Raw genomic sequence first — 57,295 nt, 5'->3', positions numbered from 1 at the left:
CCCGACCGTCCGTGACCATCTGCCGGGCCACGGCCCGCGAGCAGTACCAGACACCGTCGAGGTTCGTCGCGAGCGTCCGGTGCCACACGTCGTCCTCGATCTCGAGGGCCGCTCCCCCGATCGAGATCCCCGCGTTGTTGACGAGCACGTCGACGCCGCCGCCCTCGCGCCCGACCTGCGCCACGACGTCGTCGACCTGCTCGCGGTCCGTGACGTCGAGCTCGTAGCCGTGCGCCGCCAGCCCCAGCGCCCGCAGCTCGTCGGCCGCCGCCTGCGCGGCCTCGAGCGTCGTCGCCGTCAGCGCGACCTGGGCCCCCGCCTCCCCCAGCGCCTGCGCGAGCCCGCGCCCGATCCCGCGGCTCGCGCCCGTGACGAGCGCCGTGCGGCCGGCGAGGGAGAACGTGTCGAGGACAGCCATGTCGATCCGATCCAGAGGTCAGGAGAAGGCAGCAGGTGGAGAGGGTACAGAGTTCCCGGGATGCACGACGACGGCGCCGCCCCGGGGAGGGACGGCGCCGTGCGTGGCTCAGAAGTCGAAGAGGTCCTCGAGCCAGGACTCCTTCTTCTTGCGCTTGCGGTAGCGCGGGTCGTCGCTGCGGTACTGCTCCGGGCTGCGGTACCGGTCGTCGCCCCGGTACTCGTCGCGACGCCGGTCGTCGCCGCGGTAGTCGTCCCGGCGGCGGTCGTCCGCGTAGCCGTAGGGCGCGGGCGGGGGCGGGACCGGGAGCTGCTGGGTCGGCGGGTACTGCACGGGCGGGGGCGTCGCGGCACGCGGAGCCGCCGCAGCCGCCGGGCCGCCGGCCTCGGCGGCGATCTCTGCCTCGAGGCTGCGGTCGATGATCTTGTCGAGCTCACCCCGGTCGAGCCACACGCCGCGGCACGTGGGGCAGTAGTCGATCTCCACTCCCTTGCGGTCGGACATCACGAGCACGGTCTGATCGAGAGGGCACAGCATGACGGGTCTCCTTCGTCGGGTCGAACGCACAACGGTCGGCGCGCCGCGGGGGTTCCCGCACCGCGCCGGAAAAGCACGAGCCACAGGGCAGGACGGGCGGGTCAGACCTCGAAGAGGTAACCCATGCCCGGCTGGGTGATGATGTGCCGGGGGTTCGCGGGGTCGTCCTCGAGCTTGCGCCGCAGCTGCGCGGTGTAGACGCGCAGGTAGTTCGTCTCGGCCGAGTACGCCGGCCCCCACACGTCGTGCAGGAGCTGGAGCCGCCCCACCATGCGGCCCCGGTGACGCACGAGCACCTCGAGCAGCGACCACTCCGTGGGGCTCAGCCGGACCTCCTGCCCGGCCCGCAGCACACGGCGCCGAGCCAGGTCGATCCGCAGGTCGCCCGCCTCCACGACGGGCTCGGACACCTCGGCGGGCTGGGCGCGGCGCACCGCGGCCCGCAGCCGCGCGAGCAGCTCGTTCATCGCGAACGGCTTGGTCACGTAGTCGTCGGCGCCCGCGTCGAGCGCGTCGACCTTGTCGTCGCCGAGCTGACGCGCCGAGAGCACCACGATCGGCACCGCGCTCCACCCGCGGATGCCCTCGATGACCTCGAACCCCGAGAGGTCCGGCAGGCCCAGGTCGAGCAGGATCACGTCGGGGCGCGCGCTCGCGGCCGCGTCGAGGGCCTCGGTCCCGGTCATGGCGACCGTGACGTCCCAGCCGTGCGCGCGCAGGTTGATCGCGAGCGCGCGCACGAGCCCCGCGTCGTCGTCGACGACGAGCACCCGGTTGCCTTCGCCGCTCATCCGCGCACCTCGCCCGTCTCGCTCGTGCTGCTCGTGTCGCGGGTGCCGCCGTCCGCCGTGCCTGTACCTACGCCTCTGTGCCTGCCTGTGCCGTCCGTGCTCACGTCGTCATCCTCCCGTGCCTCGCGCGGCACGGTGACCACCATGGTCAGGCCGCCGCCGGGCGTGTCCTCCGGCGTGATGCTCGCGCCCACCGCCCGCGCCAGCCCGTCCGCGACCGCGAGCCCCAGGCCCAGGCCCTCTCCGGTCGTGTCGCCGAGCCGTTGGAAGGGCTCGAACATGCGGATCTTGGACTCGTCCGACAGGCCCCGGCCCGTGTCGACGATCCGCAGCTCGATCTCCCGGGGCCCGGCCGAGGCCGTGATCCGCACGGGCTCGCCCGGCGGGCTGTGCCGCACCGCGTTCGACGTGAGGTTCGCGACCGCACGCTCGAGCAGCCCGGGGTCGGTGCGCACGAGCGGCAGGTCGTCGGGCACGTCGAGGCGCACGACGCCGGGCCCGTAGGGCTCGATCGCGAGCGGCACGATCTCGTCGACCGACGCCGCTCGCAGCACGGGCCGCACGCTCCCGGTCTGGAGCCGGGACAGGTCGAGCAGGTTGTCGATGAGCTTCTCGAGGCGCCCGGTCGAGTCCTGGATGGTGCGGGTGAGCGCGTCGGTGTCCTCGGCGTCGAGGTGCACGTCGGGGGACGCGAGGCCGTCGACGGCCGTGCGGATCGAGGCGAGCGGGGTGCGCAGGTCGTGCGAGACGGCCGCGAGCAGCGCGGTGCGCGTCGCGTCGGCCTCCTCGAGGACCGCGGCCTGGGCGGCCTGCTCGCGCAGGCGCCGGTACTCCAGGACGAGCCCGGCCTGGGCCGCGAACGCCTCGAGGACCTGACGGTCGCTCGCGGGCAGGGCCCGCCCCCACAGTGACAGCCGGTGCGAGTCGTCGACGCGCAGCTCTGTCCGCTCGGCGTCGTCCAGGTGCCCGACGGCGGAGCGCGCCCCGGTGCGCCCGTCACCCTCGGCGGGGGTCAGGTCGCCCTCGGCGAAACCCCCGTCGCCCTCGGGAAGGCGTACGTCCCCCTCGACCCGGCCCGTGCTCGCGACCGTGCGCCAGGGCCCGCGCTCCCCCGCCCGCGTCTCGAGCTCGACCCTCGACAGTCCGAACGTCTCGGCGAGCCGCGTGACGATGGCCTGCGCGGTGTCCTCGCCCGAGAGCACGGAGCGCGACAGCGCGGCGAGCGTCGAGGCCTCTGCCCGCGCTCGGTAGGCCTGCGCGGTTCGGCGAGCGGCGAGGTCCACGACCGACGCGACGGCCGCGGCGACCAGGACGAACACGAGGAGCGCGAGGAGGTTCTCGGGGTCCTGGACGGTGAGGAACCCGGTCGGGGGCGTGAAGAACCAGTTGAGGCACAGGAACGAGACGACGGCTGCGGCCACGGCGGGCCACAGCCCGCCCACGAGCGCGACGGCCACCGACCCGGCGAGGAACAGCATGAGCTCGGTCGAGAGCGAGACGACGTCGCGCAGGAGCCAGAAGATCCCGGTCAGCACGGCGGGCACCACGAACGCGAGCGCCCACCCGGCGGTCCGGCGCGGTCGGGACAGCGCCGACCACCGGCCGCGCAGCAGCCTGCCCGCGCGCGCCTTCTCGTGCGTCACGAGGTGGACGTCGATCGTCCCGGCCAGGCGGGCGATCTCGGCGCTCGAGGACCCCAGGAGTGCCTCGCGCCAGCGCGAGTGCCTCGAGACGCCCACCACGATCATGGTCGCGTTGACCCCTTGCGCGAAGTCGACGATCGCCGAGGCGACGTCCTCGCCCACGACCGTGTGGAACGTCCCGCCGAGCGACTCGACGAGCTCGCGCGAGGCCGCGATGGCCGCGGGCGGCGCGCTGGGCAGCCCGTCGGTCGCCAGGACGTGGACCGCGACGAGCTCGGAGCCGGCCGCGCGCTGGGCGATCCGGGCGCCGCGGCGCAGCAGCGTCTCGCCCTCGGGGCCGCCCGTGACCGCGACGACGATGCGCTCGCGCGCCGGCCACGTGCCGGAGATCGCGTGGTCTGCCCGGTACCGGGTCAGGGCGTCGTCGACGCGGTCGGCGAGCCACAGCAGCGCGAGCTCGCGCAGGGCCGTCAGGTTGCCCGTGCGGAAGTACGACGACAGCGAGGCGTCGATCTGCTCGGCCCGGTAGACGTTGCCGTGCGCGAGCCGGCGCCGCAGCGCCTGCGGCGACAGGTCCACGAGCTGGATCTGGTCGGCGTCGCGCACCACCTGGTCGGGCACGGTCTCGCGCTGGCGCACGCCCGTGATGGCCTCGACGTCCGCGGTGAGCGACTCGAGGTGCTGCACGTTGACCGTGGTCACCACGTCGATGCCCGCCGCCAGGAGGTCCTGCACGTCCTGCCAGCGCTTGCGGTGGCGCGAGCCGGGTGCGTTGGTGTGCGCGAGCTCGTCGACCAGGACGACCTGGGGGTCGCGGGCGAGCACGGCCTCGACGTCGAGCTCGGTCAGCTCGACGTCCCGGTGGCTCACGACGCGCCGCGGCACGACCTCGAGGTCACCGATCTGCGTGATCGTCGCGGCGCGCCCGTGCGTCTCGACCAGGCCGACGACCACGTCCGTGCCACGCGACCTGCGCCGGTGCGCCTCGCCGAGCATCGCGTACGTCTTGCCCACGCCCGGCGCGGCTCCGAGGTACACGGTGAGCAGCCCGGGACGGCGAGCGGCGCCGTCGGGCCCCCCTGCCCCTCGACCCAGCTGCCCTTCCCCGCCCGGGGACGCGCCGGGGTCCGGGCGCCCCTCCTGGGGGCTCCCGGACCCTGCGGCCTCGTGGCCGCCGCGTCCCTCAGGCACGGGGCACCCGCGCCGTCCGGTCCACGGCGGAGGGCCTCGCGCTCGTCGTCATGGGTTCATCTTCTCCGAGTTCTCGAGCGCGAGGTTGAGCTCGAGCACGTTGACACGCGGTTCGCCCAGGACGCCGAGGTCCCGCCCGGCGGTGTGCTGGGCCACGAGGTCCGCGACGACGGCCTCGTCCAGGCCCCTCGCCTCGGCGACCCGCGCGACCTGCAAGGCTGCGTACGCAGGACTGATCTGCGGGTCGAGCCCCGACGCCGATGCCGTGAGCGCGTCGGCGGGCAGCGACGCGGGGTCCACGCCGTTCAGGTCGGCCAGCGCCGCCCGGCGCTCGTCGATCGACGCGACCAGCTCGGGGTTCAGAGGCCCGAGGTTGGTGCCCGCGGACGCGAGCGTGTCGTACCCGTCGCCCGCGGCCGAGGGCCGGCCGTGGAACCAGCGCTCGGCGTCGTCGGCCGCGGCGAAGTCCTGCCCGATCAGCGCGGACCCCACGACGGGAGCGCCGTCCGCGCCCGTGTCGGCGAGGGACGTGGCGTGCGTGCCGTCGCTGCGCACGAGCGAGCCGTTCGCCTGCCAGGGCAGGGCGAGCTGCCCGACGCCCCACACCGCGAGCGGGTAGGCCACGCCCAGGAGCACGGTCAGGACGAGCAGGACGCGCAGGCCCGCGAGCGTCTGGCGGAACAGCGAGGCGGCGCCGGCCGAGGCCGAGGGGCGCGCGAGGGGTGCGGGGCGTCCGGGGACGCCCGCGGGGGTGGTCAGAGTTCCAGGCATGTCAGCCAATCCCGGGGATGAGGGAGATCACGAGGTCGATGAGCTTGATCCCGACGAACGGGGCCACGAGCCCGCCCACGCCGTAGACCAGGAGGTTGCGGCGCAGCATCGCGGACGCCGACGACGGCCGGTACCGCACGCCCTTGAGCGAGAGCGGGATGAGCACCAGGATGATGAGCGCGTTGAACACGACGGCCGACAGGATGGCCGACTCGGGGCTCGACAGCCGCATGACGTTGAGCACCGCGAGCTGCGGGAACACGACCATGAACATCGCGGGCAGGATCGCGAAGTACTTCGCGATGTCGTTGGCGATCGAGAAGGTCGTCAGGGCCCCGCGCGTGATGAGGAGCTGTTTGCCGATCTCGACGATCTCGATGAGCTTGGTCGGGTCGGAGTCGAGGTCCACCATGTTGCCCGCCTCCTTGGCGGCGGTGGTCCCGGTGTTCATCGCGACGCCCACGTCGGCCTGGGCCAGGGCGGGCGCGTCGTTGGTGCCGTCGCCCGCCATGGCCACGAGCCGCCCGCCGGCCTGCTCGCGCCGGATGAGCGCGAGCTTGTCCTCGGGCGTCGCCTCGGCCAGGACGTCGTCGACGCCTGCCTCCGCGGCGATGGCCCGAGCGGTCATGGCGTTGTCGCCCGTGACCATGACGGTGCGGATGCCCATGGCGCGCAGCTCGTCGAACCGTTCGCGCATGCCCGCCTTGACGACGTCCTTGAGGTGGACGACGCCCAGCACGCGCGCGGGCCCCTCGCCGACCTGCTCGGCCACCACGAGCGGCGTGCCGCCCGAGGAGCTCACGGCGTCGACGTGGGCTGCGAGCTGCTCGGCGACCGTGGCGCCGGGCCCGCCGCTCGTCGGGACACCGGTCGAGTGGACCCAGCGCTGGACCGCGCTGCCGGCCCCCTTGCGGATGCGGCGCACCCGCCCGTCGGGCAGGGGCAGGTCGATCCCGCTCATGCGCGTGTGCGCGGAGAAGGGCACCATCTCGGCGCCGGCGAGGGCCTCCGTCTGGTCGGCGTGCGCGTCACCCAGCCCGTACCGCTCGCGGACGAGCACCACGATGCTCTTGCCCTCGGGCGTCTCGTCCGCGAGCGAGGAGAGCCGGGCCGCCTCGGCGAGCTGCGCCGTCGTGACGTCACCGACCGTGAGGAGGTCGGCCGCCTGCCGGTTGCCGTACGTGATGGTGCCCGTCTTGTCGAGCAGCAGGACGTCGACGTCGCCCGCGGCCTCGACCGCGCGGCCCGACATCGCGAGCACGTTGCGCTGGACGAGACGGTCCATGCCCGCGATGCCGATCGCCGACAGCAGCGCCCCGATGGTCGTGGGGATGAGGCACACGAGCAGCGAGATGAGGACGATCATCGACTGCTTGGACCCCGAGTACACCGCGAACGGCTGCAGCGTCACGACCGCCAGCAGGAAGATGATCGTGAGCGAGGTCAGCAGGATGTTGAGCGCGATCTCGTTGGGCGTGCGCTGGCGCTCCGACCCCTCGACGAGCGCGATCATCCGGTCGACGAACGTGTGGCCAGCGGGCGCGGTGATCCGCACGACGATCGTGTCCGACAGGACGACGGTCCCACCCGTGACCGCCGACCGGTCACCGCCCGACTCGCGGATCACCGGGGCCGACTCGCCCGTGATCGCGGACTCGTCGACCGACGCGACGCCCTCGATGACGTCGCCGTCACCGGGGACGATCTCGCCCGCCCGGACGACCACCACGTCCCCGACGGCGAGCGTCGAGGAGGGGACCTCCGCCGTCGGGCAGCTCGCGAGGCCCGTCCCGCTCGCCAGGGTGTCGGACCGAGCCATGACACGCCGCGCGGTCGTCTGCTGCTGGGTCGCGCGCAGGCTCGACGCCTGCGCCTTGCCCCGGCTCTCCGCGACCGACTCGGCGAGCGTCGCGAACAGCACGGTCGCCCACAGCCAGAGCGCGATGGCCCACGCGAAGACGCTGGGCTCGAACGCCGCGAGCGCCGTCGTGGCCACGGCCCCGAGCTCGACGACGAACAGCACGGGCGAGGCGACCAGCTCGCGCGGGTCGAGCTTGCGGAACGCACCGGGCAGCGCGGCCCGGACCTGCACCCACGAGAGCGAGGCGCCGCGCCCGGGCCCGGGCTTGCGACCGCCGGAGCTGCCGGCCGAGCCAGCAGACGCCGACGAACCGGCCACGCCGACAGCACCTTCACTGACAGCACCTGCTGGGCCCCCAGCGACAGGAAGCAGGACCGCGTCGGACGCACCAGCAGGCGCATCCCCGCGGGGGGTGGGGCGGGTCGTGGCGGGTCTGGCGGAGGACCGAGGAACGAGGTCCTCTGGAAGACCCGCCCCGCCCCCCGCGGGGACGCGCCCGGAGGGAGCGACGGAAGAGGAACGATTCATGAGAGCGACTCCACGATGGGACCGAGCGACAGCACGGGGACGAAGGTGAGCCCGACGACGACCAGGGCGACGGTTCCCAGGACGCCCACGAAGAGGGGCTGGTGCGTCGGGAGGGTGCCCGCGGTGGCGGGGACCGTCTTCTGGGAGGCGAAGCGTCCGGCGAGCGCCAGGACGAGGGCCATGGGGATGAAGCGGCCGGCGAGCATCGCGATGCCGAGCGCCGTGTTGTAGAAGGGCGTGCCGGACGTGAGGCCGCCGAACGCCGAGCCGTTGTTGTTGGCCGCGGACGTGAAGGCGTACAGGACCTCGGAGAGCCCGTGCGGGCCCGCCTCCTGGATACCTGCCTGCCCGGCAGGCAGCGCGATCGCCAGGGCAGTCCCGACGAGCACGAGGAACGGGACCGTGAGGATGTAGAGCGCGACGAGCGTGATCTCCTGGCGCCCGATCTTCTTGCCGAGGTACTCGGGCGTGCGCCCGACCATGAGCCCGGAGACGAACACCGCGACGATCGCGAGCATGAGCATCCCGTACAGGCCCGAGCCCACGCCGCCCGGGGCGATCTCGCCGAGCATCATGGTGAACATCGTGACGCCGCCGCCCGGCGCGGTCAGGGAGTCGTGCATGGAGTTCACCGCGCCCGTGGAGGTGCCCGTGGTCGACGCGGCGAACAGCGCGCTCGCGGCGAGGCCGAAGCGGGTCTCCTTGCCCTCCATGGCGCCGCCCGCGGCGAGCGGGGCGGCACCGGGGCCGGCCATCTCGGCCCAGGTGATGAGCGCGACCGCGACGAACCACAGCGCGCCCATGGCCCCGAGGATCGCCCAGCCCTGGCGCTTGTCGCCGACCATGAGGCCGAACGTGCGGGGCAGGGTGAACGGGATCACGAGGATCAGGAAGATCTCGAACAGGTTGGAGAACGGGCTGGGGTTCTCGAGCGGGTGCGCCGAGTTGGCGTTGAAGAACCCGCCGCCGTTGGTGCCGAGCTCCTTGATGACCTCCTGCGAGGCGACGGGGCCGCCGAGCACGTGCTGCGTGCCCCCCGCGACCGAGTCGATCGCGGTGTGCGCGTCGAAGTTCTGGATGACACCCGTCGCGAGCAGCACGATCGCGCCCACGAACGCCATCGGCAGCAGGATGCGCACGCACGTGCGGGTCAGGTCGGACCAGAAGTTGCCGACGCGCCCGTCGGTGCCCGAGCGCACGAAGCCGCGGATCAGGGCGACCGCGACCGAGATCCCGACGGCCGCGGACACGAAGTTCTGCACCGCGAGCCCGCTCATCTGGAGAAGGTGCCCCGCGGCGGCCTCGCCCGAGTACCACTGCCAGTTCGTGTTGGCCACGAACGAGACCGCGGTGTTCCAGGCGCCGGCCGGGTCGAACGCGGCGAAGCCGAGGTTCATCGGCAGGTGCTGCTGGAGGCGGGCGATCCCGTAGAGGAGCAGGAGCGAGGCCATCGAGAAGCCGAGGAGCGAGAGCAGGTAGGTGCTCCACTTCTGCTCGGCGTCGGGGTCGACGCGCATGAGCCGGTACCCGGCCCGCTCGACCCGCAGGTGCCGGGGCGAGGTGAAGACACGCGCCATGTAGGCGCCGAGCGGGGCGTGCACGGCGGCGAGCGCGAGGAGCAGCAGGACGAGCTGCCCGACGGCGAGCCACACCCCGGGCGTCTGCGTCACCTGGGTCGCCGCGGTCTGCGTCAGCACGCTGGTCTGGGTCAGCACGGTCGCGCTCACCGGACCTTGTCGCTGCGGAGGAGGGCGACGAACAGGTAGCCGAGCAGCACCACGACGGCACCGAGCCCGACCCAGTCGAGGACCGTCATGACGTGGACCCCCCGGAGGAGCCGTGGCGGCGGGCCACGAGGCCGACGGCGGTGAAGAACACCACGGTCAGCAGGATGTAGGCCAGGTCGGCCATCTGAGTTCTGCCTTCGAACGTCGTGCGGCGGGCGGATCTCGGGGACCGCGGGCAGGTGCCGTGGTCGGCGGGGAGGCGCCGTGCCGGTGCGCAGCTCCTGCGCACACCCCAGGTCTATGCCGTGCAGGACGGCGTGGGGCGGGACGTTGACGGGTTCTTGACGGGGGTGCCGCGGGTGTTGACGCAACCCTGACGGGAGGGGTTGGGGGCGGCGTGGGGGACGCGCCCGCCCGGATGAGTTGTCAGAACCACACCGGGCTATCCCCCGACCCACTTCTGACAACTAGTCCACGCTGCGTCACCGCCTCGCCGCTCCGCGTCGTGCACCGCCATGTCGACGACGTCACCACGTCACGCCGGGGTCGCCGCGACCTCGCGCCGCCCCGATGAGTTGTCAGAACCACACCGGGCTATCCCCCGGCCCAGTTCTGACAACGAAGCGGCGGGAAGGGACGCCGTTGTCGAGAGCCACCGGGCGGGCTCAGGGCAGCGGCGCAGTCGACGTCGAGCATCAGTCCGCGTCGAGCATCACTCGGCGTCGAGACGCTCGCGCAGCTCTTCCGCCAGGTGCAGGTCGTCGTCGAGCGCCGCGAGCGCGTCCGCGAGCAGGGGCAGCGCCTCGGCGCCTGCGAGGAACCGGGCGGCCGCGACGTCGTCGTGCAGCTGGAGCGCGAGGTCCGCCCGCAGGACGAGCGCCCGGAAGCGCAGGCGCTCGGACACGGTGCGGGTCCTGACGCCCTCGGCGTCGAACGCCCTGTCGAGGACGCGGGCCGCGCCGGTGGGGTCCCCGGCCCCGCGCAGGATGCGCGCGTGCTCGACCGCTCGGGCGATGTCGGACGGCGCGTCGACCGTGCGGCGCGGGAGGCGGCCCAACGGCACCTCACCACGCTGCACCACGTGAACCTCCTCGTGCTCGTCGGGCCACGGAGGCTCCCGACGAACCGTGTCCGATCTGTCCGTCCTCGTCCACCCTAGCCGCGACCTCCGGGCACCGCTCGGGATGGGGACGGCGCGCCGCCGACGAGCGGCGGCCGGGCGCAGTGCGAGCACCAGGCCCCCGGGGCCGCACCCAGCCGCCCCGAGATGCGGCGAACGGGGGCCCGGAACGCTCCTGGACCCCCGTTCGCCGCATCTCGACGAGCACGGTCAGCGCTGCACGCGCGCGCTCCCGCCCGAGGCGAGCTTGCGGACCTCGGCGAGCGACGCCGTCGACGTGTCCCCCGGCGTGGTCATCGCGATCGCCCCGTGGGCTGCGCCGTACTCGACGGCCTCCTGGATCGAGCCGAGCTCCATGAGCCCGTACGCGAGGCCCGAGGCGAACGAGTCGCCCCCGCCCACGCGGTCGAGGATCTCGAGGTCGGCGCGGTGCGTGGCCTCGGCGAAGCCCTGGACCCGGGACCACGCGATGGCCCCCCAGTCGTTGCGCGTGGCCGAGCGTACGGCCCGCAGCGTGGTGCCGATGACCTGGAAGTTCGGGTACGCCGCTGCGGCGGTCTCGATCATGGCGCGGAACGCCGCGGTGTCGAGGTCCGTCAGGTTCTCGTCCACGCCCTCGATCTCGAACCCGAGGCTCGCGGTGAAGTCCTCCTCGTTGCCGATCATGACGTCGACGTACTGCGCGAGGTGGCGGTTGACCTCCTGCGCACGCGCGGGCCCGCCGATGCCCTGCCACAGCGAGGGACGGTAGTTGAGGTCGTAGGACACGACGGTGCCGTGCTTGCGCGCGGCCCGCATCGCGGCCTCGGCGACGTCCGCGGACGACGCGGACAGCGCGGCGAAGATCCCGCCCGTGTGCAGCCAGCGCACCCCCCGCCCGAACAGCTCGTCCCAGTCCACGTCCTCGGGCCGCATCTGGGCGATCGCGGTGTTGCCCCGGTCGCTCACGCCCACCGCGCCGCGCACGCCGTAGCCGCGCTCGGTGAAGTTGAGCCCGTTGCGGACCGTGCGACCGATCCCGTCGTACGGGACCCACTGCACGTAGCTCGTGTCGAGGCCGCCCGTGAGCATGAGGTCCTCGACCAGGCGGCCGACCTCGTTGTCCGCGAGCGCCGTGACGATCGCGCCGCGCAGGCCGAAGCAGCGGCGCAGGCCGCGCGCGACGTTGTACTCGCCTCCGCCCTCCCACGCGTCGAACGAGCGGGTGGTCTTGATGCGTCGCTCGCCCGGGTCGAGGCGCAGCATGACCTCGCCCAGGGAGACGACGTCGTAGGTGCAGTCCGCGGCCGGGCGCAGCTCCAGGGGGGCGCCGGCGGGAAGGGTGGTCGTGTCGGTCATGTCAGCTCACTTTCCTGCGGCGGCAACGGCGGGGTCTCCGGCGACGGGCGCCGGAGAGACGGTGGGCACTGCCGGCGCGAGCGACGCCGCGAGGGCGACGGCCTGCGCCGAGCGGCGCGCGATCTCGGCGAAGTCTCCAGCCTCCACGAGGGACTTCTCGACCATCCACGAGCCGCCCACGGCCAGGACGGAGGGCACCGAGAGGTACTCGGTCGCGTTGGCCGCGCTCACACCACCCGTGGGGACGAACCGCAGGCCGGGGAACGGCGCGGACAGCGCCTTGATCGCGGGCACTCCCCCGTTGATCGCGGCGGGGAAGAACTTCACGACGTCGAGCCCCAGGGCCAAGGCGGCCATGATGTCCGACGGCGTCGAGACGCCCGGGAAGATCGGCAGGCCGTGGTGCTGCGCTCGGCGCACGACGTCGGCGCTCAGCCCGGGCGAGACCAGGAAGCGCGCACCGGCGTCGACGGCCTGGTCGACCTGGTCGGTGTTGACGACCGTGCCGGCCCCCGTCACGAGCTCGGGCAGCTCGCGCGTGACGGCGGCGATCGCTGCGCGGGCACCGGCGGTGCGGAAGGTGATCTCGGCGATGGGCAGGCCGCCGTCCAGGAGAGCGGCTCCGAGGGCGAGCGCCTGGGCCTCGTCCTCCACGACGACCACGGGCACGACCCGCAGCGTGGCGAAGAGCTGGTCGAGGTCGGTCGGGGGCGCAGCGGGTGACATGAGGCCTCGCGTTTCGTTATAGTGAACGGATGTTCTGGAATACGAAATCACTCTACGTGAGCGGCGCGCCCGCGTGGTAGCCCGCCCGAGCACCGAGACCCCGCGCGCCGACTCCCCGGCAGACCACGCCGCCGCGAGCAGCCCGCTCGGCTCGGTCGACAAGGCCCTGCTCGCCCTCGAGCGGCTCGCGGCCGCAGGGCCGGACGGGCTCACCCTGGGCTCGCTCGCGGCCGAGCTGGGCCTCAACAAGACCTCGCTGCACCGCACGCTGTCGGCCCTGCGCTTCCGCGGCTACGCGGACCAGGACCCCGCGACGGGCAGCTATCGCCTGGGCCCCGCCGCGACCGCGCTCGGGGACACGTTCCTGGGCGAGGAGAATCTGCCGGCGCTCCTGGGCCCGGCGCTCACGGCCGTGTGCGAGGCATCGGGCGAGCTCATCCACCTGGGCGTCCTGTCGGGCCCGGAGATCGTCTACCTCGACAAGGTCGAGCCGGCACGGGCGGTCAGGGTCTGGTCGGCGATCGGACGACGCCGCCCCGCCGCGACGACCGCGCTCGGACGGGCGCTCCTCGCGTTCCGGACCACCGATCGCTCGGCCATGTCCTGGTACGCCGCCGCGACCGGCGACGCAGGCCCCACGACGATCACCGCGGACTCGCTCTGGGACACACTGGCCACCGCCCGGGCCGACGGCTACGCGACCGAGACCGAGGAGAACGAGCCCGGGATCAGCTGCCTCGCCGTGCCGCTGCTGCGTGCTGGACAGGCCGTCGCCGCACTGTCCGTCACGGCACCGGCCGACCGCATGGGACCGGACCGGCACCGCGGGCTCGCCCGGATCGTCCGCTCCGTGGCCCCGCCGCTCCTGCCCTCGTCACTGAGCCTCCCTGACGCGCTCGACGCGAACGCCTGACCTGCGACGGGACGTCCGGCGCCACCCGCTTCCCGTCGGGGAGCCCGCGACGAGGCTCGAGCGCCGCGCGGCCCGCGGCGCCGTCGGGCATCCGGACTGGCGACGCGCTCCCACGCTCCCTGCGCGCACCCCCGGGGTGTGAGAGAGTGCGAGGGCACACGCGATCTGCCCGCTGATCCGGGCACGACGAACGAGGAGCACAACGGCGATGACCGTTCTTGTGGCCTACAACGACTCGCCACAGGGTGAGGCGGCCCTGCATGCCGGAGCCGCCGAGGCGGTCCGCCGAGACCTTCCGCTGGCGATCTTCGTCCTGACCCCGCTCGAGGGCCCGCCGCAGGACGACCCGCCCCTCCCGCCCGACCTGGCGCACCTGCTCGACGCCCTCCCCGCGGGCACCCCCGCGGCGAGCGTCACCTACCGCGAGTCGCGCGTCGACCCTGCGGACGCGATCCTCGACGAGGCCGAGCGCCTGACCGCGAGCCTCGTCGTGATCGGCTCGCGCAAGCGCTCCCCCGTCGGCAAGTTCCTGCTCGGCAGCACCACGCAGCGCGTCCTGCTCGACGCCCACGCTCCCGTGCTGGTCATCAAGGCCAAGCACTAGCCCCACCTCACGCCAGGAGGTCTCATGGACCCGGTCGTCGCAGGTCTCGTCATCGTCGCCGTCGGCCTGCTGCTGTGCTTCTTCGGCGTCGGCTCGGTCCACCTGGCGGTGATCGCCTCCGGGTTCGGCCTCGGCTGGATGCTCGGCGACCTGTTCGGGGCGAGCCAGTCCACCGCGCTGCTGCTCGGGGTCCTGGGCGGGCTCGTCGCCTGGATCGCCGTGGCGTTCGTGTTCAAGCTCGCATCGTTCTTCATCGGGATCGTGACGGGCGCCGTGATCGGCGCCAAGCTCTACGGCACGGTCTCGGGCGACTCGGGCAACTGGATCCTCGCGGCGATCATCGTCATCGCGGTCGCGGCGGCGTGCGGCTTCCTCGCCGACAAGTACCGGCGCCGGGCCCTGCTGTGGCTCACGACGATCGGTGGCGCAGGCCTCGTGCTGGGCGGCCTGGGCCGCGTGTCCCCCGACACGCTGGGGTTCCTGCGCGACCCGTCCGCAGGGTGGGAGCAGGTCGTGTCGTTCCTGGCGTGGGCCGCGCTCGCGCTGGCCGGGTGGCTCGTGCAGCGCAAGCTGTTCGCCAAGCGTCTAGGCATCACTCGCGGTGAGGCCGAGGCCACCAAGGGCTGACACGCTCCCCGCTGGGTGCGGGGCTCGTGCGAGCGCGCGCCGGGCGCGCACCGCACGAGCCGCACCCAGCGGGGAGCGAGCGCGCCTCAGCGCACCGCGACCTCGATGAGGTTCTTCCACGGGTCGTCGAACCGCAGCGTCGCGCCGTCGTGACGCATCTGGATCCCGCGCCGGGACAGCCGGTCGACGAGCGCCGTGACGTCGTCCTCGGAGGGCACCGAGATCGCGACCTGCCCCAGGCCCAGCGTCGAGGCGCGCGGCCCCGCCCCCTGGCTGTTCCAGGTGTTCATGGCCATGTGGTGGTGATACCCGCCCGCCGAGACGAACAGCGCGCTCGGCAGCGAGGCCGTGGCCTCGAAGCCCAGGGTGTCGACGTAGAACTCGCGGGCCGTGGGGATGTCGCCCACCTGGAGGTGCACGTGCCCCACCACGGTGTCGTCCGGCCCGACGACGTCGGTCGAGAGCGCGCGCTCGAGCGCCGCGTCGGTGAGGTGCTCCTGCATGAACGCGTTGGGGTCGATGTAGAGCGTGTCCATCGCGACCTGGCCGTCCTGCCAGCTCCAGGTCTCGCGCGGGCGGTCGTGGTAGAGCTCGACGCCGTTGCCCTCGGGGTCGGTGAAGTAGAACGCCTCGGAGACCAGGTGGTCGCCGCTGCCGACGAACGTGCTGGGCGCGGTGCGCGCGACCGAGGCGACGGCTGCGGCGAGCGCGGGCGCGTCGTCGAACAGCAGGGCCGTGTGGAACAGGCCCGCCTCGCCGCGGCGTGCGCGCGGCAGGTCCTTGCCGCGGCGCAGGACCACGAGCGGGGTCGCGCCGCGCCCGAGGACCACGGTCTCGTCGCGCGAGCCGGCCCCGGCGCCGGGGATCGCCGCGAGCAGGGCGTCCGACGGCGTCAGCACGGCCAGGGAGAGCGCGTCCCGGTAGTAGCGGGTCATCAGGTCGAGGTCCGCGACGTGCAGCGTCACGGCGTCCATCGAGGTCTCCGCGGACAGCAGGTCCTTGGTCGCGAAGGCGGTGGCGTCGGTGCCGGGCAGGCGAGAAGCGGTCTCCGCGGGGCTGTTCGTTCGGTCAGTCATGATGTCCTCCGTCCAGGGCCGGGTCCCGACCTCTGTCCTCCAGAATAGTTGAAGGTTTAACTAAATGGAAGCCTGAGGTGTTCCCGGCACCCGCCCGTCGGCGTCGAGTGCGTAGTTGTGCCGCGACACGCCCGGCGTGTCGCGGCACAACCACGCACTCAGCGGGAGTCAGTCGTCACGCGGCCGACGTCACGCCCACCGCAGCCCGCAGGCCCTCGGCGAGCGGCGTTGTCGGGCGCCCGATGAGGCGCGCGAGCTCGCCCGACGTCGCCGCGAGCAGACCGTCGCGCGTGTTGCCGTCGAGCGCGACCACGAAGCCCGCGGTCCCCTCGTCGAGGCCCGCGTCGAGCAGGACCTGGGTGTGCACCTCGGGGGTCACGTCCTGGTAGACGACCTCGCGACCGACGATCTCCGCGATGGTCGCGGCGAGGAACGGGTAGTCCCACGCGACGTCGCCCGAGAGCTCGTGGACGCCGCCCTCGTAGGCCGCGTCGTCGTTGGCCGCGGCGAGGACCACGGCCGCCGCCTCGGCGTAGTCCTTGCGGCTCGCGGACGCGACGCGCCCGTCGCCCACGCTGCCGAGCACGACGCCGGTCTCGCGCGCCTGCTCGACGTTACCGACGTAGTTCTCGGTGTACCAGCCGTTGCGCAGGATCGTGGCGGGCAGGCCCGAGGCCGCGATGAGCTCCTCGGTCGCCTTGTGCTCGGGGGCCAGGACCAGCGCGGACGTGGTGGCCTGCGGAGCGCTGGTGTAGACGAGGTGACGGACGCCGGCGGCCCGGGCAGCCTCGACGACGTTCGCGTGCTGCTGGACACGCTGACCCACCTCGGAGCCCGAGACGAGGAGGACGACGTCGACGCCCTCGAGAGCGGTCCCGAGGGTCTCGGGGCGCGAGTAGTCGGCCTCGCGGACGACGACTCCACGCTCGGCGAGGTCGGCGGCCCTGGCCGGCGTGCGGACGGCGGCGACGATCTGCTCGGGGGCGACGCCGCGCTCGAGGAGCGAGTCGACGACGAGGTGTCCGAGGTGTCCGGTGGCGGCGGTGACGGCGATCATGGGGTCCTCCTGAAGGGGTGGTGGGTACCGCGACAGCCTGGCACTAACTTTTCGTAAGTGCAATCCTTTCAGCAGTGCGGCATACATCACAGTGCTCACGAACCGCCTGCGCGCTAGGCTGTCCTCGTGACAGACCTCCAGCCCGCCCCCGAGACCACGGGACCGTCCGACGAGATGCTCGCGGACGTGTTCCAGCGCGGCTGCACGTCCCGCCACGCGCTCGAGGCCGTGACGGGCCGCTGGGGAGTGCTGACCGTCGCAGGGCTGCGGGACGGCGCCGTGCGCTTCAACGCGCTGCGTCGACGCATCGACGGCGTGAGCGAGAAGATGCTCGCCCAGACGCTCCAGGGGCTCGAGCGCGACGGGCTGGTCGTGCGCGAGGTCCGCGCGACCATCCCCCCGCACGTCGAGTACTCGCTCACCGACCTCGGGCGGGTCGTCGCCGACAAGCTCGTCGACCTCATCGACGTCCTCGAGGGCGCGGTCCCGCAGGTGGTCGCCGCCCAGGAGGCGTACGACGCCCGGTCCGCACGCTGACCCGTCACCGCTTGTTCGCGCGGCCGTCCCGCCGAGTGCATGATCGCGCTGCGACACGCCCGGCGAGTCCCAGCCGAATCACGCACTCAGCACTGGGCAGACCCCGCCCGACCTCCCGCCGCTGCGTAGACTCGCGACCATGACTGCCGTCGCGCTCGGCCTGCCCCGCGTGCGCTCCTCCGGGGCGCCGAGCACCCTGGGACGCCCGGACACCGAGGCGCTCGTCGACCGCTACGGTCGCGTCGCCCACGACCTGCGCGTCTCGGTGACCGAGAAGTGCTCGCTGCGTTGCACCTACTGCATGCCCGCCGAGGGGCTCCCCGCGATCCCCCGCAAGGACCTGCTGACCCCGGCCGAGATCGGGCGCCTCGTGGGGATCGGCTACCGCCTGGGCATCCGCGACGTGCGGTTCACGGGCGGCGAGCCGCTCATGCGCCCCGACCTCGCCGAGATCGTGCGCCGCTCACGCGCCGCCGCACCGGGCGTGCGGATCTCGATGACGACCAACGCGATCGGCCTCGACAAGCGCGTCGGCGAGCTCGTGGATGCCGGGCTGGACCGCGTCAACGTGTCGCTCGACAGCATCGACCGCCGGCACTTCGCCGAGCTCACGCGGCGCGACCGGCTCCCCCAGGTGCTCGCGGGGATCCAGGCCGCGCTCGACGCGGGCCTGTCGCCCGTCAAGCTCAACGCGGTCCTCATGCCCGAGACCCTCGCGGGCGCCGCCGACCTGCTCGCGTGGGCCGTGGAGCACGGGTGCCGGCTGCGGTTCATCGAGCAGATGCCGCTCGACGCGGACCAGAACTGGGACCGCGACCAGCTCGTCTCGGCCGAACGTCTGCTCGACGTCCTGGGTGCCCGATTCGACCTGAGGCCTGTGGGCCGCGAGGACCCTTCGGCCCCCGCAGAGGAGTGGGCCGTCGACGGCGGGCCCGCGACCGTCGGGATCATCGCCTCGGTCACGCGCTCGTTCTGCGGGGACTGCGACCGGACCCGGCTCACCGCGGAGGGGACCGTGCGCTCGTGCCTGTTCGGCAACGAGGAGGTCGACCTGCGCGCTCTCCTGCGGTCGGGTCACGACGCGGGCTCCCGGGCAGCGCCGCGCACGCACGTGCCCGACGACGGCGCGTCCGACGCGCAGATCGCCGCGGCCTGGCAGGCAGCCATGTGGGCCAAGCCGTTCGCGCACGGTCTCGATCGCGGGGCCCCCGACGCGGGGGCGATCGGCGGCCCGGCAGGCGACCCCGAGGCCTTCGCGCGCACCGAGCGCAGCATGGGCGCGATCGGCGGCTGAGCACCCGCTGGGTGCGTCGGGCGACGCGCCTCGACCAGCACATCGACGAGCCGTGCACAAACGTGTCCAAGGTCATCGGGTGATCCGCCCCGGCGACCCTCGCGGCACCCGGCCGGAAGGGCCCTCCAGACCTACCATGGAGGGGTGGCACTCCTCGAACTTCCCAGCGACACCAGCACCACTCCCGAGCCCGCTCCCCGGACCGACGCCCTCCCGGTCCACCGCCCCGGCCCGAGCCGCCTCACCGCGGGACCCAGCACCGTGCTGGGCACCCTGATCGGCACCGTGGCGGGCACGCTCCTGCTCGCCGGCCCCGGCCTGATCCTGGGCGCCCTCGTCGGCATCGGGTTCGGCCTCCTCAAGGACAACCCGCGCGACTGACCGGGCGGGCGGCTGCCCCCTCCCGGTACAAGACGCCTACAGCCCGACCCACTCCGAGTCGCCGTCGGTGAAGTGCTGGCGCTTCCAGATGGGTACCTCGGCCTTGATGCGCTCGACGAGCAGCGAGCAGGCCGCGAACGCCTCGGCCCGGTGCCCCGAGGCGACGCTCGCGACGAGCGCGACGTCCCCGATCGTCAGCACGCCGTACCGGTGGACGGCCGCGACGCGCAGGCCCGTCTCCGCGGAGACGGCCGCGCAGCACCGCCGGAGCACCTCGGTCGCGTCGGGGTGCGCCTCGTAGTCGAGGCCCGTGACGTCGCGCCCGCCGTCGACGTCCCGCACGACCCCCCGGAAGGTCACGACGGCGCCGCACTCGCGCGAGGACACCGCGCCTTCCACGGACCGCACCACGACGTCGTCGAGCACGTCCCTCGTCACGCGCGACACGTCGCGCGCCGCGGCACCGCCCTGCCCGTCGGTGACCGGCACACTCTCATGCTGCTTCTCGTCACGCGTCACCGTCGGTTCTCCCTCGGTCGTCCCGTCCATCCCGCTCACAGCCTCACGACCCGTACCTGCTCGCCCGCCGCGACGCGTTCGACACCCTCGGGCACCTCGATCAGCACGTCGGCCGCGGCCATGGTCGCCACGAGGTGCGATCCCGCGCCGCCGACGACCGTGACGCTCCCGTCCGGCCCCGTGCGCCCCCGCAGCATCTGCCGCTTGCCCGGCGGCGAGACGATCACCTCGACGGTCCTGCGGGTCTCGGGGTCGCGTCGCGGTCTCCCCGCCGCGCGTTCGAGGACCTCGCGCGCGAACACCACGAACGAGACCTGGGCGCTGACCGGGTTGCCCGGGAAGGTCAGGACCGGCGTCCCGTGGACGGTGCCGAAGCCCTGCGGCCCGCCGGGCTGCATCGCGACGGGACGGAAGGTCACCCCGTCCCCCAGGGTGTCCTTGACGACCTCGTACGCCCCCTGGCTCACACCGCCCGACGTGAGGATCAGGTCCGCCTCCTGCGCGGCCCGTGCGAGCACGGCCGACAGCTCGGCAGGGTCGTCCCCCGTGCGCTCGGCCAGGGTCACGACGGCGCCGGCCCGCCGGGCCGCGGCCGAGAGCCCGGTGAGGTTCGCGTCGTAGACCTGCCCGGGGACCGCGACCTGCCCGGGCTCGACGACCTCGGTCCCGGTCGAGACGACCGCAACACGTACGCGCACCACGACGTCGAGCTCGGCCACCCCGCACGACGCGGCCGCGGCCAGGTGCTGCGGTCCCAGGAGCGTCCCGGCGGGCAGGACCACGTCGCCTGCGCCGACGTCGGACCCGACGTCGCGGACGAACTCTCCGACCCCGCGCGGCGCCAGCACGCCGACCTGGTCCCCGAGGGTCCCTCGCGTGGCCCCGGCCGTGCGTGCACCGAAGCGCGCGGCGTCGGTGTCCTCGACGGGCACGACGGCGTCGCTCCCCTCGGGCACGACGGCTCCGGTCATGATCCGGGCCGCGGTCCGCGCGGCGAGCGGGGCGGGCACGCCCGGCCCCGCGGGGATCTCCGCGACGACGGGCAGCAGCACAGGGCTCCCCTCGGTCGCGCCTGAGACGTCCGCGGACCGCACCGCGTACCCGTCCATCTGGGAGCTGCGGAACCCGGGCAGGGGAGACGGTGCGTGCAGGTCGGTCGCGAGCACCCGGTCGAGCGCGTCGGCGATCGTCACGCGCTCGGAGCCGCGACCGGCGAACGCGGGGCCCAGGAGCGCCTCGACCTCGCGACGGTGCTGCTCGACGCTCACCCGCACCACGCCCGTCGCCGACGGTGGACTCTCCGCCGGTGCCGTCTCTGCACCGACGGCGAGCCCCGTCGTCGGGCCGCTCGATCCCTCGGTGCTCGGCGCAACCCGCTCTGCTGTCACTTCTGCTCCTCGTCCGGGCCCCGCCCAGGGCCACCTTGCCCCAGCCTGTCACGACCGGGCTGCCGCGAGCACGAACGCCCAGCGGGCTCAGTAGCCGGTGTGAGAGTCGAGCGCGCGCCAGGCGTCGAACGGCTCGCCCGACGATGCGGTGCGCTGCCGCCGGACGGGCGGCGAACGGTCCTCAGGAGCCTCCGCGAAGAACTCGTAGAACGCGGCGTCGTCGAACCCTGCGCGTGCCGCGTCTCCTCGGTCGGCCGCGAACCAGATCGCGTCGACCCGTGCCCAGAGGCCTGCCGCCAGGCACATGGGGCACGGCTCGCAGCTCGCGTAGAGCACCGACCCTCGAAGGTCGAACGTCCCCAGGGCGGCGCAGGCCGCTCGGATCGCGACGACCTCCGCATGAGCAGTCGGGTCGTTGGTCGAGGTCACGCGGTTGGCGCCCTCGAAGACCTGTCCGTCCGAGGTCACGAGCAACGCTCCGAACGGCCCCCCGTCGGCGGCGACGTTCGCGACGGCGACGGCAACGGCTCTCTCGAGGTGCGCGGCGTGCGTGTCAGAGGTATCCATCGGTTGACGCTAGCAGCGAGGGACGCGAGGCACGGACGCCTCGCGCAGGCGGCCCGCACGGTTCCGGACACCCGTTGCGCCCGGCGCCGCGCGCTGCGACCTTGGAGCGGTGACGTCCACTCCCCCGGTCCCGCCGACCCAGCCCGGCGGGCGCCCGCTCCTCCCCACGCTCGACCAGCGCCCAGGACCGCCCCTGCGCTTCCCCGTGCGTCCCGTCGCCCCGGCCGTCCGGCAGTTCCTGGCGACCGAGGCGGGCGGCGCGGTGCTCCTCCTCGCGGCGACCGTGATCGCGCTCGTGTGGGCGAACTCGCCGTGGTCGGCCGCGTACGAGGACCTGTGGTCCACCACGGCCGGCATGCACCTCGGCGACTGGTCGCTCGACATGGACCTGCACCACTGGGTCAACGACGCCGCGATGGCGATCTTCTTCCTGGTGATCGGCCTCGAGATCAACCGCGAGGTCACGAGCGGCGAGCTCCGCAACCGCCGGACGGTCGCGGTCCCCGCGCTCGGCGCGCTGGGCGGCCTCCTGGTGCCCGCGCTGATCTACCTGGCGTTCAACGCGGGCACCGACGCGCAGCACGGCTGGGGCGTGGTCATGTCGACCGACACCGCGTTCCTCGTGGGGGTCCTCGCACTGTTCGGCCCGCGCTGCCCCGACCGGCTCCGGCTGTTCCTGCTGACGCTCGCGGTCGTCGACGACATCGGGGCCATCACGGTGATGGCCGTCTTCTACAACGACGGCGTGTGGCTGCCCGGGCTGGGCATCGCGGGAGTGCTCGTGGTCGCGCTCCTCGTGATGCGCTGGCTCGGTGTCTGGCGCCTCGCGCCCTACGTGGGCGTGGGCGTGGCCCTGTGGCTCGCGGTGTACTCCTCGGGCGTCCACGCGACGCTCGCGGGCGTGCTCGTCGGGCTGCTCATCCCGTCGCGCCGGTCGCGACGCGACCAGGTCGACGACGTCCCGGGGTACGCCCAGCGGCTGCGCGAGGAGACGACCGCGGAGCGCGAGCACCTGACCGAGCTCGCCGCGCGCGCAGCGGTCCCCGCGAGCGACCGGCTCCAGCGCGTCCTGCACCCGTGGAGCGCGTACGTCGTGGTCCCCGTGTTCGGTCTGGCCAACGCGGGCGTGCAGCTCGACGCCGAGTCGTTGTCGGCCGCGATGACGTCCCGGCTGACGATCGGCGTCGCGGTCGCGCTCGTGGTGGGCAACGCCGTCGGGATCTTCGGCGCCTCGGCCCTCGCGCTGCGTCTCGGCCTGGGCGACCTGCCCGGGCGCGTGCGCTACTCGCACCTGCTGGGCGGTGCGATGCTCGCCGGGATCGGGTTCACCATCTCGCTGTTCATCGCCGAGCTCGCGTTCGACGACGAGGCGCTGGTCGAGCAGGCCAAGATCGGGATCCTCGCGGGCTCGCTGGTCGCCGCGGTCGCGGGCTCCGTGACGCTGCGCATCCTGGGCGAGCGGCTGCCGCTGTGCTCGCCCGAGTCCCCCGGACCGCCGCCCGGGCTGCCCCCGAGACCGTGGCGGGCGCCCGAGGCCACGCAGGACGCCGACGCGTAGACCTCCTTGCCACCGGCCCCCCTCGTGCGGTGGCCCGTCCGCCCCCCGGGCGACACACTGAGACTCTCAGCGGGTCGTCGGCGGCCCGCTGCCGCGACGCAGACGACAGGGGCGACCATGGGCTCGCGCAGCACCAGAGCAGACCGTGCCACGCACCGCTGAGCGCGCCACGGGCATCGTCCTGCTGACGCTCGCCTCGGGCCAGTTCGTCATGACGCTCGACAGCTCGGTCATGAACGTGTCGATCGCCCAGGTCGCGCACGACGTGGGTACCACCGTGACCGGCATCCAGACCGCGATCACGCTCTACACGCTCGTCATGGCCACGCTCATGATCCCTGGTGGCAAGATCGGCGGGCTGATCGGACGCCGTCGGGCCTTCGTGATCGGCTGCGTGATCTACGCGTGCGGGTCCTTCACGACCGCCCTGGCACCGAACCTCGGCGTCCTGATCTTCGGCTGGTCCTTCCTGGAGGGGATCGGCGCGGCGCTCATCATGCCCGCGATCGTGGCGCTCGTCGCCTCGAACTTCGCCGCCCCCGACCGACCGCGCGCCTACGGTCTCGTGGCCTCGGCGGGCGCCATCGCCGTGGCGGCCGGCCCGCTCATCGGCGGGCTCGTCACGACGTACTGGACGTGGCGCTACGTGTTCGCGGGCGAGGTCGTGATCGTGGCCGTGATCCTGCTGCTCACGCGCAAGATCGCCGACGCCCCGCTCGGCCCGAGGTTCCGGCTCGACCTGGTCGGCGCGGCGCTCTCGGCGATCGGCCTGGGCGTCGCGGTGTTCGGCGTGCTGCGCTCGGGCGAGTGGGGCTGGGTCCAGACGCGACCAGGCGGACCCTCGTGGATCGGGCTGTCCCCGACCATCTGGCTGATCCTCGCGGGGCTGCTGGTCGTGCGGCTGTTCTTCGCGTGGGAGCACCGCGTCGTCGCGGCGGGCAAGGAGCCGCTCGTGCGGCCCGACATGCTGCGCAACGCGCAGCTCAACGGCGGCCTGACGATGTTCTTCTTCCAGTTCCTGCTCCAGGCCGGGCTGTTCTTCACGGTCCCCCTGTACCTGTCGGTCGCACTGGGGATGTCCGCGCTCGACACGGGCATCCGCCTGCTGCCGCTGTCCGTGACGCTCCTGATCGCCGCGGTCGGGATCCCGCGCTTCTTCCCGCGCGCCTCGCCGCGCACGGTCGTCCGCTGGGGCGTCGCCTCGCTGCTCGCGGGGATCGTGAGCCTGCTGGCAGGGCTCGAGGTGGGGGCCGGCGCCGAGGTGGTCACGGTTCCCCTGGCCCTCGCCGGGCTCGGCGTGGGGGCGCTGGCCTCGCAGCTCGGGGCCGTGACGGTCTCGGCCGTGCCCGATGAGCAGAGCGGCGACGTCGGCGGGCTGCAGAACACCCTGACGAACCTGGGGGCCTCGCTCGGCACCGCGCTCGCCGGGTCGGTGCTCATCGCGGGCCTCACGGCCACGTTCCTCCAGGGGGTCGCGGACAACCCGGCGGTCCGCGCCGAGGTCGCCGCGACGGCCCAGGTCGAGCTCGCGGGCGGGGTCCCCTTCATCTCCGACGCCCAGGTCGAGGAGGCGCTCACGGCCGCTGGCCTGCCCGACGACGAGGTCGCCGCGATCACGGCCGAGAACGAGGCCGCGCGCATCACAGGGCTCCGGGCGAGCCTCGCGGTCCTCGCGGTCGTGGCCCTGCTCGCGCTCTTCTTCGCGCGGCTGATCCCGACCCGCCCCGTGGGCGAACCGGCCGCCGGTGGGACCGGGCCGGACGACCCGGCACCTCCCCGTGAGCCCCAGGACCGGGACGAGCCTGCTGCCCCCGACGCCGCGGGGGCGCCGTCACTGCCTGCTCCGGAGGACGGGACCCCTCAGGCGCCCTGACCTGCGGCGGCCAGTGCGGCGGCGACCGCGGCACGCAGGCCGTCCTCGGTCACGCGCCCGCGGTACCTCTCGCCGTCGACGTACACCGTGGGCGTCCCGCGCACCCCGAGCGCGGCCCCGGCCAGGTAGTCACGCTCGACGACGTCGCCGTGCCGCTGCGCCGCGTCGCCGACCACGCTCGCACCGTCGAGCCCGAGCTTCTGCGCCCAGTGCGCGAGGGCCGTGTCGTCGAGCCGGTCCTGGTGCGCGAACAGGAGGTCGTGCATGTCCCAGAACCGGCCCTGCTCCCCGGCCGCCTCGGCCGCGAGCGCCGCAGTGAGCGCGTACGGGTGCACCTCGAAGAGCGGGAAGTGGCGGAAGACCAAGCGCACCTGCCCGCCGGACTCCTCGACGACCGATCGCAGCGCGGGCGCCGCGTCGTGGCAGTAGGGGCACTCGAAGTCGCCGAACTCGACGATCGTCACGGGGGCGTCGGGGTTCCCGAACACGTGGGCGTCGGGCGGGACGAGGTCGGTGGCTCGCGGCGTGGCAGGGCTGCCCGGTGCGGAGGTCATGTGCCCCAGCATCACACCGGCCGCACGTCGACGCCCGTCACCCGGCCCGGCGTCCGGTCGCTGCGCAACCAGGCGACCAGGGCGTCGACCGCGGACACCGCTCCACGGGCCGTGACGAGCACGGTCCCGTCGGGCAGGTTCTGGGCCTCGCACGCGAGGCCCAGCTCGGCCGCCCGGCGTGCGGTGGCCCAGCGGAAGCCGACGCCCTGCACGTGACCGTGCACGACGGCGCGGACCGCTGTGACGGACGCGTCTGCCACTACTGCCACACCCCGAGGATCGTGGTCAGGAGCGAGGCGACGCCCGTGGCGACGAAGCGCGGGCCGGCGCCGGCGCTGCTGTTCATCGCGCCGCCCTCCCGTCATGCCAGGCGCTGCTCACGGCGTACGACCGCCGACCGACGTGGGGTCAGTCGTCACCGGGTCCCGGGCCTGCCGCGCCTCCACTCAGTGGTGCACGTGCGCGGGCACTCCCGTGGAGCCCTCGATCTCCGACTCCGCGAGGCCGAGCAGCCGGTCGGCGAGCGCGCGCAGCGCACGCGCCGCGGCGACGTGGTCGCCGATCGCCTCGATCTCGGAGTCCCCGGGGTCCTTGCGAGCCCTGCCCACGGCGTGGAGCTCGGACGGGACGTCCCCGACCAGGATGGCCTCCGCCGTCGTGCGCCCCTCGCTCTCCACGAGGCTGACCTGGACGTGCCATGACTTCGAGTGCACCGGGACCGTGACCTCGTGCGCGACGGCCCCCTCCACCGGGGCGCGGACCAGGGTGTCCGGCCCCGGGTAGACCAGGGTCCGTTCGCCCGTGTCGGCCCACTCGACCAGGAAGGGCGGCGAACCGTCCTCGTGCTGGACCTCGACGACCATGCCGTCACGCACGGCGCCGCCCACCACCCCCGAGGCCCGGATGATCCTGTCTCCCACCGCTGCCAACATGTCGTGCCTCCTCGCTGAGGAACCTGCTTCCATCATGCGCGCCGCGGGCCGCGCACGAAAGAGCGCGCACCGCCCGGCGGAAGCCACGAACCCCGCAGGGCCGCTGCGACGCCCTCAGCGCAGCCGGCGCAGGAACTCCCGCGTCCGCTCGCGCTGCGGGTCGCCAAGGACCTGCTCGGGCGTGCCGCGCTCGTGCACGCGCCCCTGGTGCAGGAAGCAGACCTCGTCGGCGACCTCGCGCGCGAAGCCCATCTCGTGGGTCGCGACGAGCATCGTCACGCCCTCGGCACGCAGGTCCGCGAGCAGGTCGAGGACCTCGCCGACGAGCTCGGGATCGAGCGCCGAGGTGACCTCGTCGAGCAGCAGGAGCTCGGGCGAGGACACGAGCGCCCGCGCGATCGCGGCCCGCTGCTGCTCTCCCCCGCTGAGCTGGTCGGGGTAGGCCGTCATGCGGTGCGCGAGGCCGACCCGACGCAGCATGGCCTCGGCCGCCGCCTCGGCCTCCGCGCGGCCCCGCTTGTGCACGAGGCGCGGGGCGAGGGTCACGTTGTCCATGACCTTCATGTGCGGGAACAGGTTGTACGACTGGAAGACCAGGCCCATGCGCGCCCGGACGGCGTTCGCGTCGAGGCGTGGGTCCGCCACGTCCTGCCCGTCGAGCAGGATCTCGCCGTCGTCGATCTCCTCCAGGAGGTTCACGACGCGCAGCAGCGTCGACTTGCCCGAGCCCGACGCCCCGACGAGCACGACGCAGCGGTGCTCGTCGACGTCGAGGTCGATCCCGTCGAGCACCAGGCGCTCGCCGTACGTCTTGCGGATCCCGCGCAGGGACAGCAGGTGGCTCATCGGATGGCCCCCGCACCGCTCACGGTCGCGAGCGACCCGCGCCAGCCCTGGCGCGCCGAGTAGACGTCGACCACACGCGTGAGCGGGATCGAGACCAGCAGGAACAGGACGCCCGCCACGACGTAGGGCGTGAAGTTGTAGCTGCCCGAGGCCGCGATCTGCGCGGCCCGGATCGCGTCCACGGCACCCAGGATCGAGATGAGCCCCGAGTCCTTCTGGAGCGAGACGAGGTTGCTCGCGAGCGGGGCGGTCACGTGCCGCACGGCCTGCGGCAGGACGACCCTGCGGGTCGTCTGGGCGCGCGTGAGGCCGAGCGAGCGCGCGGCCGAGACCTGCGACGGGTGCACCGACTCGATCCCGGCCCGGAACACCTCGGCCAGGTACGCGGTGTACGTGAGGATGATCGCGAGCGCACCGAGGAACGCCCCCGACGTCGGCAGCCACTCGAGCCGAAGCGCCGGCAGGCCGAACCCGACGAGCAGCAGGACCAGCAGCAGCGGCACGCCGCGGAACACGTCGACGTACGCGACCGCGAACGCGCGCAGCGGGAACAGGGCCGGGATGCGGCTCGTGCGGATCACGGCGAGCGTCATGCCGAGCACCATCCCGACGACCGACGCCACGACCCACACCCGCAGGTTGAGCCACAGTCCCTCGGCGATCGCGGGGAGCGAGTCCCAGGCGCTCTGCGGGGAGAAGAACGCGTCGCGCGTGCGCTCCCACCCGGGGGCCGTGGTCACCACGACGTACAGGACCGCGACGACGACCACGGTCGAGAGGACGGACACCCACGCGGCCCGACGGCGGCGCGCACGCCGGTAGGACTCCCTCGCCCGGGCGAGGGGCGACGGGGTCCAGCCCGCGCTCGCGGGGCGAGCGCCGTCGTCGGGCACGGGGCCGTCCTGTGGCGCGGCGCCCGACGCGCCCTCGCTCATCTCAGCCCAGCTCGGGGATGTCGTCCGACTTGAGCCAGGTCGTGCGCAGCTCGGCGAGCGTGCCGTCGGCCTCGAGCGCGTCGACCGCGGCAGAGACGCACTCGGTGAGCGTCGAGTTGAGGTCGAGGACCAGGCCGTACTGCTCGACCGTGCCCTGGTCCGGCAGCGTGCCGACGACCACGGAGTCGGGGAAGTACTCGGTCGAGGCCGCGACGCCCTGGTCGACGTCCATGATCATGACGTCGATCGTGCCCGACTGCAGCGCCGTCATGCCGTCACCCGCACCGTTGAACGGGACGAGGTTCGCGTCGTCGCCGAACGCAGCCTTGGCGAGCGTGAGGCTCGTCTGGGCGGCCGTGACGCCGATGCGCAGGTCCTTGAGCTCGTCGAGCGTCGTGGCCGAGGCGTACGGGCCGGCCTCCTGCACGATCACGCCCTGACGCGTCGTGAGGTAGGGGCTCGAGAAGTCGACGGCCTTGCGGCGCTCGTCCGAGATGGACGTCTGCCAGGCCGCGAAGTCGAACTCCTTGATGCTGGGGCTGACGATCTGCTCGAACGTCACGAGCTCCCACTCGACGTCGTCCTCGGCGTACCCGAGCCGGTCGGCGACCTCGTAGACGAGCGCGGACTCGAAGCCCTCGCCGCTGTCGTGCTCACCGATGTACCAGGGCGAGTAGGCCTCGCCCGCGGCGACGGTCAGCTTGCCGTCGGTGTGCGTGGGCAGGGCGCCCGGCTCGCACGTGGGGGTCGCTGCGCCGGACGGACCGGCGTCGGTCGACGAGTCGGACGAGCAGCCCGCGAGGAGCAGGGCGGTCGAGACGGCTGCGACGGGCAGCACGGCGTTCAGGCGGCGCATGAGGACCTTCCGGGGTCAGGAGGGTGACGAGGCGGTACCGGGCCGCCGCGGGTGACGCGTGCTGCCGGGACTCGCCGGAGGTCGACTCTACGCCGGTCCCACGCGGTGAGACATAGGCGGGACGTCCGGTGAGACGGTGGGGCGCATCACACCGCGCGTCAGTCCTCCGGGAGGTGGAGCGCGTCGAGCCGCCCCTCGGTGTCGAGGGACTCGAGGATCGCCCGGGCGATCCCGTCGAGCTGCTCGACCTGCTCCGGGGTGAGGCGGTCGATGATGTGCTCGCGCACCGTGCCGACATGGCCGGGTGCGGTCGCGACGACCTTGGCCCACCCTGCGTCGGTCAGGACCGCGAGCGTGGCCCGGCGGTCCTCGGGGCAGGGCGTGCGCTCCACGTAGCCGCGCCCCTCGAGCCGCTTCACGACGTGCGACAAGCGCGGAAGGGTCGCGTTGGTCTTGAGCGCGAGGTCCGTCATGCGCAGCGTGCGGTCCTGGGCCTCGGAGAGCATCGCGAGCACGAGGTACTCGAAGTGGGTCAGGTGCGCGTCGCGCTGGAGCTGGGCGTCGAGCACGCCCGGGAGGAGCTCGGAGACGGCCTGGAGGCGCATCCAGGTCCGCAGCTCGCGGGGGGAGAGCCATTGCACGTCGTCGGTCATGGACCCAGTCTACCGAAGATGGTTGACACGACAACTAAGCAGGTCTACGTTAGTTGTATCGACAACCAATCACGCCGGCTCGGGCCGACGTCGCAGCCCCGGAGGACTTCATGACCAGCATCACGATCATCGGCGCAGGGAACATCGCAGCAGGCGTGGCGCGCATCGGCCTCGACGCCGGCGCACAGGTCCAGGTCCTGGCGCGCGACGCCGAGAAGGCCGCGGCACTCGGCTCGGGCGACTCGTTCACCTCGGGCGTCGTGGGTGACGAGATCACGGGCGACCTCGTGGTCCTCGCGCTCCCCTACCCCGCCGTGCCCGAGGTCCTCGCGCAGTACGCCGGCCGCCTCGACGGCAAGGTCCTCGTCGACCCGACCAACCCCGTCGACTTCGCCACGTTCGACTCGCTCGTCGTGCCCGCCGACTCCTCGGCCGCCGCAGAGATCGCCGCGCTCGCCCCGACCGCCAAGGTCCTCAAGGCGTTCAACACCAACTTCGCCTCGACCCTCGCGAGCGGGCAGGTGGCCGACCAGACCGCCACGGTCCTCGTCGCGGGCGACGACAACGACGCCAAGAGCACGCTCGTCGAGCTGGTCCGTGCAGGTGGGCTCAAGGGCGTCGACGCCGGCTCGCTCAAGCGCGCTCGTGAGCTCGAGGCCCTCGGCTTCGTCCAGATGACGCTCGCGGGCTCGGGTGCGACCCAGTGGACCACGGGTTTCACGCTCGCCGACTGACGTGTCGCGATCGGTTGTCAGAGCTGGCAACTCATCCGGGGCACACGCCGCCATCCAGGACCGTGCAACCCGGGAAATGACGGGGCCTTCCTTTGTAGCGGGGGCAGGATTTGAACCTGCGACCTCTGGGTTATGAGCCCAGCGAGCTACCGAGCTGCTCCACCCCGCGTCGGTAAACACCACTCTACGCGACCTTCGGCCTGCACTCCTACCTGATTCCCTGTCGGCCACGTCACACCTCGGACGATGTGACCCCTGACAGGCGGACGACGAACGGCCACTGGGCCACCATCCGGCAACGGGCCGGGCAGCGAGGCCACGGCGGCGCGCACCCGTTCGTGAGCCGCACCGCGACCAGCCCGATCAGTTGTCAGAGCCGGCCCGGGGTCGAGCCCGGCCCAGTTCTGACAACTGATCCGGGCACGCAGCGCGACGCAAGGACTCCGCAGGAGCCTCGCCGAGCCGATCAGGGTGAAGCACGTCGCCGAGCCGACCAGAGAGAAGAGCGCCTCACGGGCGCGTCATACCCCACACATGACGAAGGCCCGGTGGGGCCTTCCTTTGTAGCGGGGGCAGGATTTGAACCTGCGACCTCTGGGTTATGAGCCCAGCGAGCTACCGAGCTGCTCCACCCCGCGTCGGTAAACACAACCTTACGGGAGATGGGCCGAGGCGCCAAATCGGGCACCCCGGCCTCCCGTTCACCCCTCGCGCGGCGCGATCACCCGGGTCCCGAAGCGGAACTCGCGCCCCTCCCCCGGCTCGAGCCGGACCTGCTGCGAGCAGTCGGGGCGGTTGAAGGCGTTCGTCAGGCTCTCGACGGGTTCGAGCGCGATCGACGTCCGCGCCCGGGCGCCCAGCCCGTCGCCCGTGTAGACGTGCATGTTGCCGCGCTCCTGCCACACCTCGACCCCCGCGCCGGTCGCCGGATCGAGAACACGCGTGCGGACCCGGCCGTCCGTGTCGGGCACCAGGTCGGTGAACGCGGTGTCGAGCGCGGTCCCGGCGAGCCCCAGCGGCCCGACGACGTCACGCACCTCCCGGGCCGCCTCGCCGTCGAGCGGGATGAGGCGCGCATCCGTCGCGACGGTCGCCCGCGCCGGCACGTGCAGCTCCAGGGCGTCGATCGTGGCGTGGCCCGGGATGCGGAAGTACGGGTGCCAACCAGCCGTGACCGGCGCCGCGACCTGCCCTACGTTGCGGTAGGACCAGGTCACGTCGAGGGCCCGCTCGGTCAGCTCGAAGCGGATCCTCGTCTCGAGGTCGAACGGATAGCCTGCGACGTCGGTCGACCGGACGCACGTCGCGAGCGTCACCGAGACCGCACCGTTGGCGGGACCGTCGACGTCGGCGTCGGGGACGACGTCCCAGTCCTGGAGCCGGACGAAGCCGTGCAGGGTGCCCACCTCGCCCGGCGCGGGCGGGACGTGGTGCGTGGCGCCGTCGAACGTGTAGGTCCCCGCGGCGATACGGTTGGCGAACGGGAACATGAGCCCGGAGCGCGTCGCCTCCTGCGCGAGCAGCTCGGACTCAGCCTCGTACCCGTCGAGGAGGTCGCGCACTTCGCGCTCGCCCCACGGCGCGCGCCAGGCCAGCGCGGTCGCGCCGCGGAGGGCGATGACGAGCTCCGCGCCGCTCGGATGGATGAGCGCGACCGTCGGCAGTGCGCCGAGCGCCCCCTCGACGATGTAAGCGTTGCTGCAAACGGTTGCACTGGTCATGAGGCCCAATGCTTGCCTGCCGTACCAGAAATGACAAACCGTGCCGTCTGGTCGCGCGTGTCGGTCACCCTCAACGTCCGAGCCTGTCACCCTCGACCGGGGAGGCGGCTCCCCCAGACACGACGGAGCGCCGCCCCCGACCCTCTCGGATCAGGAGCGACGCTCCGTCGTCGTGCAGCTCACCTCGACGGGTGGCCGCCGCTCGGGCACCCCGTGCGGGGCGTCGTGTCACGGTGTCGCGGTGTCCCCCAGCTGCTGCTCTGCGGCGATCGCCGACTCGAGCGCGGTCTGCAGGCGTTCCTGCGACTCGCCGTACGCCGCGAAGTCACCCTCGGCGAGGGCGGCCTGACCGTCCTTGATCGCCTGGCTGGCGGCCTGGAGCGCCTGGTCGAGCTGGGCGCGCGCCTCGGGGTTCTCGGTGCCGGTGTCCGGCGTGGTGCCCGTGCCGGGATCGGTGCCCTCGGCCGGCGGGGTGGTCTCCCCGTCCGTCGGGATCTCCGGCAGGACCTCGCCCCCGGCATCACCCGCGTCCGCACCGGACTCGCCCCCGAAGACCTGGTTGAGGGCTTCGTCGAGCGTGTCCGCGAACCCGACCTGGTCACCGAAGTTGACCAGCACCTTGCGCAGCAGCGGGAACTTGGTGCCTTCGGACGCCTGGACGTACACGGGCTGCACGTAGAGCAGCCCGCCGCCCACGGGAAGCGTGAGCAGGTTGCCGTGGATGACCGTCGAGTTGCCGCGGCTGAGGATGTTCAGCTCGTTGGAGACCGTGGGGTCCGAGTCGAACGTGTTCTGCACCTGGCCCGGTCCGGGGACCGTGGCGTTGCGCGGCAGCTCGAGCAGCCTGAGCTTCCCGTAGCTCTCCGACTTCACGCCGGCCGTGCTCCCGGCCTCGGCGTCGACCGCGAGGAAGCCCGTGAGGATCTCTCGGTCGGAGTTGCCGCCCGGGATGAACGTCGTCATGAGCGAGAACGCCGGCGCCTCCTGACCGGGCATCTGGAGCGTCAGGTAGTACGGCGGCTGGAACGGCTTGGTGCCGGCCCCGCGCACCGTGGGGTCTCGCGGCACGTTCCAGAAGTCCTGGCCCGAGAAGAACTCGCGTGCGTCGTCGACGTGGTAGCTCGTGAGCAGCGAGCGCTGGACCTTGAACATGTCCTCGGGGTAGCGCAGGTGGCTCATGAGGTCGCCGCTGATCTCGGAGATCGGCTGGAGCGAGGTCGGGAACACGTTGTTCCACGCCTTGAGGACGGGGTCCTCGGTGTCCCACGCGTACAGGTCCACGGAGCCGTCGTACGCGTCGACGGTGGCCTTGACCGAGTTGCGGATGTAGTTGACCTGCTGCGGCGCGAGGGCCGCGACCGACTGCGAGTTGACCGTCAGGGTGTCCTGCGTCGCCTCGTCGAGGGGCTGCGACGCCGAGTACGGGTAGCTGTTCGTCGTGGTGTAGCCGTCGACGATCCACTTCACGCGCCCGTCGACGACGGCCGGGTAGACCTTGCCGTCGAGCGTCAGATACGGGGCGACCTTGGCGACGCGGTCGCGCGGCGACCGGTCGTACACGATCTGCGAGTCGGTCGTGACACGGTCGGAGAACAGGATCTGCTCGGAGCCGAACTTGAGGGCGTAGAGCAGCTTGGTGCCGAACGAGCCCACGCTGGGGCCCGCCACGGCACCGTCCTCGGCGCCGAACGTGTTGTTGACCTGGCCACCGGCCTCGTCGTCCGGGTAGTCGAACTCCCAGGGCTGGGTGCCCTCGGGGGCTCCGACGATCGAGTACTGGGTCGAGTCCGGGCTGAAGTAGATGCGCGGCTCGTACTCGGGCAGCGACCCCACCGAGGGGATGTCCCCCTCGTAGAAGGCCGGCTGCCCGCCCGGGCCGATCTGGTTGCCGTACGCCGCGACGACGCCGTAGCCGTGCGTGTACACGGTGTGGTCGTTGACCCAGTTGCGCTGGCTCGCACCCAGACCGGCGAGGTTGAGCTCGCGGACCGCGATCACGGTGTCACGGCTCTCGCCGTCGATCATGTACCGGTCGACCGAGAGGGTCTCCTGGAAGTTGTAGTACTGCTTGTTCTGCTGGAGCTGGCGGAACGTCGGGCTGACGATCTGCGGGTCGAGCAGTCGGATCGACGCGGTCGTGTCGGCGTCCGCGCGCAGGGCGCCCGCCTCGGCCTGGGTCTTCGCGTCGTAGTTCGCTGCCTCGACGTCGTCGAGCCCGAACGCGGTCTTGGTCGCGTCGATGTTGCGCTGGATGTACTCGGCCTCGAACTCCTGGGCGTTCGGCGCGACCTGGAAGCGCTGGACGACGGCCGGATAGATGCCGCCGATCGCGATCGCGGAGACCACCATGAGGCCGACCCCGATCGCGGGCAGGCGCCAGTTCCCACGGATCGCCGTGAGCACGAACAGCAGCGCCACGAGGATCGCGACACCGGTCAGGATCGCCTTCGAGGGGATCACGGCGTTGACGTCGGCGTACGAGGCGCCGTCGAACTTGTCACCCGTCGAGGTCAGCAGCGAGTAGCGGTCGAGCCAGTAGTTCGCACCGATGAGGAGCATGAGGACCGCAGCCGTCACGGAGAGCTGCACGCGCGCGGCCTTGGTGGTGCGGGGCCCGTTGCCGGCCCCCGCGCCGATCCGCAGCCCGCCGTACAGGTAGTGCGTCGCGAGCGCCCCGATGCCCGCGATGATGACCGCGGCCATGAGGAACCCGACCACGAACCGCAGCACGGGCAGCGTGAACACGAAGAACGAGATGTCCATCCCGTACTGCGGGTCGTCGGTGCCGAAGGGCACCGAGTTCATCGCCAGCAGGACCGTGCTCCACTGCGAGGACGCCGCCGCTCCGGCGAAGAACCCGATGATGGCGGGCCCCGCGACGGTCACGACCTTGCGCAGCGGCTCGACGGCCTCGCGGTACTGGTCGAGCGTCGCCTGCTCGGGCGTCGAGGGCGCGTAGATGGGGCGTGACCGGTAGGCGAGCGACAGGGACAGGAAGACGAGCCCTCCCATCACCAGGAAGCCGCCGACGAACAGCGCCGCACGGGTCCCCCACTCGGTCCACAGGACGTCCTGGAAGCCGAGCTGGGTGAACCAGAGGACCTCGGTCCAGAACTGGGCGAGCAGGAACAGCAGGAGGACGAGGGCGGCCACGACTGCGACGGCAATGCCGAGCGGGCTACGTCGTCGTTTGGAGCCGGCCTCGCGCCCTGCGGGGCGTCGTGGCGCTGCGGCGAATGACACGGTGGGCTTACCTCTTTGCGTTCGGTCGAGCGTCAGGTCGTCGGGCGTCTGCACCGGTCCCCGTCGATCGCGTCGACCGCCCGCATCCACAGGTGGTCCACAGCCCTGACAGGGTCCGGCCACAGGCCGTCCATTCCGTCAACGGCCCGCAGCGGTTCCAGGTTCCCACAGGACCCGGGACCGGACCCGCCGACTGCGCCGACGTCGTCGGGCCTGACATGCTGGTGCCATGCCCGACACGACCTCCCCGGCCCCCGACCAGCCCGCCGACCCCACCGCACCCGTCCCCACGGGCGTGCCCGACGACGCCCCCGCGCCGATCGTCCCCCTCGCCCAGCTCGCGCTCGCCGACGCCGTGCGCGACGTCGAGGCGCACGTCGCGGCCGACGGCTGGGACTCTCCCCCGCGCGTGTTCGCGCTCGTGCGCACGGCCGATGCGATCGCCGCCAACCCGGGCCTGGCCGACCAGCTCCCGCCCGAGGTCGTGACCGCGGCGCGGGGCATCCCCGACCACCTGGTCTCGGTCGAGCAGGAGGGCCTGCCGGACGCCGAGACGCTCGAGGAGCTGCTCGGCACGCTGTCGTGGCCGTCGACGGTCGACGGCGCGGCGATCGTCGCCGAGCGCGTCATCCTGCCGCCCTCGGCCGAGGAGGGCCTGCCGACCGACCCCGCGGCCGCGCTCGCCTACCTGTCCTCGCACCCGGACCGCCAGGACGTGCGCCTCGCGGTCGGCGTGCTGCGCGACGGCACCCCGTGGTGCGCGGTGCGCACCCGGGCCAACGACGACGGGAACGACGTGGCGTTCGGGCCGGACCTGGTCCCCGGGCTCATCGAGGCGCTGCGCGCCACGTTCGAGTAGCCGCCTGGCTCGTCGAGCTGCTGCGCGCCACCCCCGCACGGAGCACTCCCCGGACGCTCCGCCGATCGCCGACCTCTCCGGTGGTGCAGATCCGTCCGTCGCCGCGCCGTCCGACGGCTNGCCGGACGACCATGGTCGTCCGGCCCCGCCGTCGATTCCGCAGCCGTTCGGTGCGGCCGTCAGTGCGCCGCGGTCACGAGGTGCACGTCGGCAGGCTCTCGCCCTCGCCCGCGCCGATCGCGACCATCGCGTCGCGCGCGTCCTCGAGGGTCGCGATCTTGACGACGTTCAGCCCCTCGGGCACGTTCCCGACGACCTCGTCGCAGTTCGACTCGGGGGCCAGGAACCAGGTCGCGCCGTCGCGCTCGGCGCCGTACAGCTTCTGCTGGATCCCGCCGATGGGCCCGACGTTCCCCTCGACGCTCATGGTCCCGGTGCCCGCGATGACGTTGCCGTCGGCCTCGTCCTCGGGCGTGAGCTGGTCGATGATCCCGAGCGCGAACATGGTGCCCGCCGAGGGGCCACCGATGTCGTCGATCTGGATCTTCACGTCGATCGGCAGCTCGAAGTCGGGGTCGATGAAGACTCCGAGGATCGCCTTGCCGTCGGCCTCCTGGGTCGTGATCGTGAGGTCGACGGCCTCGCCGCCACGGTCGACACCCAGCACCACGTCCTCGCCCGGGGTCACGGTCGCGAGCTCGTCGATGAGGTCCTGGTAGGTCACGACGTCCTTGCCGTTGGCCGACGTGATGACGTCCCCCTCCTCGACGACGCCGGCCGCGCCCGTGTCCTTCGCCGCACCCTGGATCGTGAGGGTCGCGGGCACCTCGTAGCCGAGCTCGGTGAGCGCGGCCACGGTCGCGGTCTCCTGCGACGACAGCATCTCGGCCTGGCTCTCCTCGGCCGTCTGCTCCTGGGTCACGTTGCGCGGGAACGTCTCCTCGACGGGGCGCACGGACCGCGAACGCTGGGCCCAGCCCTCGATCACCTGGAAGAGGTTCGCGGGGTACCCGGGACCGCCGGCGACCGACACGGTGGTCAGCAACAGCTCGCCCGTGGAGTCGAACGTCTCGGCGCCCTCGATCTGGATGAGCTCGCGGTCGTTCTGCTCGCCGAGCGTGTCCTGCGTGGGACCGGGCGAGCGCACCACGTAGGGCGCGGGCATGACCGCGAGGCCCGCGACCAGCAGGGTCGTGGCCAGCAACGAGATCCCGAGCGTGAGCGAGCGGCGCGTCACGGGAGGAGGCGTGTAGTCGTCCTCGGGCGGCGGTCCGAACGGGTCGGGACCGGGCGCGGGCTCGTGCGGGTCTCGGGGGGCGAGCGGTTCTGTCACGTCGCTATCATCCCCGAGAATCCTGAAGGTTCGCTGGCGGCAGGCCGGGAGGTTCCTGCCAGCGCCCGACGACGTCGCGCACGCCGCGAGCCCCCCTCACCTCGCGCGGGGCACCCGACTCGAGCCGCACCCGGGGCGAGGTCACCGCCCGAGGCGGCTCACCGCCGTCGGGCCTGCCGCCAGATCGCGGCCGTCCCCAGGAGCGCGACCGCCGCTCCCGCGGCCCCTAGCGCCGCGGCGTCCCGGCCCCCCACGCGGCGGCCACCCACCGCGATCCGGCCCCGGACGCCGTCCATGAGGACGTCGACGCACTCGGCGCTCGACCACGCAGGAGCCCAGCCGGCCTCGTGCAGTCCGTGCGCGGAGACGGTCCACGGGTGCACCACGAACGCCATGTCGCTCGCGGGCGACGGAAGCACGCCCACGCGGTGCAGACGTTCGGCCGCACCGAACGCGGTCGCCGCGGGCAGGCTCACGGTCGCGAGCCCCGTGCGCTCGACCAGCTCGGCGGGCGTGACGACGTCGGGCTCGCCGTGCTCGTCGAGCGCCCCGACCGTGAACGCCCCGGACCGTCCCTCGGCGGCGACGAGGCGGACCGCCGCGGCGAGGTCGTCGGTGTGCACGAGCTGCCAGGGGCGTTCGCTGCCCTTGACCACGAGCAGGCGAGGGGCCTCGAAGTGACGCGTGAGGATGGTGTCGACCTCGGGTCCGACGACGACCGCGGGACGCAGGACCGCGAGCAGCACGGGCTCGTCGACGAGGTCCAGCTCGTCGGCCAGCGCCTCCTCGAACGCGACGAGGTCCGCGACGAAGCCCGCGGCGTCGGGCGAGACGGGCTCGGCGTCCTCGACGACGGGCCGGTCGGCGCTCGCGCCGTGCACCATCGCGGACGTGACGGCCACGACCTGGCGCACGCCGTGCGCAGCGGCCGCCCGGGCGACGCGACGCGCTTGCTCGACGAGGAACGCGCGGCGGGTCTCGCCCTTGAGCGCCCTGATCCCGAACTCTCCCGCGGGGGCGACCACGACCACGGTCCGCGCGCCCTCGACCCACGGCGCGGCCAGATCGTTGGACTCGGCCGGCGCCCGCTCGGGGCCGCGCCCGCCGAGGGCCTCCCGTACGAGTGCCGCGACGCGCCCCTCGCCCACGACCACGGTCGCGTCGTCGGCGCCCGGCCGCTCGTCCTGGCCGTCCGACCCGGCGTCCGTCGCCGGTTCGTCCCCCTGCCCGACGGCGCCGCTCGCCCGGCCGTCGTCGTCCCCGGGCGCGCTCGACGCGCCGGGCGTCCCGGCCTCCGACGCGCTGCGCCGTGAGCGAACCGAGCCCTCCGACATGCCTCGCGCCCCCTTGCTGGTCACAGATTGTGGTTACGGTGATTCCTGACGCTATCCCGAGGAGACCCCGATGAGCAGCCAACCGCCCGACGAGTTCACCTCCGGCGCGGGCGACCAGCCCGACGCGCAGTGGGAAGAGCTCCTGCGTTCCATGTTCGGCGCGGACGCCGACGAGGCCCTGCGCGAGCTGCGCGCACGCGGCCTCGACCCGGCGGCGCTCGCCGCCGGCAGCGGACTGAGCAACGATCCTGCCGCGATGAAGCACGTGCTCGCCCAGGTGCAGCGGCTCCTCGCGAGTTCGGGCAACGGCCCGGTCAACACCGACGTCGCGCACGACATCGCCCGCCAGGTGGCCGTCGCGGAGGGCGATCCCTCGCTCACGCCGGCCCAGGTGCGGTCGGCGACCGAGGCCCTGTCGGTCGCCGAGCTGTGGCTCGACGCCGTGACGGACCTCCCTCCCGCGGGGGGCAAGCGGTACGCGTGGAGCCGGTCGGAGTGGGTCGAGAAGACGCTCCCCGCATGGAACGCGCTCGCTGCCCCGGTCGCGTCCTCGGTCGCCGACGCGCTGTCCACGGTCCTGCGCGACCAGCTCCCGGGTGGCGGCGACGGGCCGGACGCGCTCTCGTTCGGCATCCCCGGGCTGCCTGCGGGCGCGCTCGGTGCGGACTTCGACCCCGCGCAGATGATGCGCCGGCTCGGTTCCGCGGTCTTCGGCATGCAGATCGGACAGGCGACGGGGACCATGTCGCGCGAGGTCTTCGGCGTGACGGACATCGGGCTGCCGCTGCTCCCCGAGCCCGCCACCGCCCTGCTCCCCACGAACGTCGCGGCTTTCGCCGAGGGGCTCGACGCCCCCCTCGAGGAGGTCCGCCTCTTCCTCGCGCTGCGCGAGGCCGCGCACGCACGCCTCTTCACGCACGTGAGCTGGCTCCGCGGGCACCTGCTCGGGCTGGTCGAGGCCTACGCACGGGGGATCACGATCGACCTCGACGCGCTCGAGTCCCAGCTCTCCGACATCGACGTGACCGACACGAGCGCTCTCCAGAGCGCGCTGTCGGGCGGGGTGTTCGGGCTCCAGAACACCCCCGAGCAGGAGGCCACGCTGCTGCGCCTCGAGACGGCCCTGGCGCTGGTCGAGGGCTGGGTCGACGAGGTCAGCGCACAGGCTGCGCTCCCCCACCTGCCTCACGCCGTGCCGCTGCGCGAGATGCTGCGCCGTCGGCGGGCCGCGGGCGGCCCGGCCGAGCAGATCTTCTCGACGCTCGTGGGGCTCGAGCTGCGGCCCCGTCGGTCGCGCGACGCCGCGACCCTGTGGGCGCTCATCGCGGTCCAGGGCGGCGCCGACGCCCGCGATGCGGTGTGGGACCACCCGGACCTGCTGCCCAGCCCGCTCGACCTCGACGACCCGTCCGGCTACCAGTCGCGGCGCGCCGAGGTCCAGGCCGAGCAGACCGACCTGGACAAGGCCCTCGCGGACATCTTCAACGAGGCCGACGGCTCGACGGGCGACACCGAGGCCGAGCCCGACGGCTCCCCGCGCACCTAGCGCGCGGACTCCCTCGCGGGGGCCCGCGCGCCTCGTCCGGCCGGCACGGCGTGCCGGTCGGGCGTCGCGCGCGGGGTGGGCTCCGGTGCGGCGTCGTCCTGCGGGAGCGGGGGGTGCGCCTCGATCTCGACGTGCGGCGGGGCCACCTTGTCCTCGTCGGGCGACTCGGGGGTGCCGCCGTCGCGCGTGAACGAGACCCCCTCGAGGAAGCCCTTGGCTCGCTCCGTCCGGGGGTAGGACTCGAGCAGCGCCCAGAACCCGGGGCCGTGGCCCGCGTGCAGCAGGTGCGCGAGCTCGTGCAGCAGCACGTAGTCCAGGACCCACTCGGGCATGCCCTGGACACGCGTGGAGATCCGGATGCTGCCGTCGATCAGCGTGCACGAGCCCCAGCGTCTGCCCTGGTTGCTGGACCAGCGCACGCTCGTGGGGTGCGCCCGCCCGTCGAGGTACTTGGCCGAGAGCTCCGTGGCGCGCGCGACGAGCTCGGCGTCGGACGGCCTGCGCCGTCGTTCCTTGTCCGCGAGCCGGTCCAGCATCCGCTGCACCCACTCGCGTTCCTGGGCTCGCGTGAACCGCGCGGGGATCGACACGATGGTGCGTTCCCCGTCGCGGTAGGCGCTGACCGTGCTCTTGCGACGACGGCTCCGGCGCACCTCGACGTACGTCTCGGCACCACCCTGGGTACCTCGCTCGGCTTCGTAGGCCACGGCACAGACCGTAGTGGTTCATCGTGACATATGCCATAGACCACGCCGACGATTCTGCGACACGTGTGCGAGAAACCGTCGAGAAACGGTCAAGCGTTGGCTGCGAGCCGCGGGTGTGACGACCTCCGCCCACGCGGCTGTGGACAACCTCCACGAGCTGCCTGTCGCTGGCAGTGTGGACGACGCAGGCCCCGACGGAGCATCCCCGGGAGCCCTCAGCCGAGGAGACGCCCATGGTCGACGCACCCCTGTTCCCCGTCCGGCTGCGGCCGGGGACGATCGTGCTGCGCCGCGGCCCGGGCGAGCTGCAGTACGGCACCGACGACCGGTGGAGCGTGCTCCTGAGCGGCCTGAGCGAGGACGAGGAGACCTGGCTCCTCGACCACGGCCGCTCGGCCCGCCCGCTCCTGCACGCCCCGGCCGAGGTCCGCGCCATACCGCTCGAGCGGCAGCGCGTGATCCTGCGCCACCTGCGCGAGGCGCTCCTCGTCGTCGGGCGGACGGACGACGTGCGCGAGGACGTGGCCGCCCCCGCGCGCGGCGCGGCCGACGCGGCGACGCTCTCGCTCCTGCGTCCCGACGCGGCGGGGCACGCGACGCTGTCCCGACGAGCGAGCACGAGCGTCGCGATCGAGGGCCTGGGGAGGTTGGGGGTCGGGACGGCGGTCGTCCTCGCCACAGCAGGAGTGGGAACCCTCCTGCTCGACGACGTCGCACCAGTCCAGGCGACCGACGTCGGGCTCGGCGGCTACCGTCCGCGGGACGTAGGGCTGCCGCGCCGCGAGGCCGCCGCGCGGCTCCTCACGGACCTTGCGCCGCAGGTGCAGGCCCGGGCGGTCGACGCCGCGCGGTGGGTCTCGCCCCACGGGCGGCGGCCGGACGTGGTCGTGGTGGTCGAGCGTCGCGTGCTGCGCCCCGACAGGTACGGGCGGCTCACGGGCGACGGGACCCCGCACCTACCGGTCGTGGTACGAGAGGCCGATGTGGTGGTCGGACCGTTCGTCCGACCGGGGCGGACGCCGTGCGTCCGGTGCGTCGAGGGGCATCGTGCCGACCTCGACCCGCAGTGGCCGCAGCTCGCGGACCAGCTCCGGGATCCTCAGCGCGAGGTCCTCGACGTCGAGGAGACCACGCTGGCAGCAGTCGGCTCGGCGATCGCCGCGAGCCAGGTGCTCGTGCACCTCGACGGGCTGACGCCCCGCGCAGCCACGGCCTGCATCGAGATCGCTGTTCCCGATGCGGTGCCGAGGCTGCGCGAGGTGGTGAACCACCCGCGGTGCGGGTGCTCGAGCCTGACGGGTGCGGCGGCCATGTCAGGCCGCCGATGACGCCGAGACGGACTCGGCTGCCTCGCGGGCAGCCGCCTCCTCGGCCTGACGGGCGAGGACCTCGGCCTTGCTCGGCCGTCCACGCCCACGCTTGCGGGCGACGACGGCCCCGTCGACGAAGACCTCGCCGCCCCAGACGCCCCACGGCTCCTGGCGCTCGAGGGCGCCGGCCAGGCAGCCCGCGACGAGCGGGCACGACTGGCACAGGGCCTTGGCCTGCTCGACCTGGGTCGACTGCTCGGCGAACCAGAGCTCGGGGTCGTTCGTCCGGCACGGCAGAAGGCCGGCGAGGAGCCGGTCGAACTCGGCCGCGTCGGACGAACCGAGGGGGGTGGAGAGGGGCTGATGGGGAGTCCAGGGGCCGGATCCGCCCTGGGTAGTGATGTTGTCGAGCAGCGCGGTGAGCCGCACGATGTCCTCCAGTGATGTCCTGTTTGCGTGTGAACTTCTTTGTCACAGGACCCGCAGATGGTCGTCACGTCCGGGATGGTGGACGGCTGACCGGGAAGACGATCGCATTCGGAGAAACACGAAGGCCGCGGGTCCAGGTGGACTCCGCGGCCTGAGAAGGGTGCTGCCGGTGACTAGACCGGCGACGTCCTCAGTGCGGAGTCGGGCGCGGGGCGGATGACGAGGGATCCGCCGCGTCGTGCGCGGTTGGTCGGATCGGCCGACACATGTGTCGGGTTCGTCGTCAGGATCTGGTTCACCATGCTCACCCACCTCCAATCTCCGTCGAGCGCTCGCCTCTCGGCGCGCGCCTCTCCTACAAGGACTCCTGAACCATATGCCGCCCTCGGAAGGGGGCACAACTTATTTAATGAGATTCTTCTCGACGAGTTTTCCGGGTGGCTCCGCGGGGGCCGCCCGACCCCAGGTCAGGACCCGGATCGCGCCACGATGTCCAGCAGGGTCTCGCCGTACTTCTCGATCTTGGCCGGGCCGATCCCGTTGATCTTCGCGAGGTCCGGCACCGAGGAGGGTCGGGTCTCGGCGATCGCCGCGAGCGTGGTGTCCACGAGGATCGTGAACGCCGGCTTGTCCGTCTCCTGCGCGACCGACAGCCGCCACTCGCGCAGCTGCTCGAACAGCGCGCGGTCGTACTCGCCCGTGAGCTGCACCTTGTTCTGGTTGGCGCGGCTTCGTCGAGGTGCGCGGGACTGCTCGTCGTCGGGCCACAGACCGTCGAGGAACCGCGTGCGTCGTCGTGTGGCCCGCCCACCAGGGTTGCGGGACCGGCCGAACGAGACCTGCAGGTGCTCGCGGGCACGTGTGATGCCCACGTAGAGCAGGCGTCGTTCCTCGGCCACGGCCTCGTCCGTCTCCGCGAGCGAGATGGGCATGAGCCCCTCGCTCATGCCGGCGAGGAACACCGCGTCCCACTCGAGCCCCTTGGCCGCGTGCAGCGAGGCGAGCGTGACGCCCTCGACCGTGGGGGCGTGCTGGGCCGAGGCACGCTCGTCGAGCTCCGCGACGAACGACGCCACCGTGGGGGGCGCGTCCTCGGGAGCGACGCGCGCGACGTCGTCGGCCAGGGCCACCAGGGCCTGCATGGACTCCCAGCGCTCGCGGGCAGCCCCTCGCGCGGACGGCGGCTCGGAGGCCCACCCGGCCGACATGAGCACGTCACGGACCGTCTCCGGCATGGGGACCGCCGGGTCCGCAGAACGGGCGGCGCCGCGCAGCAGCACGATCGCGTCACGCACCTCCTTGCGCTGGAAGAAGCGCTCGCCCCCACGGACCAGGTACGCGATGCCCGCGTCCGCGAGCGCCTGCTCGAACCCTTCCGACTGGGCGTTGGTGCGGTAGAGGATCGCGATCTCGCTCGCGCGCGTCCCCGCTGCCAGGAGACGCCCGATCTGCGCGGCGACGCCCTTGGCCTCGGCCTCGTCGTCGTCGTAGGCCACGTACGCGACGGGTGGGCCCGACGGCCGCTGGGCGATGAGCTCGAGGGCCTGGTGCGCTCCCCCGCGGCGCCCCGCGCGCGCCAGGAGCTGGTTCGCGAGCGTCACGACCTGAGGCGTGGACCGGTAGTCCCGGACGAGCTTGACGACCTGGGCCCCCGGGTACCTGGTGGGGAAGGTGAGGAGGTGGTGGGGCGTGGCGCCCGTGAACGAGTAGATGGTCTGCGACGGGTCGCCCACGACGCACAGCTCCTTGCGTCCCCCGAGCCACTGGTCGAGGACGAACTGCTGGAGCGGGGAGACGTCCTGGTACTCGTCGACCACGAAGTGGCGGTACTGGCGCCGGACCTCGTCCGCCATGGCGCCCTGCGACGAGAGCATGTCTCCGAGCATGAGCAGGACGTCCTCGAAGTCGATGACCGAGCGCTCGGTCTTGACCTCCTCGTACGAGGCGATGAGACGAGCCACGGTCTGGTGGTCGTACCCCGCGGGCGCCGGGCGGTCGATCGCGGCGCACGCCTTCACGTAGTCGTCCGCCGTGACGAGCGAGACCTTGGCCCACTCGACCTCCGACGACAGGTCGCGGACCGCGATCCGGTCCACGCCGAGGCCCAGCCTGCGGGCGGACTCGCCGACCACGGCCGCCTTGTACTCGAGGATGCGGGGTGGGGCACCGCCCACGACCTTGGGCCAGAAGTAGCTGAGCTGGCGCAGCGCGGCAGCGTGGAACGTCCGGGCCTGGACGCCGGTGGCCCCGAGCTCGCGCAGACGCGTGCGCATCTCGCCCGCGGCACGCGCCGTGAACGTCACGGCGAGCACGCTCGTGGGCGTGTACACGCCCGTCCGCACGCCGTAGGCGATGCGGTGCGTGATGGCTCGCGTCTTTCCCGTGCCCGCACCCGCGAGCACGCAGACGGGCCCGTGCAGCGCGAGGGCGACATCACGCTGGTCGGGGTCGAGGGCTTCGAGGATCTGGTCCGCTGACTCGTTCGGCATCACGTCGATTCTCTCAGCCGCCGCCCACACCGGACGCCACTCTCCACAGGGTGGGGTCGTCGTCGGGCGCGGCGGGGAACGAGCGACCGGGGTGAGCCGTGCCTGCGCTGCCACAATCGACCGATGCGCATCTTCCGCCTTCCCCAGCACACGATCGACCGGTTCGGCAGCTCGGGCGTCGACATGACGCTCCTCCCGTTCGTCGAGCACTCCGAGCGGACGCACGTGAACGTCGCCCGCCTCGGTGCGGGTGGGACGTTGGGTGAGCATCCCGCCACGGCGCCGCAGGTCTTCGCGCTCGTCGCGGGCGAGGCCGTCGTGTCCTCGGGCACCGGCGCCGAGCAGGTGAGGCTCGCCCTGCGGAGCGGTGAGGCGGTCGTCTGGGAGCGGGGCGAGGTCCATCAGACCTGGGCGACCACGGACGTCGTCGCGGTCGTGATCGAGGCCGGGGTCACGGGCGGAGACGCCGCGCTCGGCCTGGCGGCCCCGTTCGAGGAGGTCACGGACCTCGCCGAGCGACGCTGACGGCGGCACGGCCGCGCGCCGACGCTCCCCCGTCCGGCACACGCAGCGAGGACTCCCGTCGCGTGGCGGGGAACAACCGCACCCCCGCGGACGTTGCCCACGACGGCAGCACCCGGGTCCAGCACCCGGCGTGATTGTCGGCCCGCGCGCACGCCCGGGCCCCGCGAACGAAGGAGCACCGATGGCCACGGCCCCGACCACCCCCGACGCCGGATCGATCGTCATGTACTCGACGAGCTGGTGCGGCTACTGCCGTCGCCTGAAGACCCAGCTCGACTCCGCGGGCATCGGGTACACCGAGGTCAACATCGAGGAGCACCCCGAGAGCGCGGCCTACGTCGAGCAGGTCAACGGTGGCAACCAGACCGTGCCGACCGTCGTCTTCCCGGACGGCACCGCGGCGACCAACCCGTCGCTCGCCCAGGTCAAGGAGCGCCTCGCGGTCTGACCTCCCCGCTCCCGGACGAGGTGCTGTCGCGCACCACGCGGCACGTCGTCGTCGCAGAAGGCCCCGGACCGGAGTCCGGGGCCTTCTGCCGTGCTCGGATAGTGCTCGCGCAGCCCTCGGTCGCGGTCGCGCGCACGCGCATCCCGCACGTGCCCGGCTGACCGGCTACTTCGAGGTCCCCGCCTCGAGGATCGACACGATCGAGAAGAGCGTGAAGCAGACCGCACCGAGCCCGACCAGGACGTGCGCGCCGACGAAGAAGCCCGGCTCGGTCATGGTCGCCTCGAAGAGGAACGCCGCGAAGAACAGGCACGCGAGCGCCGTGGCCACGGGGATGATGGGGATCCGGTTGGCGAGCGCGAAGACCTGGCGCCACACGAGCGCGAGCAGAAGCACCTTGGACAGGATGCTGAAGCAGATGAGCCCCAGGCCGATCAGCACGGTGCCGGGGGCCAGGCGCGACGGGTCGTCCGAGCTGAAGAGCACCACGAGGCCCAGGGCGACGTTGATGGTTCCCATCGCGACGACCCACCACGTCCAGCGGTAGCGCTCGGCGTCGCCGAACTCGTTGCGGACCTGGCGCACGATGCTCGCGACGAGCGCGACGAGAGCGGAACAGACGAGCGACAGGCCGACCATGACGTTGCCCGCGACCAGGGCCGCATTGCCGCCGCGCGCGTAGAGCGTCACCGCGACGATGAGACCGACCACCGCGAACAGAGCGGGGATCGCGATCAGCACGGTTCCCGCCCCGCGTGAGTAGGCGCCGTCCGGTGCACCGCCTCCGACGGGAAGGGCCGCGCTCTTCTGGATGAGCACGAACTTGGTCGACGCCGTGGCCACGGTGCTCACGCACCCCGCGATGAAACCGATGCCGAGCATCACGTGCCCGGCCACGATGAACTGCGGCTCGTCGCCCCGACCGATGATCGTGATGCCCCAGATCATGGTCGCGATGGCCACCGCGTATCCGAGCACGGGCAGGACGATCTCCCAGACCCTGCCGTACCGGTGGACGAGCTGGCGGATGATCGTCGCGGCGGTCGTGAACAGCGCGATGCAGATCGCGGTCAGCGCCACGTTGACGTGACCTGCGACGAAGTGGTTCGCGTCGTCACCGCCCGACAGGACGTAGAGCCCGAACGCGAGGCACACCGCCCCCATCGCCAACGGGATCGCACGGAAGAGAACGCTGATCGACGGGTTCATGCTCACTCCTCAGGGTGGACGAGCCGGTGCGTCCACCGTAGGCAGGGCATCGAGGATTGGCCCGTCGAGCACCCTGGACGACCCTGTGGTAAGTCACTCCCCCGCGAGCGGACCCCCGAACCACTCCTCGACGAGCGCCCGCGCGATCGAGGAACGGCTCGGCAGCTTCACCTCCCCGCTCTCCGTGGCCCGGACGAGCTGCGCCCGGGTGAACCAGCGCGCGTCGGTGACCTCCTCGCCGTCGGGCCGGATGTCCGTCGTGAGCGCCGTGGCCGTGAAGCCCAGCATGAGCGAGGCAGGGAACGGCCACGGCTGGCTCGCACGGTAGACGACCTCCCCCACCTGGACGCCGACCTCCTCGGCGACCTCGCGCCGCACGGCCTGCTCGAGCCCCTCGCCCGGTTCGACGTAGCCCGCGAGCGTCGAGAAGCGTCCCTCGGGCCAGTGCGCGGCGTGGCCCAGCAGGAGCCGGTCCTGGCCGGGCCCCGCGCCCGGGTCGACGACCGCCATGATGACCGCCGGGTCCGTCCGCGGGTAGTGCTCGATGTCCTGCGCCACGCAGCGCCGCACCCAGCCCGCCGCGACGGGGACGGTCGGCTCGCCGCAGCGCGGGCAGCGCTCGTTGGCCGCGTGCCAGGCCGCGAGAGCCACGGCCTCGGTCGCGAGCCCCGTGTCGCGCGGACCGAGGCGCGAGGCCAGCTCGCGCAGCCCGGCCCACTCGTGCGCCCGTACCAGGACGGACAGCGGACCCGAGGGGTCCACGCCCTCGATGTCGAGGTCGAGGTCGTCCGCGTCGTCGGGCAGGAGGAGGGCCAGGAAGGACGTGCCCGACGGCGTGTCCTCACCCAGGAAGATCCAGCGCGGCGTGTTGCTGTGGTCACCCGTGGCCGCGTGGGGCTCGGGTACGGCGGCGACGTCCTGAGGGGTGGCGAGCGCGAGCCCGTCCGGTCCGGTCGCGAGCCGTCCGCGGTGGAGCAGGACCACACGGGTCGAGGGGTCGGCACGCAGCGTCGCGAACAGGCCCTCCTCGGTGCGGCGGTGCGCCGCACGGTCGAGCGCGGAGCGGGCGAGCGGCAGGTGCGCGGCGAACGCGCTGGGGCGCTCGACAGCTCCCGCCGGGGGCTGCGGGGTCGGGACGGGGGTTGCGGGCGAGGTCTGGTCGGTCACCTGTCGACCGTAGGTCACGCGGGACGCGCGGCGCTCGCAGCGCACACGGCGCGGCTCGCGTCGCGGACACACCTGCCGCCGAGGACGGCCCGTCGCTGCGCACCGACTACCGTGGACGCGTGCCACGCTCACCTCTCACCCTCGCCGCGCTCGCGACCGCAGCCGTCCCCGGCCTCGACGTCCGGTCCGTGCGACCGTCCGAGGCGACAGGGGACGACGACGTCGCGATCGTCACCGACGGCGACGGGCAGGAATGGGTCGTCCGGGCTCCCCGTACGCTCGCGGCCGGCGCCGCCCTCGAGGCCGAGACAGCCCTCCTGGACTCGCTGCGCCACTACGTGACGACGGGCGTCCTGTCCTTCACCGTCCCCGACGTGCTGGGCTACGCCCTGCTGCCCGAGGGCGGGCGCGCCGTGGTGCACCACCGGTACGGCGGCGTCCCGCTCGACCTCGACACCCTGCGCCCGGGCCCGGGGCTCGCCGCGGACCTGGGGCGTGTGCTCGCCGCAGTGCACGAGCTGCCGCAGTCCGTCGTCGAGAACGCGGGCCTGCCCGTCTACACGGCCGCCGAGTACCGCGACCGGCGCCTCGCCGAGGTCGACGAGGCCGCGAAGACCGGCAGGGTGCCCGCCCGGCTCCTGCGCCGCTGGGAGGCCGCGCTCGAGGACGTGTCGCTGTGGAAGTACCAGCCCGTCGTCGTCCACGGGGACCTCGGCGCGGGCCAGGTGCTCGTCGCGCGCGGACGCGTCGTCGCCGTGACCGACTGGGCCGAGGCGCGCGTGGCCGACCCCGCCGACGACCTCGCGTGGCTGCTCGTCGCAGCCCCGCCCGAGGCGATCGACTCGATCATGGAGGCCTACCAGCTGCGCCGCACCGAGCTCACCGACCCGCACCTGACGGACCGTGCGCTGCTCGCGGGCGAGCTGGCCCTGGCGCGCTGGCTGCTGCACGGGGTACGGCACGGGCTCGACGACGTGGTCGCGGACGCCGTGGACATGCTCCTGGACCTGGACGAAGTCACGAGCGGGGACGGCGAGGGCTAGGGCGTGTCTCCCAAGACGCCATTTGCGTAGCGTGTCGTGGGTGAGAAGGTCCTCGTCCAGGGCTGTCCCATCGGCAGGTCATGCTCGTGAACCTTTGACGAGTCTCCCTGTGACGGTGTTCTCTCGACGCTCGGAACTCGACGGGGCCGTTGAGGAGCTGGCTACCCGCGGGTTTCAGGTCGTAGTTCTTGATGCTGGTTCCTGGTCGACGGGCGCGGAAGTGCATCGCGATATCGCAGTGGCGTTGGACTTTCCTGCCTACTACGGCCGGAACCTTGATGCCCTGGACGACTGCCTGTCAGACGTTGTCGCACGGGAGTACGGCTGGCAGCCGACGGCCGCGGGCCTGGCGCTGTCGTTTCTCGGGTTCGACCGCTTCGCCGCGGCACTGCCTGACCTCGCTCCCGCCTTGGTGGACATCCTTGTCACCCAGGCGCGCGGCGCGGCCGAGGCTGGCGCCACGATGGCGTTGCTCCTACAGAGCGACGACCGTGAACTCGGCGGCGACTCGATGGGCGCTCCAGGTGCCGTTGGACTGTGACGAACGTGGCCCCTCGGACGAGCGCTCCGCTCACCAAGCGTCTTCGCGCGAGATGCGCTCGTCCTCGCTGTCGGTCAGCCGTTCGCAGGCAGCCGCGAGGCGCGTATGCCCGCTCGGGATACCTTCAGGTAGTGGGTTGTTGCCGTCAAACGCCCTGCCCTGCCACGAGCGCCTCCAGCTCGGCCGCGTCGAGCAGTCGCTCCGGTCGCACGGTCTCATCTGAGCCCAGGTAGTAGAACGCGGCGTTGACCTTCTCGACCGGCAGCCCGGACCAGCGCGACCACGCGAGCCGGTACACCGCGAGCTGGACCTCGCGCGTGCGCCGGGCCTCGGCGTCGCGCGGGGCCTTGCCCGTCTTCCAGTCCACGACGACGACGGCGTCCCTCGCCCCGCCAGCGTGCTCGGGGCTCTCGGGAAAGACGGCGTCGATACGCGAACGGAACATGATGCCGCCCACGGGGGTCTCGACGTCGACCTCCACGGCGATCGGCGTGCGCCCCGCCCACTCCGAGGCGAGGAACGTCTGCTGGAGCGCCTCGAGGTCCAGGTCCGGGGAGATGTCCTCGTCGTCGGCCCCCGGCAGGTCGTCGACGTCGAGCAACGACGACGACGTGAAGTACTGCTCGGCCCACAGGTGGAACTGCGTGCCGCGACGCGCATGCACCGTGGGTTGCGCGGGCACCGGGCGCCGCAGGTGGAGCGCGTACTCGCCCCGGTCCGCGGCCAGACGCACGAGCCCCGACGCCGAGATGTGCGCGGGGAACGAGATCTCGCTGCTGCGGGCGTCGCGGCGGTCACGCTCCTCGAGCAGGATGCGCGCGAGCTCGCGCAGGTCCGTGCCCGACGCGTCGAGCAGGGGGGCATGCCCCTCCGCCAACGAGCCTGCACCGGATCCGTCGCCCGCGTCGCTACCCGCAACAGCCACGAGCGAGGCGCGTGCGTCGATCCGTTCCCGGACCCGGTCCGCGGCGGCCCGCACGACCGCCCGGGCGCGCGGCTCGGCAGGTGGAGCGGCCGTCTCACCGATCGTGGCCGGCGCGCTCTCGTCAGCCCCAGGTTCCCCGCGCGGCCAGTCCTTCTCGTGGACCAGCTCGTCGCGCGGGTTGGTCTCGTCCTTCGCGGGCATGCCGGCCCAGTCGGCGTCGCTGATGATGCCGGCCTCGGCCAGCTCCACGAGGAACGGCGAGGGCGTACGGGGCTTGGTCGCGTCGCGCCACCACGACCCGGCCAGCAGCAGCTCGGCGCGGGCGCGCGTGAACGCCACGTACGCGAGCCGACGCTCCTCGTCGACCTGGTGCTCACCGCTCGCCGCGAGGAACTCCTTGCGCCGCCCGTCGAGGTCCTTGGCGTCCTCCGCGACCTCGAAGTGGAAGACGGGCAGGTCCTCCGCGTCACCGCGCAACGGGTACGGGAGGTTGCCCAGCCCCGTGAACCAGCCGCTGTCGGTCGGCCCCTTGTCCCCCACCGCGGTGTTGGGGAAGATCCCGTCGACCATGCCCGGCACCGCGACGACGTCCCACTCCAGGCCCTTCGAGGCGTGCACCGTGATGATCTGCACCGCGTCGGGGTCCGGCTCGCGCACGGGCAGGTCGAGACCCCGCTCCTGGGAGCCGGCCGTGCCGAGCCATGCGAGGAAGGCGCCGAGCGTCGGCAGGTCCGCCGACTGCGAGAACGTCGCGGCGACGTCACGGAACGCGTCGAGGTGCGCGCGTCCCCGGTCGCCGACCTCCTCGCCGAACCCGCCCGCCGCGAGCGTCGCCGCGGTGGTCACCTCGATGTCGAGGCCGAGCGCCCGCTCGGCCTGCGTGACGAGCTCCGGCAGGGACAGGTACGTCTGCCCGCGCAGGTCGCGCAGGACCGTGGACAGCGCGGCCAGCCGCGCGTGCCCCTCCTCGGTGAGCTCGCGCCCGTCCCGGGCCGCGCGTCCGGGCGCGGGCAGGTCGTCGAGCGCGTCGACGATCGACCGGTGGTCGACCACGTCTCCCTCGACCACGGTGAGCGTCCCGTCCTCGGCGACGCCGGGCAGCTCGCCCTCCCCCGACGCACCGGACGGACCATCGGGTGCGGCGCCGTCGGACGCGAGAGCGCCCGACAGACCGCCGGGACCGCCCGAGGCGTCCGACGTGCCCGTCGACGGGCGCCGCGCCGCGTCTCGGCGCGCCAGGTCTGCCGCCCAGCTGCTCAGCGCGTGCAGGTCCGCCGCGCCCAGGTTGAGTCGCGGCCCCGTGAGGATGCGCATGAGCGAGTCGCCGCGCGACGGGTCGTGCGCGACCTCGAGCAGGGCGACGAGGTCCACGACCTCGGGGGTCGAGAGCAGGCCGCCCAGGCCGACGACCTCGACCGGCAGGCCCTTGGCCCGCAGCGCGACCTCCATCGCGAGGAACTGGGAGCGCGCACGGCACAGCACGGCCGCGGTCACGCGTTCCTGGCGGCGCGTGCGCGGGCGCCAGCGTTCGGCGACGAAGTCCGCGACCGCGGCGGCTTCCTCCTCGAGCGTCGCGGCGTAGACGCCGGTCACCACACCGCGCCCGGCCCCCGGGCGTTCGTCGAGCTGCGGCACAGGCACGCGCGTAGCCCCCTCGCGCAGCGGCGCGGCCGTGACGTTGGCCGCCGCGAGGACGGCCCGGTCGTTGCGCCAGGACGTGCTGAGGTACTGCACGTCGGCGGGGGCGCCCGTGCTGCCGGGGCCTGTTGCGCGGAACCGCTCGGGGAACCGCGCGAGGCCCGACGCGCTCGCGCCGCGCCAGCCGTAGATCGACTGGTTCGGGTCGCCCACGGCTGTCACGGGATGTCCGCCGAACAGCGCGCACAGGAGCTCGACCTGCGCGTACGACGTGTCCTGGTACTCGTCGAGCAGCACGACCCCGTACCGCGCCCGCTCCCCTGCTCCCACCGCGGGTACGGTCCGGGCGAGCCGAGCCGCGATCGCGACCTGGTCCCCGAAGTCGAGCGAGTCCGAGGTCCGCTTGCGCTCCTGGTAGGCCTCGACCACGTCGAGCAGCCGGTGGCGCTCACCGAGCGAGCCCAGGAGCCTCTTGACCTCGGCGTAGTGCTCGGTGCGCCTGCCGCCGAGAGGCGTCGCGAGGATCGAGTCGACGATGCCCGTGATGCCCTCGCGGGCCTCGTCGGGGCTCAGCAGGTGCTCGCTCAGCGCGCCGGACAGCGACAGCACCGCGCCGACGACCGTGGAGAACGCCGCCTCGGTCTGGAGGTCACCGGCCCAGCTCTCGACGACCTCGGCCGCGAGCTGCCACTGGCTGGCCTCCGAGAGCAGCCGCGCGCCGGGCTCGATCCCGATCCGCAGCGCGTGGTCCCCCACGAGCGAGGCGGCGTACGAGTTGTAGGTCGAGATCGCCGGCCGGTCCAGCATCGACAGCGCCGCGCCGTCGTTGCCCAGCGCGCGATCGAGCTGCACGAGGCGCGACTGGACGCGCTCCGCGAGCTCGCCCGCTGCCTTGCGCGTGAACGTCAGCCCGAGCACGGACTCCTTGGCGACCCACTCGTTCGCGATGAGCCACACCACGCGCGCCGCCATGGTCTCGGTCTTGCCCGACCCGGCCCCGGCGACGACGAGCAGCGGCGCGAGGGGCGCCTCGATCACCGCGACCTGCTCGTCGGTGGGCCGAGGACGACCCAGCATCTCTGCGATCCGCACGGCCGAGAAGCGTGGCTCGGGCAGCTCGCGCGTGCCCTCCCCGCCGGCCCCGGCCGGGACTCCGACCGCCCCGAGGTCGAGCTCGTCGAACAGCGACTCGGCGCTCATGCGATCACCTGGCGGCCTTCCGTCATCAGGGGGCAGGAGCGTCGCACGGGGCACACCGAGCACAGCTTGTTCTCCCGGGCCGTGAACACCGAGTCGGCCATGGTGTCCGCGACGTCCTCGACGAGCTCGCGCGCCCAGCTCGTCCCGTCGGGCTCGGGGTCGAGCGCCGGCTGGGTCCGCAGCCCGGCGTCCTTGCCATCGCCGACGAACACGAGCTGCGCGCCCGCGCTGTGCGTGCCCTCGGGCAGGTCGAGCGCACCGCCCTCGACGGCAAGCTGGTAGGTGCCGAGCTGGGGATTGGTCACGGCCTCCGTGACCGACGGCTTGGTCTTGCCCGTCTTGAGGTCCGCGACGCGCACCGCGCCGTCACCGGCGTCCTCCACCCGGTCGATGACCCCGCGCAGCACGGCACGGCCGATCTCCAGCTCGAACGGCGCCTCGACGAGCAAGGGCTCGCCCGAGGCCTGCAGGTACCCCGCGAGCCGACCGACCATGTCCTCGGCCTTGTGGCGCGTCTGGGTCGTGGGCCAGCCCGGCGTGAGCGCGAGCTCGGGCCAGCGGCGGTCCAGCTCGGCCGCGAGCTCGGAGTGCGTGCCGCGCGGCGCCTCCTGCGCGATCGAGTGGACCAGGTTGCCGAGCGACTGGGCCGTCGCGTCGGGGGCCGTGCCTCCCGCGCTCTCCACGGCCCAGCGCAGCGCGCACCTGCTCACCGACTCGACCTTGGACGGCGAGATCATGACCGTGTCCTCGGGGCCCCACAAGGGGTCGGTGCTCGAGACGGGGTTCACGCCGTACCAGGACTCCGGCCGGGCCTCGCCCACGCCCGCGAGCGCCAGGTCGGCGAGCAGCTCGGCGAGGGCCTCGGGTCGCTCGGGGTCGCCCGGGTCCCCCACGTCTCGCGTCGAGCCGTCCCCGCCCACCATCTCCTCCACGAGCAGGCTGCGCGCCGAGGCCACGAGCCCGCGCAGGTCGAGGGGCTGACCGACCTGGACGCGGCGCGGGTCCCGCTCCTCCTCGGGGAGCACCGGCCCGTCCCCGTCGCCACCGTCCTGAGGCACACCACCCGCCCCCTCGGCGGCGTCGTCGGGCCCCGCGGGCGGGCACACGAGGTCGACGAACGGTGAGGGCACCTCGTCGACGTCGCTCACGGCCGTGACGAGCAGACGACGTGACGCACGCGAGGTCGCGACCGCGAACGAGCGCAGCTCGTCGGTCAGGACGGCCCGCCGAGCGTCGGGTCCCAGGCCGTGCGCGTCCTGCGAGCGCCCCGCGAGGAGCTCGACGAGCGCCTCCGACCCGAGCAGGGAGTCGCGCAGGCGCAGGTCCGGCCACACGCCGTCCTGGACGCCGGCCACGACCACTACGTCCCACTCGCGGCCCGCCGCCCCGGCGGGCGTGAGCGCCGCGACGGAGTCCGTCCCGGCGGCCCGGGCCGCGAGCGAGTCGGCCGGCAGGTCCTGGGACTCGAGGTACTCCACGAACGCCGACGGCGGAGCGCCCGGCATGCGGTCGACGAACGTCTCTGCGGCGCGGAAGAGCGCAAGGACGGCGTCGAGGTCGCGGTCGGCGCGCGCGCCGACCGCTCCACCGCCCAGCGCGGCGTCCCGCCAACGGTCCGAGAGCCCGGTCGCGCTCCAGATCGCCCAGAGCACGGTCTGGGCGGTCGCGTCGGGGGCGAGCGTGGCCTCCCGTCCGGCGGCGATCACCCGGGCGACCGCCACGGCACCACGACGAACGCTCGCGGGCAGCGTCGCAGCGCGCGACGCGTCGAGCAGGACCTCGACCAGGAGGGCGTCCGACGTGCGCCCGCCGCCCGACCCGAGCTCCTCGGCCCGCAGCGCCCGGCGCAGGCGGCGCAGCGCGACCACGTCCAGGCCGCCCACGGGCGAGGTCACGAGCGCGGCCGCCGTCACGGGGTCCAGCTCGTCGAAGCTGGTGCTGTGGGCCGGCACCTCCCGCTCGATCAGGGTCTCGGCGGGGTCGCCCACGTCGCGGGTCACCGCGTCGTCGATCCCGGCCGTGCCCCGCACGCCGTCCAGCCCTCGCGAGTATCCGGCCGGAGGCAGGCCCACCGCGACGCGCATGATCGCGAGCAGCGGCGTGACCGCGGGCTCCTCGCGCAGCGGGACGTCCGAGCCGAGGATGCCGACGGGCACCGACGCCGCGATGAGCGCGCGCCGGAGGGTCGCGAGCTGCGACCCCGCGCGACAGACCACGGCCATGCGCCCCCAGGGCGTGCCGTGCAGCAGGTGCTCGGCCCGCAGCTCACGGGCCACGTACGCGGCCTCCTCCGCGCCGCTGCCGAGCAGCGCGACCGACGCCCCGCGGGGCGCCCCGCCCTCGGGGACGGGAGCCGGCGAGGCCGCAGCCCCACGGTGGACCGCCCCCGCGACCGTGCCGATCTGGGTCGTCACGGTCCGGGTGACGTCGCGTAGCGCGACCTCCTGACGCCAGGCCGTCCCGAGGACCTCGACGCGCGCGTCGAACTCGCCCGTCGCTGCCCGACGACGCACGGGGGCGCTGGCGCGACCGACCAGCCCCGGGCTCGCGCCACGGAAGGTCTGGACCGCGGTGTCCGGGTCCGCCAGGAGCACGAGACGCGCACCCGCGTCGTGCACCACGCGCAGGAAGCGCGCGGTCGCGATGGTGGCCTCCTGGTAGTCGTCCACGACGACCACGTCCCACGTGGGCCGCGGCGCGCCCGTGACCTCGTCCTCCCAGGCGAGCAGCGCCTCCGCGGCCTCGTCGACCACGACCGCCGGGTCGTAGCGCGCGCCCAGGTCCGGGGTCCCGACGCGCAGCGCCGTCACGTCGAGGTACTCCTGGTAGACCTGCGCGGCGGTCCGCCACTCGGGGCGCTCGTGCGCCGCACCCAGGTCGTCGAGGTCAGCGGGGGTCAGGCCGCGCTCGGCCGCGCGCATCAGCAGGTCGCGCAGCTCCTGACGCAGGCCGCGCAGGGCCAGCACCTCCTCCGGCAGACCGTCCGGCAACCGCAGCGGCACGCCGTCCCCGTCGAGGTGCCCCGCGAGGAGCTCGGCCAGGAGGAGGTCCTGCTCGGGGCCGGAGATGAGCG

General features: G+C 73.2%; 50 protein-coding genes and 2 tRNA genes (2 of these 52 cut by a window edge). 16 read left to right on the top strand and 36 right to left on the bottom strand.

Annotation, left to right across the window (positions count from 1 at the left end; genetic code table 11):
* The 11 genes from ASE27_RS06755 to eda form a co-directional block, all read right to left on the bottom strand.
* A protein-coding gene (locus ASE27_RS06755; RefSeq protein ID WP_056647836.1) for an SDR family NAD(P)-dependent oxidoreductase crosses the window boundary here: on the bottom strand, positions 1-418 show its 5' portion. It extends 353 nt beyond the left edge of the window; only the first 418 of its 771 coding nucleotides appear in the window; the start codon lies at positions 416-418; its stop codon lies off the left edge, out of view.
* A gap of 108 nt (positions 419-526) precedes the next feature.
* Positions 527-955, bottom strand: coding sequence for a zf-TFIIB domain-containing protein (locus tag ASE27_RS06750; RefSeq protein ID WP_056647833.1), 429 nt, complete (start codon positions 953-955; stop codon positions 527-529).
* 101 nt (positions 956-1,056) lie between these two features.
* Positions 1,057-1,746, bottom strand: coding sequence for a response regulator (locus tag ASE27_RS06745; protein ID WP_056647830.1), 690 nt, complete (start codon positions 1,744-1,746; stop codon positions 1,057-1,059).
* Complete coding sequence (locus ASE27_RS06740; RefSeq protein WP_369818993.1) at positions 1,743-4,484, bottom strand: DUF4118 domain-containing protein; 2,742 nt, start codon at positions 4,482-4,484, stop codon at positions 1,743-1,745. The genes ASE27_RS06745 and ASE27_RS06740 overlap by 4 nt, the downstream gene beginning before the upstream one ends.
* Before the next feature lie 144 nt (positions 4,485-4,628).
* Entirely contained in the window at positions 4,629-5,351 is a 723-nt protein-coding gene (kdpC, locus tag ASE27_RS06735) for a potassium-transporting ATPase subunit KdpC (RefSeq protein ID WP_082608640.1), read from the bottom strand.
* 1 nt (position 5,352) lies between these two features.
* Positions 5,353-7,530: a potassium-transporting ATPase subunit KdpB gene (gene kdpB / locus ASE27_RS06730; protein WP_082608639.1), complete on the bottom strand. Its 2,178-nt coding sequence runs from the start codon at positions 7,528-7,530 to the stop codon at positions 5,353-5,355.
* Positions 7,531-7,736: 206 nt separating this feature from the next.
* Positions 7,737-9,410 carry a potassium-transporting ATPase subunit KdpA gene (gene kdpA, locus ASE27_RS06725; RefSeq protein ID WP_056647967.1) on the bottom strand — a complete coding sequence of 558 codons (1,674 nt, stop codon included), beginning with the start codon at positions 9,408-9,410 and terminating at the stop codon, positions 7,737-7,739.
* Between the two features lie 53 nt (positions 9,411-9,463).
* Positions 9,464-9,556: a potassium-transporting ATPase subunit F gene (locus ASE27_RS20190; RefSeq protein ID WP_139107727.1), complete on the bottom strand. Its 93-nt coding sequence runs from the start codon at positions 9,554-9,556 to the stop codon at positions 9,464-9,466.
* 623 nt (positions 9,557-10,179) lie between these two features.
* The gene (locus tag ASE27_RS06720) at positions 10,180-10,548 is read right to left on the bottom strand and encodes a hypothetical protein (RefSeq protein WP_056647827.1); all 369 of its coding nucleotides are present in this window, start codon (positions 10,546-10,548) and stop codon (positions 10,180-10,182) included.
* Positions 10,549-10,797: 249 nt separating this feature from the next.
* The gene (locus ASE27_RS06715; RefSeq protein ID WP_056647823.1) at positions 10,798-11,925 is read right to left on the bottom strand and encodes a sugar kinase; all 1,128 of its coding nucleotides are present in this window, start codon (positions 11,923-11,925) and stop codon (positions 10,798-10,800) included.
* 6 nt (positions 11,926-11,931) lie between these two features.
* Entirely contained in the window at positions 11,932-12,651 is a 720-nt protein-coding gene (gene eda, locus ASE27_RS06710) for a bifunctional 4-hydroxy-2-oxoglutarate aldolase/2-dehydro-3-deoxy-phosphogluconate aldolase (protein ID WP_056647820.1), read from the bottom strand.
* 73 nt (positions 12,652-12,724) lie between these two features.
* On the opposite strand from eda, the gene ASE27_RS06705 reads away from it, so the two are divergent.
* The 3 genes from ASE27_RS06705 to ASE27_RS06695 all read left to right on the top strand — a co-directional run bounded on the left by ASE27_RS06705 (position 12,725) and on the right by ASE27_RS06695 (position 14,795).
* Complete coding sequence (locus ASE27_RS06705) at positions 12,725-13,564, top strand: IclR family transcriptional regulator (protein WP_056647818.1); 840 nt, start codon at positions 12,725-12,727, stop codon at positions 13,562-13,564.
* A gap of 208 nt (positions 13,565-13,772) precedes the next feature.
* Complete coding sequence (locus tag ASE27_RS06700) at positions 13,773-14,168, top strand: universal stress protein (protein WP_056647815.1); 396 nt, start codon at positions 13,773-13,775, stop codon at positions 14,166-14,168.
* Between the two features lie 24 nt (positions 14,169-14,192).
* Complete coding sequence (locus tag ASE27_RS06695) at positions 14,193-14,795, top strand: hypothetical protein (RefSeq protein WP_056647812.1); 603 nt, start codon at positions 14,193-14,195, stop codon at positions 14,793-14,795.
* Positions 14,796-14,881: 86 nt separating this feature from the next.
* Here ASE27_RS06695 and ASE27_RS06690 read toward each other — a convergent pair whose 3' ends face one another.
* Complete coding sequence (locus ASE27_RS06690) at positions 14,882-15,769, bottom strand: VOC family protein (protein WP_056647965.1); 888 nt, start codon at positions 15,767-15,769, stop codon at positions 14,882-14,884.
* A 277-nt stretch (positions 15,770-16,046) separates the two neighbouring features.
* Positions 16,047-16,928, bottom strand: a complete 882-nt coding sequence (locus ASE27_RS06685; protein ID WP_056647809.1) for an SDR family oxidoreductase — start codon at positions 16,926-16,928, stop codon at positions 16,047-16,049.
* A gap of 126 nt (positions 16,929-17,054) precedes the next feature.
* On the opposite strand from ASE27_RS06685, the gene ASE27_RS06680 reads away from it, so the two are divergent.
* The 3 genes from ASE27_RS06680 to ASE27_RS06670 all read left to right on the top strand — a co-directional run bounded on the left by ASE27_RS06680 (position 17,055) and on the right by ASE27_RS06670 (position 19,140).
* Entirely contained in the window at positions 17,055-17,465 is a 411-nt protein-coding gene (locus ASE27_RS06680; RefSeq protein ID WP_255354265.1) for a helix-turn-helix domain-containing protein, read from the top strand.
* 139 nt (positions 17,466-17,604) lie between these two features.
* Positions 17,605-18,759: a GTP 3',8-cyclase MoaA gene (gene moaA / locus ASE27_RS06675; protein WP_056647806.1), complete on the top strand. Its 1,155-nt coding sequence runs from the start codon at positions 17,605-17,607 to the stop codon at positions 18,757-18,759.
* A gap of 144 nt (positions 18,760-18,903) precedes the next feature.
* Positions 18,904-19,140, top strand: coding sequence for a hypothetical protein (locus ASE27_RS06670; protein WP_056647803.1), 237 nt, complete (start codon positions 18,904-18,906; stop codon positions 19,138-19,140).
* A 36-nt stretch (positions 19,141-19,176) separates the two neighbouring features.
* Here the strand turns inward: ASE27_RS06670 and ASE27_RS06665 are convergent, their stop codons facing one another.
* The 3 genes from ASE27_RS06665 to ASE27_RS06655 form a co-directional block, all read right to left on the bottom strand.
* Positions 19,177-19,629 (bottom strand): molybdenum cofactor biosynthesis protein MoaE, encoded by a 453-nt coding sequence (locus ASE27_RS06665; RefSeq protein WP_235534234.1) that lies wholly within the window; start codon positions 19,627-19,629, stop codon positions 19,177-19,179.
* A gap of 65 nt (positions 19,630-19,694) precedes the next feature.
* Positions 19,695-21,047 (bottom strand): gephyrin-like molybdotransferase Glp, encoded by a 1,353-nt coding sequence (gene glp, locus ASE27_RS06660; protein WP_235534235.1) that lies wholly within the window; start codon positions 21,045-21,047, stop codon positions 19,695-19,697.
* 87 nt (positions 21,048-21,134) lie between these two features.
* Positions 21,135-21,614 carry a nucleoside deaminase gene (locus ASE27_RS06655; protein WP_056647801.1) on the bottom strand — a complete coding sequence of 160 codons (480 nt, stop codon included), beginning with the start codon at positions 21,612-21,614 and terminating at the stop codon, positions 21,135-21,137.
* 109 nt (positions 21,615-21,723) lie between these two features.
* Here ASE27_RS06655 and nhaA point away from each other — a divergent pair, with 109 nt between their 5' ends.
* On the top strand, positions 21,724-23,172 hold the full coding sequence (gene nhaA / locus ASE27_RS06650; RefSeq protein WP_082608636.1) for a Na+/H+ antiporter NhaA: 1,449 nt from the start codon (positions 21,724-21,726) through the stop codon (positions 23,170-23,172).
* Positions 23,173-23,317: 145 nt separating this feature from the next.
* Positions 23,318-25,045 carry an MFS transporter gene (locus tag ASE27_RS06645; protein WP_235534238.1) on the top strand — a complete coding sequence of 576 codons (1,728 nt, stop codon included), beginning with the start codon at positions 23,318-23,320 and terminating at the stop codon, positions 25,043-25,045.
* Here ASE27_RS06645 and ASE27_RS06640 read toward each other — a convergent pair.
* The 7 genes from ASE27_RS06640 to ASE27_RS06610 form a co-directional block, all read right to left on the bottom strand.
* Positions 25,033-25,599, bottom strand: coding sequence for a thioredoxin domain-containing protein (locus ASE27_RS06640; RefSeq protein WP_157257416.1), 567 nt, complete (start codon positions 25,597-25,599; stop codon positions 25,033-25,035). The two genes, ASE27_RS06645 and ASE27_RS06640, sit on opposite strands and share 13 nt — an antisense overlap.
* A gap of 11 nt (positions 25,600-25,610) precedes the next feature.
* Positions 25,611-25,868 (bottom strand): acylphosphatase, encoded by a 258-nt coding sequence (locus tag ASE27_RS06635; RefSeq protein ID WP_235534239.1) that lies wholly within the window; start codon positions 25,866-25,868, stop codon positions 25,611-25,613.
* Between the two features lie 177 nt (positions 25,869-26,045).
* The gene (locus ASE27_RS06630; protein WP_056647791.1) at positions 26,046-26,531 is read right to left on the bottom strand and encodes a dsRBD fold-containing protein; all 486 of its coding nucleotides are present in this window, start codon (positions 26,529-26,531) and stop codon (positions 26,046-26,048) included.
* 114 nt (positions 26,532-26,645) lie between these two features.
* Positions 26,646-27,377: an amino acid ABC transporter ATP-binding protein gene (locus ASE27_RS06625; protein ID WP_056647788.1), complete on the bottom strand. Its 732-nt coding sequence runs from the start codon at positions 27,375-27,377 to the stop codon at positions 26,646-26,648.
* Positions 27,374-28,312, bottom strand: a complete 939-nt coding sequence (locus ASE27_RS06620; RefSeq protein ID WP_082608633.1) for an amino acid ABC transporter permease — start codon at positions 28,310-28,312, stop codon at positions 27,374-27,376. The genes ASE27_RS06625 and ASE27_RS06620 overlap by 4 nt, the downstream gene beginning before the upstream one ends.
* Before the next feature lies 1 nt (position 28,313).
* Positions 28,314-29,168, bottom strand: coding sequence for an ABC transporter substrate-binding protein (locus ASE27_RS06615; protein ID WP_056647785.1), 855 nt, complete (start codon positions 29,166-29,168; stop codon positions 28,314-28,316).
* 158 nt (positions 29,169-29,326) lie between these two features.
* Positions 29,327-29,821 carry a MarR family winged helix-turn-helix transcriptional regulator gene (locus ASE27_RS06610; protein ID WP_056647782.1) on the bottom strand — a complete coding sequence of 165 codons (495 nt, stop codon included), beginning with the start codon at positions 29,819-29,821 and terminating at the stop codon, positions 29,327-29,329.
* A gap of 110 nt (positions 29,822-29,931) precedes the next feature.
* Here ASE27_RS06610 and ASE27_RS06605 point away from each other — a divergent pair, with 110 nt between their 5' ends.
* On the top strand, positions 29,932-30,555 hold the full coding sequence (locus ASE27_RS06605; RefSeq protein ID WP_056647779.1) for an NADPH-dependent F420 reductase: 624 nt from the start codon (positions 29,932-29,934) through the stop codon (positions 30,553-30,555).
* 95 nt (positions 30,556-30,650) lie between these two features.
* On the opposite strand, the gene ASE27_RS06600 is transcribed toward ASE27_RS06605, so the two are convergent.
* The 4 genes from ASE27_RS06600 to ASE27_RS06585 all read right to left on the bottom strand — a co-directional run bounded on the left by ASE27_RS06600 (position 30,651) and on the right by ASE27_RS06585 (position 35,519).
* Positions 30,651-30,724, bottom strand: a tRNA-Met gene (locus ASE27_RS06600).
* Between the two features lie 395 nt (positions 30,725-31,119).
* A tRNA-Met gene (locus ASE27_RS06595) sits at positions 31,120-31,193 on the bottom strand.
* 63 nt (positions 31,194-31,256) lie between these two features.
* Positions 31,257-32,276 (bottom strand): aldose 1-epimerase, encoded by a 1,020-nt coding sequence (locus ASE27_RS06590; RefSeq protein ID WP_056647775.1) that lies wholly within the window; start codon positions 32,274-32,276, stop codon positions 31,257-31,259.
* Between the two features lie 228 nt (positions 32,277-32,504).
* Positions 32,505-35,519, bottom strand: a complete 3,015-nt coding sequence (locus tag ASE27_RS06585; protein WP_056647772.1) for a UPF0182 family protein — start codon at positions 35,517-35,519, stop codon at positions 32,505-32,507.
* Between the two features lie 229 nt (positions 35,520-35,748).
* Between ASE27_RS06585 and ASE27_RS06580 the strand changes: the two genes are divergently transcribed.
* Positions 35,749-36,378 (top strand): PPA1309 family protein, encoded by a 630-nt coding sequence (locus tag ASE27_RS06580; RefSeq protein ID WP_082608632.1) that lies wholly within the window; start codon positions 35,749-35,751, stop codon positions 36,376-36,378.
* Between the two features lie 193 nt (positions 36,379-36,571).
* Here ASE27_RS06580 and ASE27_RS06575 read toward each other — a convergent pair whose 3' ends face one another.
* Complete coding sequence (locus tag ASE27_RS06575; protein WP_235534240.1) at positions 36,572-37,711, bottom strand: PDZ domain-containing protein; 1,140 nt, start codon at positions 37,709-37,711, stop codon at positions 36,572-36,574.
* Positions 37,712-37,869: 158 nt separating this feature from the next.
* Entirely contained in the window at positions 37,870-39,069 is a 1,200-nt protein-coding gene (locus ASE27_RS06570) for a hypothetical protein (protein WP_082608631.1), read from the bottom strand.
* Positions 39,070-39,115: 46 nt separating this feature from the next.
* Between ASE27_RS06570 and ASE27_RS06565 the strand changes: the two genes are divergently transcribed.
* A complete protein-coding gene (locus ASE27_RS06565) occupies positions 39,116-40,591 on the top strand; it encodes a zinc-dependent metalloprotease (protein WP_056647770.1) in 1,476 nt (491 codons plus the stop codon).
* On the opposite strand, the gene ASE27_RS06560 is transcribed toward ASE27_RS06565, so the two are convergent.
* On the bottom strand, positions 40,588-41,298 hold the full coding sequence (locus tag ASE27_RS06560; protein WP_082608630.1) for a SprT-like domain-containing protein: 711 nt from the start codon (positions 41,296-41,298) through the stop codon (positions 40,588-40,590). The two genes, ASE27_RS06565 and ASE27_RS06560, sit on opposite strands and share 4 nt — an antisense overlap.
* A gap of 233 nt (positions 41,299-41,531) precedes the next feature.
* Between ASE27_RS06560 and ASE27_RS06555 the strand changes: the two genes are divergently transcribed.
* Positions 41,532-42,626, top strand: a complete 1,095-nt coding sequence (locus ASE27_RS06555; protein ID WP_056647767.1) for a ThiF family adenylyltransferase — start codon at positions 41,532-41,534, stop codon at positions 42,624-42,626.
* Here the strand turns inward: ASE27_RS06555 and ASE27_RS06550 are convergent.
* Together ASE27_RS06550 and ASE27_RS06545 are read right to left on the bottom strand one after the other, a co-directional pair.
* Positions 42,612-43,037 carry a WhiB family transcriptional regulator gene (locus ASE27_RS06550; RefSeq protein ID WP_056647765.1) on the bottom strand — a complete coding sequence of 142 codons (426 nt, stop codon included), beginning with the start codon at positions 43,035-43,037 and terminating at the stop codon, positions 42,612-42,614. The two genes, ASE27_RS06555 and ASE27_RS06550, sit on opposite strands and share 15 nt — an antisense overlap.
* 467 nt (positions 43,038-43,504) lie before the next feature.
* The gene (locus ASE27_RS06545; protein WP_056647763.1) at positions 43,505-45,526 is read right to left on the bottom strand and encodes an ATP-dependent DNA helicase UvrD2; all 2,022 of its coding nucleotides are present in this window, start codon (positions 45,524-45,526) and stop codon (positions 43,505-43,507) included.
* Between the two features lie 123 nt (positions 45,527-45,649).
* Here ASE27_RS06545 and ASE27_RS19715 point away from each other — a divergent pair, with 123 nt between their 5' ends.
* Together ASE27_RS19715 and ASE27_RS06535 are read left to right on the top strand one after the other, a co-directional pair.
* Positions 45,650-46,051 (top strand): hypothetical protein, encoded by a 402-nt coding sequence (locus ASE27_RS19715; protein ID WP_056647760.1) that lies wholly within the window; start codon positions 45,650-45,652, stop codon positions 46,049-46,051.
* A gap of 181 nt (positions 46,052-46,232) precedes the next feature.
* Positions 46,233-46,499 (top strand): mycoredoxin, encoded by a 267-nt coding sequence (locus ASE27_RS06535; RefSeq protein ID WP_056647758.1) that lies wholly within the window; start codon positions 46,233-46,235, stop codon positions 46,497-46,499.
* Between the two features lie 165 nt (positions 46,500-46,664).
* On the opposite strand, the gene ASE27_RS06530 is transcribed toward ASE27_RS06535, so the two are convergent.
* Both ASE27_RS06530 and nudC read right to left on the bottom strand, forming a co-directional pair.
* Positions 46,665-47,708, bottom strand: coding sequence for a DUF2776 family protein (locus ASE27_RS06530; protein ID WP_056647755.1), 1,044 nt, complete (start codon positions 47,706-47,708; stop codon positions 46,665-46,667).
* 93 nt (positions 47,709-47,801) lie between these two features.
* Positions 47,802-48,875 carry an NAD(+) diphosphatase gene (gene nudC, locus ASE27_RS06525; RefSeq protein ID WP_235535371.1) on the bottom strand — a complete coding sequence of 358 codons (1,074 nt, stop codon included), beginning with the start codon at positions 48,873-48,875 and terminating at the stop codon, positions 47,802-47,804.
* A 119-nt stretch (positions 48,876-48,994) separates the two neighbouring features.
* On the opposite strand from nudC, the gene ASE27_RS06520 reads away from it, so the two are divergent.
* Both ASE27_RS06520 and ASE27_RS06515 read left to right on the top strand, forming a co-directional pair.
* Positions 48,995-49,918, top strand: coding sequence for a phosphotransferase (locus tag ASE27_RS06520; RefSeq protein ID WP_056647752.1), 924 nt, complete (start codon positions 48,995-48,997; stop codon positions 49,916-49,918).
* A gap of 109 nt (positions 49,919-50,027) precedes the next feature.
* Positions 50,028-50,459, top strand: coding sequence for a barstar family protein (locus ASE27_RS06515; RefSeq protein WP_162259220.1), 432 nt, complete (start codon positions 50,028-50,030; stop codon positions 50,457-50,459).
* A 145-nt stretch (positions 50,460-50,604) separates the two neighbouring features.
* Here ASE27_RS06515 and ASE27_RS06510 read toward each other — a convergent pair whose 3' ends face one another.
* A complete protein-coding gene (locus ASE27_RS06510) occupies positions 50,605-54,222 on the bottom strand; it encodes an ATP-dependent DNA helicase (RefSeq protein ID WP_082608627.1) in 3,618 nt (1,205 codons plus the stop codon).
* A protein-coding gene (locus ASE27_RS06505) for a UrvD/REP family ATP-dependent DNA helicase (protein ID WP_235535370.1) crosses the window boundary here: on the bottom strand, positions 54,219-57,295 show its 3' portion. The gene runs 370 nt beyond the window's last position; 3,077 of the gene's 3,447 nt are visible here — the last part of the coding sequence; its start codon lies off the right edge, out of view — the gene reads right to left on this strand; the stop codon is at positions 54,219-54,221. The genes ASE27_RS06510 and ASE27_RS06505 overlap by 4 nt, the downstream gene beginning before the upstream one ends.

Source organism: Oerskovia sp. Root918 (assembly GCF_001428945.1).
Taxonomy (GTDB): domain Bacteria; phylum Actinomycetota; class Actinomycetes; order Actinomycetales; family Cellulomonadaceae; genus Oerskovia; species Oerskovia enterophila.
This window is presented reverse-complemented; position numbering and strand designations above follow the sequence as displayed.

What these genes read in the sequence shown, in the direction of transcription:
- ASE27_RS06545 (WP_056647763.1), bottom strand. Translation starts at nt 45,526, where the DNA reads ATGCCGAACGAGTCAGCGGACCAGATCCTCGAAGCCCTCGACCCCGAC.
- ASE27_RS06715 (WP_056647823.1), bottom strand. Translation starts at nt 11,925, where the DNA reads ATGACCGACACGACCACCCTTCCCGCCGGCGCCCCCCTGGAGCTGCGC.
- kdpC (WP_082608640.1), bottom strand. Translation starts at nt 5,351, where the DNA reads ATGCCTGGAACTCTGACCACCCCCGCGGGCGTCCCCGGACGCCCCGCA.
- ASE27_RS06580 (WP_082608632.1), top strand. Translation starts at nt 35,749, where the DNA reads ATGCCCGACACGACCTCCCCGGCCCCCGACCAGCCCGCCGACCCCACC.
- ASE27_RS06700 (WP_056647815.1), top strand. Translation starts at nt 13,773, where the DNA reads ATGACCGTTCTTGTGGCCTACAACGACTCGCCACAGGGTGAGGCGGCC.
- ASE27_RS06655 (WP_056647801.1), bottom strand. Translation starts at nt 21,614, where the DNA reads ATGGATACCTCTGACACGCACGCCGCGCACCTCGAGAGAGCCGTTGCC.
- ASE27_RS06510 (WP_082608627.1), bottom strand. Translation starts at nt 54,222, where the DNA reads ATGAGCGCCGAGTCGCTGTTCGACGAGCTCGACCTCGGGGCGGTCGGA.
- ASE27_RS20190 (WP_139107727.1), bottom strand. Translation starts at nt 9,556, where the DNA reads ATGACGGTCCTCGACTGGGTCGGGCTCGGTGCCGTCGTGGTGCTGCTC.
- ASE27_RS19715 (WP_056647760.1), top strand. Translation starts at nt 45,650, where the DNA reads ATGCGCATCTTCCGCCTTCCCCAGCACACGATCGACCGGTTCGGCAGC.
- ASE27_RS06565 (WP_056647770.1), top strand. Translation starts at nt 39,116, where the DNA reads ATGAGCAGCCAACCGCCCGACGAGTTCACCTCCGGCGCGGGCGACCAG.
- ASE27_RS06695 (WP_056647812.1), top strand. Translation starts at nt 14,193, where the DNA reads ATGGACCCGGTCGTCGCAGGTCTCGTCATCGTCGCCGTCGGCCTGCTG.
- ASE27_RS06610 (WP_056647782.1), bottom strand. Translation starts at nt 29,821, where the DNA reads ATGACCGACGACGTGCAATGGCTCTCCCCCCGCGAGCTGCGGACCTGG.
- ASE27_RS06615 (WP_056647785.1), bottom strand. Translation starts at nt 29,168, where the DNA reads ATGCGCCGCCTGAACGCCGTGCTGCCCGTCGCAGCCGTCTCGACCGCC.
- ASE27_RS06535 (WP_056647758.1), top strand. Translation starts at nt 46,233, where the DNA reads ATGGCCACGGCCCCGACCACCCCCGACGCCGGATCGATCGTCATGTAC.
- ASE27_RS06690 (WP_056647965.1), bottom strand. Translation starts at nt 15,769, where the DNA reads ATGGACGCCGTGACGCTGCACGTCGCGGACCTCGACCTGATGACCCGC.
- ASE27_RS06620 (WP_082608633.1), bottom strand. Translation starts at nt 28,312, where the DNA reads ATGAGCGAGGGCGCGTCGGGCGCCGCGCCACAGGACGGCCCCGTGCCC.
- ASE27_RS06745 (WP_056647830.1), bottom strand. Translation starts at nt 1,746, where the DNA reads ATGAGCGGCGAAGGCAACCGGGTGCTCGTCGTCGACGACGACGCGGGG.
- ASE27_RS06750 (WP_056647833.1), bottom strand. Translation starts at nt 955, where the DNA reads ATGCTGTGCCCTCTCGATCAGACCGTGCTCGTGATGTCCGACCGCAAG.
- ASE27_RS06555 (WP_056647767.1), top strand. Translation starts at nt 41,532, where the DNA reads ATGGTCGACGCACCCCTGTTCCCCGTCCGGCTGCGGCCGGGGACGATC.
- eda (WP_056647820.1), bottom strand. Translation starts at nt 12,651, where the DNA reads ATGTCACCCGCTGCGCCCCCGACCGACCTCGACCAGCTCTTCGCCACG.
- ASE27_RS06605 (WP_056647779.1), top strand. Translation starts at nt 29,932, where the DNA reads ATGACCAGCATCACGATCATCGGCGCAGGGAACATCGCAGCAGGCGTG.
- moaA (WP_056647806.1), top strand. Translation starts at nt 17,605, where the DNA reads ATGACTGCCGTCGCGCTCGGCCTGCCCCGCGTGCGCTCCTCCGGGGCG.
- ASE27_RS06685 (WP_056647809.1), bottom strand. Translation starts at nt 16,928, where the DNA reads ATGATCGCCGTCACCGCCGCCACCGGACACCTCGGACACCTCGTCGTC.
- ASE27_RS06630 (WP_056647791.1), bottom strand. Translation starts at nt 26,531, where the DNA reads ATGTTGGCAGCGGTGGGAGACAGGATCATCCGGGCCTCGGGGGTGGTG.
- ASE27_RS06640 (WP_157257416.1), bottom strand. Translation starts at nt 25,599, where the DNA reads ATGACCTCCGCACCGGGCAGCCCTGCCACGCCGCGAGCCACCGACCTC.
- ASE27_RS06625 (WP_056647788.1), bottom strand. Translation starts at nt 27,377, where the DNA reads ATGAGCCACCTGCTGTCCCTGCGCGGGATCCGCAAGACGTACGGCGAG.
- ASE27_RS06530 (WP_056647755.1), bottom strand. Translation starts at nt 47,708, where the DNA reads ATGAACCCGTCGATCAGCGTTCTCTTCCGTGCGATCCCGTTGGCGATG.
- ASE27_RS06590 (WP_056647775.1), bottom strand. Translation starts at nt 32,276, where the DNA reads ATGACCAGTGCAACCGTTTGCAGCAACGCTTACATCGTCGAGGGGGCG.